The organism is Pseudomonas sp. Irchel s3h9 (genome assembly GCF_900187475.1).
Classification (GTDB): domain Bacteria; phylum Pseudomonadota; class Gammaproteobacteria; order Pseudomonadales; family Pseudomonadaceae; genus Aquipseudomonas; species Aquipseudomonas neuropathica.
The window spans coordinates 1-57,671 of the sequence record NZ_FYDH01000021.1 but is presented as its reverse complement, the minus strand read 5'-3'; the positions used below and the strand labels follow the sequence as shown (position 1 = coordinate 57,671).

Sequence of the window (57,671 nt, the reverse complement as noted above, 5' to 3'; positions counted from 1 at the left end):
TTCATAGAGTGTATCGGTGCCTTCGTAACCGGCATTATCGATCAAGGTAACAAAACGCTTAAGCAGATCTGTGCGATTTAATAGGATGCAAAATCCTATGACTTGAACGCATTCTTCATATTGATAGGGATAATCACTAATTGCTAATGGTGATATGTCAGGGCTCTTTTCATATTGTGCTAGTTTGACTTGCCATTCTTCATACTTGGACACTAGATCTTCAAGTATCGGAATAAGCGCGGGAACTGCTTCTCCTGCTGTGTAAGTCGCTAAAAGCTTGTCCAGGGAAAGCCTTTGAAAAAATCTAGAGCGAAGCATTTCTTCTTCTTCGGAAGAATCTGATTTGAATGTTCTAGTGCGGTAAAAATCTATAGCATCGTCATATGTTTTCAGGAAGATGCTGTAATGATTTTTGCTATAAAAATTCTGTCTTTTCATTATGGTTAGTTCGAAGGGGGATCGGTTTGATCGAACCGTGCATACCAACGAATTGTGCTTTCTTCTCCAAAACAGTTTTCATGCCGAGAATATGTATGCAGTTGACTAGGTGTTGGTATGCGCAACGGTTTAAAAACGCGATTTACCGCTACATACACTGCCGGTAATGGTTCATCGATGGGGCCTAGATCCGGTAGTTCGCCGGCACGAATCACCAAGCCGTATTGGTATTTCAGCATTTATACATCGTTGCGACCGCTAAACGATTGACTTATAGCATCTATGCCGCCCAGTCGTTCCGTGAATCGATTGCCGATAACGGTATACCAATTGATTCCTTTGATATGGTCGAGAAGCTCTCGTTTGAAATTGGTCACTAACGAGTCAACTTCGAGTCCCGTGTAACGCTGAGCTAGTTGGAATTCCATGGGCATATAGCTATCAAAATCGAAGGGCAAAATACTCGAAAGCCCGCCATATCCATGTTCCGCTTTAACTTGGTCGGCCAAGTAACCTATCCAGTCCCGATAACGGGTAGCCCCATCGGGTTCTTTCAAGATGCTCCATGGCAGCGTCATCTTCAGAAATGAGCGTTTTTTATCACCATGTACTTCAAAAGAGTTTAACGCAGATAGACTATATTCGCCGGCCTCATTGGCTGTAGCGGCACTGCTGATATGCCACTCGTATTGTTCGTTTGGGGCCGTCTTGAGAATTTTGGAAGTTTTTTTATCGAAGCTCGCATCAGTTAGTTTTTTGTAGCGGTGATCAAACTGTCCTTTAAGGTGCTGACCAAATTCTTCCTCGAAACGTGCGAAACACTGCATGACAGCCTGCTTGCACTGCAACGTGTAACCGTCCTTGAAGTACAAGGTAACGATCAAACCGAGTCTTACCACCGAGGTTCCATCCGGTAACTCGAACGATAAGTCTGGCGCATTTTCTGAAAGCTTCTCGAGTCTATTCATTTTCTGAGCGCAGTTGATAATTTCTGGCGTATTCGACCAAGTCCTTTGGATAAACCATGTGATCGATTTTGCTGTCATCTATCCCATATAAAAATGCGATAGCTGCTGCCTCGAACGCCCAGTACCCGACATAGTTACCACCCTCTCCTTGTAAATGAGTATCGTGCCAAGGAGCCTGTTTAAAGGCTGGGTACCATTGTTGACAATATTTTTTTAGAAGTTTTGACGACTCTTCTTTGTTGTTAATGTATAGGGCTTGTACAAGTGGTGTGTATACGTCGTGATACCAACGATCGACGTTGTGGCGGTTTGGCAGAACTTTTTTCAATAAGCCTTCGTAAAGAGTGTCATCACCAGCATATCCTGCTTGGTCAATGAGTTTTACGAAGCGAAGTAATAAGTTTGTTCGGTTTAACAAGATACAGAGACTGATTACTTGAACGGCTTCCTCGTATTGATCCGGCCAGTCATCTAATGCCAATGGTGATATTTTTGGTGTTTTTTCATATACGGCTAGAGTTTTTTGACGGATCTCGTATTTTTCTATTAGATCCTCCAACAGAGGGAAGAAGTCCTCTATGTTTTCTCCTGCGGTATAGCTGGCAAGTAATCTGTCAAGAGCTAGAGTTTGAAAAAAAGCTGAGCGAAGTGATGCTTCTTCCTCGGGAGTGTCGGATTTGAATTTGTTACTCTTGAAGAACTCGATTACTTCGTCGTGTTCTCTTAAGAAGTTTTTATAATGGTTTTCGCTAAAATAAGCTTGTCTTATTTTCATATTGGCCAGTCTCATCTTGAGCGAGTCTGATGCAAAGTGTTTATAGTGTATGGTGACTTATGTGGAGGCGTATTTACTATTTGGATTGCAGGGGTTGTAATAGTGTGTCATGAGAATTTCGCTCAGAACTGTCGGCCGAGTTCTGAGCGGGTAGAAAGCAAATTTATTCTTCGCCTGACCAATACCAAATAGTTTCGCCCCATTTGGAATCACCGAAACTCGGCATCGTTTCACCTTGAATGAAGTGACGCCTTGAGTTGGCCTGTGCCGGAGTGAACCAATAACCAGTAATGCTGCAGGGCTGGCCAGCATCTATACGAGAAATCTGGGAATTATTAGTCGGTTGATAATTTCTGGCATATTTCACTAGGTCTTTTGGATAAACCATGTGACTGATTTTGCTGTCATCTATTCCATACAGGAATGCAATAGCTCCGGCTTCTATAGCCCAATACCCCACGTAGTTCCCATTTTCTCCTTGCAAATGCAAGTCATGCCATGGGGCTTGTTTGAAAGCGGGGTACCATTCGCTGCAGTATTTTTTTAGAAGCTTGGAAGCTTCCTCTTTGCTATCTGCGTAGATGGCTTGAACTAACGGAGTGTAGATGTCATGAAACCACTGATCTACATCTTGTCTGTTCGGTAATAATTTGATGAGTAAATCTTCATACAAAGTGTCGCTACCAGCATAACCTGCGTCATCCAGTAATTTGACAAAGCGTTTAAGAAGGTCGGTGCGATGCAGTAATACACAAAATCCTATAACTTGCACACACTCTTCGTACTGGTAAGGCCAATCATCAATTGCCAGTGGTGATATTTCAGGAATGTTTTCGTATATTTCAAGTGTTGCCTGACGGATTTCATATTTTTCAATCAGATCATCTAGAAGTGGTATTAATGAAAAAATTTCTTCGCCCGCAGTATAAGCAGCCAGAAGTCTGTCGAGCGCAAGCTTTTGCAGGTGTCTAGAGCGAAGAGCTGCCTCTTCTTCAGGGGAGTCTGATTCAAAAGTATTTGTTTTTAAGAACTCGATTACTTCATCATGTTCTCTTTGGAAGTTTTTATAATGATTTTCGCTAAAAAAGGTTTGTCTTTTGTTCATTTTGATCACGCCTCAATTTTCAGAGAACTCAGTGCGCCGTATTTTCGGGCCAAGGATTTCTTGCGTTTGTTTACAAAAGCTTTCACTTCGTGATCAGAATAATGAAAGGCTTTGTGATTTTGGTGCGTTCCTTCGTCCGAATTTCCTAACTGTGCAGCGGCGTGTTCCTTTGGACTCAAGCTGGTGTGGAAAAGCGGTGCGTAGAAAAGATGTCTGCTATGCGAACTCATTACCTGAATTGCAAGACTCCTTCCTTGAACAGCTCTTTCAATGTTCTCGTCGATCCATTCGCGACTCATTTGAACTAGTAGAGGTTTTTTCCTCTTAGTAGAGTCTTCATTTTTCGAAGCTGTTTTATTCTTTTTACCGCTCACTACCGGTTTGCTGTTTTTACTTTGGGCAGCCGTTTCGATTTGCTCTACAGGTTCGATCAGATCACTGGGGTCAGCGATACCCGAGACACCCAATTTCGAACTGATGCCGGGTTTTCGGATGTTATTAGGTTTACGCATGAATTTAGGCGCATCTTCATCACGGCTTGCCTTAGCTTCCACGATGGCAAATTTCTTACCTTCGTTATTTGCCGGATTAGCGCGCCACACAGCATCGATGCCTGTTCCGTTCGCACCATCCGTTAGTTTGTACAGTACGTGGCTAGCCTTAGGACTTCCACCTGCGGAAAGTTTCCCCAACTTACTGGCACTAGGTTCACCCTCAAGCCACTTCCCATCAGCACCCTTGTCATGCCCGTCCCAATCCTTGCCCCAGCCAAACTCCACTGCACAGATGTAGTCCGCAATGTGTTCGCCACTCACTCCCAAACCTTCGTTCAAAATGCTGGAAGGGGCCTGAAGGCCCATTTTCGAGGCTTCGACCTGATTGGAGTGGGTACCACTGGCGCCTTCGGTACCTTTCGCTGCGACCGAGGAGTCTTTGTTGGCGGGTTTTTCCGCTCTTTTCGGGTGGCTGGAGCCGGAGCCGGCTGCCGAGCTATTGCGCTGCATGCCTTTCCATTTCACCAGTCGCTTTTCAACGATCCCGACCATGGCCGGCATGTTGTCGCGGGAGGAGGCGAGGACGGTGACGACGGAGGTTTTTGCCCAGTTGGGCAGGCTCTGGAACGTCGAGGAGCCTTTGACGCCGGTGATGATTTCATCGAGTTCGCCGCGTAGCTTGCCAGCGTTGAATATCTGCTTGAGCAGTTCTTCGGGGCTGGTTTTGATTCCGCACTCTTGCAGGACGAAGCGGAGCAGGTCGAACAGTACCGGGGCATAGCGCTGCGGGTCTTTATTGACGATGCGCAGGCTTTTTTTCAGGCCGTCGCCGGGGCCTGGAATCCAGCCGATGACGGCCATCAGCAGGTCAAACTGTGCGTCTTCCTTGCCATCGGTCGACTCTGCGTTGTAGAGGACGATCGCGGATTCAATGGTGTCGTAGGCATCGATGGCTTGCCCCAGGAACGGCACTGCGCCTAGCGCGATGCCTTTTGCCAGCTCAACGGCGGCTTCTTGATAGGCGGCGCTACGGTCTTCGCCGCCGTCGTTTGCGCTCTCAGCTACTGCCTCGCTCATGTCAGCCTCCCTGCGGCTTTCTCCACTAATGCTTGTAAATCAACCTGGTTCGGGTCCAGGCCGAGCTTGCGTAAATCTTCGTTAACTTTTTCGTCCGAGTTCTGCACCACCGCGACACTTTCGCGGCTGAACGGCCGTGGATCCTCGCCGTAATAGACTTTGGCCGGTCCTTTCGGCACGTCTTCCAACCGGGCGAAGCCGTCATCGTCCAGCACGCCTTCACGGGTCGAACCATCGGCAAAATCAACGCGATAAGACGCGCCCGGCACCGGTTCCAGATTGTCGTAGTGCAAATTCAACTCAAGCCAAGTCGGGTTGGCCTTGGCTTTTTCCATCAGCCTTCCGGCGATGTCTGCCGCTGCCAACCCCGGAATCAACGGCACCAAAATCCCGATCCCGGTGCCCACGCCAGGCGCGCCGCCGGTATTGACCTTCACTTCTGCGCCGCTGATGGTCACGCCGCCGGCGTCGACCTTGACGAAACTGCCGCCAGCCTTGGCGGTGAGTTCCATGCCGGCGTCTATCACGACCTTGTCGCCGGCGTGGTAGTGGATTTCGCTGCCGGCTTCGACGAATTGAGCGGTGCCGATTTTTACGTGCTGGGTCACGCCGACGGTCAGGTGCTCGTCGGCGCGCATTTCGCTGATGCGGTCCAGATGGGTGATGCGGTGTTCTTCAACCTTGAATTCGCTCAGCGTGTTGGCTTCGACGGTGTCGTGCCGTTCGTTGCCGACGCGGATTTTCTGGTCGTGCTCGATGTTTTCGTCCCAATCGCGTTGGGCGTGGATGTAGATCTGCTCGACGCCTTTTTTGTCTTCGATACGGAATTCGTTGTAGCCCTTGCCGCCCGGTGAACTCAGGGTTTTGAAGGTGCTGCGGGTCTTGTTGGCCGGCAGGTCGTAGGGGACGACGTTTTCCTTGTGGTACAGGCAACCCGTGACCAGCGGCTGGTCGGGATCGCCTTCAAGGAAGGTAACGAGGACTTCCATGCCGATGCGTGGGATGGCGATGCCGCCGTAGGCTGCGCCGGCCCAGCCGCTGGCGACGCGCATCCAGCAGGTGGTTTTATCGTTGGACTGGCCGTCGCGGTCCCAGTGGAATTGCACTTTGATGCGGCCGTATTGGTCGCAGTGGATTTCTTCGCCTGCCGGGCCGGTGACGACGGCGGTCTGGCTGCCGAGGACTTTTGGTTTCGGGTGTTCAAGGGCAGGGCGGTAGTGCGCATCCCACGGGGTGGCGAGAAAGCTGTTGCGGTAGCCCTGGTGGAAATCGCTTTTGTTGGCGGTGACGTCGCTGGTGACGTTTTCGCCGAGGACTTGCGGTTGTTTGCCTTCGTGGAAGACTTCCAGCAGCAGCCACAGGTCGTTCCATTCGGCGCGCGGGTGTTCGGCGAGCGTGAGGAAATGGCCGCTGGTGAGGGTTGGTTCGTCACCTTTGCCTTCGGCGAGTTTGTAGTCGCTGCGATGGCGTTCCAGCGCGCGGGTGGAAAGGAACTTGCCGCGCTCGCGGGTGGTGAAACGGCCGGGGTAGTCGTAGTCTTCGAGGTCCGGGGCAAAGGTGCTTTTCGCGGTGCCTTCGGGGAGGATCTGCGGTTTTTCGAAGTCGTAGTCGCGGCGGCTGACGCGGGTGGTGCGGGTTTCCAGACGCAGGTTGAAGCGCTTGATCACCGGTTTGTCGGCGGCCATGCCGGAGTCTTGCTGGTAGCTCACCGGTTTCAGCTTACGGAACACGGTCTGGTCGTCGCCGAACACCAGTTTGTGGCCGCTGCTGCTGTGCTGGAAGTGGAAGTGAATGCCTTCTTCCTCGCACAGGCGCTGGATGAAATGCAGGTCGGATTCGTCGTACTGCACGCAGTACTCGCGTTCCGGGTATTCGGCGTTGAGCTGGAAGCTGTAGGCGTCGGCAAGAATGCCGCGATCTTCCAGGACCTGAGCGATGATCTTCGGCACGGTCAATTGCTGGAAAATCTGCTGATCGTGGTTGTGCCGCAGGTAGGCCAGTTGTGGCACCAGGCTGAGGCTGTAACGGGTCAGGGTCTTGCCGGAGTCGCCTTGCTCGATGCGATAGACCAGACCGTGGATCTTGCCTTCGCCGGTCGGGCCGAAGGTCAGGACGCCGGGCTTGTGCAACAGCTCTTCGAGTTTGAGGTCGGGGCGGGCGCTGACGAGTTCGAGGTCGAAACGGAACGGTTCGTTGAGGGCTTCGCGACCGGTGAAGCTGAGGACTTGCAGGTCGGCGTTGGCGCCTTCAAGCGTGAGGGTAATGTGGGTTGCGTTGGCGTCCAGCATGCCTTGAATTCCGTCCATTGAATAAGCAGGTGACGGATGATGGAGGATTCAGCCGCCTCGTTCAAGGCACAAAAGCCGTAGGTCTGGCAGGTTTGCGGTATAGGGAAAACCCTTAGATGAGGTGTTTGGCCCAATGAAACCGGGTGTTTGCTGCGAATTGGCGTTCATTGCCGGCAACTTTTCCCACGACCCGGCGTTGAAGAATCCTCAGTCAGATTCAGACTAAAGTCGCCTGTAGCCCGTCAAAGCCATCTGCCATCATTGCCGCTCACCCCTGCGTGTTCACTTTCTCCTGGTTCAATTCGACCCGGGACGGGAGCTATTTTTCTGGCTTGTTGCGCGCTTGCGCAAACGCTGCATTGTTGGAGTTTTTCATGCGTCCCCCATTTCCCCTCATCACCCCGCGCCAGTCGTTTGGCTTCGGAGCCTTTGTGCTGTGCGCAGGTTTTACCGCACAGGTTCAGGCCAGCGGATTTTTTGAAGACACCACGGCGAAGATCGAATCGCGCACGGTGTACTTCAACCGCGATTTCCGTGATGGGCACACCACGAACGATCAGGGCGCCTCCAAGCGTGAAGAGTCGGCACAGGGCTTTATTCTCAACCTGCAATCGGGCTACACCGAGGGCACGGTGGGTTTTGGTATCGATGCGCTGGGCATGCTCGGCTTTCAACTCGATTCCAGCCCGGACCGCAGCAACAGCGGCTTGCTGCCCTCCAGCGGCAACGACCCGCGCGGCTCGAAAGGCCAATACGCAAAAATGGGTCTAACCGCCAAGGTCAAGGTCTCGGACACGGTGCTGAAGTACGGCGCGCTGCTGCCGGATCTGCCGTTGCTGAAATACAACGACGGACGTTTGCTGCCGACCATGTTCAATGGCGCCATGCTCACCTCTAAAGAGCTGAAAGACCTGACCTTCATGGCCGCGCGCCTGGACAAGTACACCGCGCGCGATTCCACCGATTCGCAAGACATCCGCGTGCACTGCAAGAACAAGCGCTACGCCTGCAACACCACCGCCGACCATTTCGACATGTACGGCTTCGACTACAAGATCAACGATCGCCTGACTGCGCAGTATCACTACGCCGAACTGGAAGACATCTATCGTCAGCACTTTGTTGGGCTGCTGGGTAATCAACCGTTAGGCGGCGGCGTGCTTAAAGCGGATCTGCGGGTGCTGAAAAGTGCCGACAGCGGTGATGCCAAGGCCGGTACCATCGATAACCGTGCGTTGAGCGGCATGTTGTCGTATGCGCACAGCGGCCACACGTTCAGCGCCGGTTGGCAGCGCATGAACGGCGACAACTCGATGCCGTACCTCGATGGCAGCAATCCGTATCTGGTCAACTACGTGCAGGTCAACGACTTCGCCGCCGCGCAGGAACGCTCGTGGCAGTTGCGTTATGACTATGACTTTAAAGCCATCGGCATTAATGGTTTGAGCTTCCTGACCCGCTATGTGAACGGTGATCACATCAAGGTGTTGGGCAGTGATCAGGAAGGCAAGGAGTGGGAACGCGACAGCGAGTTGAAGTATGTGATTCAGACGGGCACGTTCAAGGATGTGAGTTTGCGTTTGAGGAATGCTACGTATCGCACTAATTATGAGAAGTTTGCCCGGGATGTGGATGAGACCCGGTTGATTGTGAGTTATAGCTTTTCCGTGTTGTAAGGCGTGGAGTTGTAGCGTCTGATCGACTGCTTTCGCGAGCAGGCTCGCTCCCACATGGGTTCAATGCCGGACACAGCATCTGTGTTCACTGAAGATCTATTGTGGGAGCGAGCCTGCTCGCGAAGGCGTCCTTACAACCAATGCCAGAACCGGCTCCAGAACCCCCGATTCAAATCCTCTTTGCACCCGGCATATTGCCGCGCATACACGTCCGAACGGTTCTGCACTTTGCGCGCCGTCGGCATCAGCCAGGCTTTGCTCGCGTAAGTCTTGTTGCGGAACCCGCCCCAGCCTTCGTGGTAGTTGAGGTATTGGTTGTAGGCGTCGTACTTGTAGACGCCATTGATCGAATAGGTCTTGTCCATGTACCAGCCGACAAAGTCGATGGCGTCGTCGAAGTCTTCGCGGTCGGCGCCGCTGCGGCCGGTGCTTTTCTGGTAATCGGCCCACACTTCATCTTTGGCTTGCGCATAACCCGAGGCGGTTGAGACGCGGCCCCACGGGATTACCCAGAGCAAGTATTTGCGCGGAGTCTTGGCGTCGTAGCGGTAGCCGGATTCCTGATACATGATCGCGAAGGGCACCTGAATCGGTACGCCCCAGCGTTTTTGCGTGACTTGCGCAGCGTCGTACCAGTCGCTTTTTTCGCGGAAGATTTCGCAGATGTCTTCCGGCGAACGGGGCGGCGAGGTGCCGCACCCGCTCAGTAGCGTTGCCAGTGTCAGTAGTCCAAGCGTCTGCCTGTAATTCAAAAGCCGTTATCCCGTCGTGCGCAAAAAGGCCGATAGTCTACGCGCTCAGTTCAATTGATGACGATAGGGCAGATCCGGGCCAGTCTTACTGCAGGTCAGCGCGGCGGCTTGAACGGCGAACCTGAGCATGGCGTCGACCTGCTCGCGAGCGAGTTGCTGCACGCCTTCGACCGAGTCCAGACCGTGCTCGGTCAGCCAAGTGATCAAAGCAGCCTGGAAGGTGTCACCGGCGCCAACGGTGTCGGCGATCTTCACTGAGGCCGCCGGCACCGACCAGTTGCCATGGCGGCGGCTGAACACACTGGCACCGTCGCCGCCACGAGTGAGGAAGACGATCTGGCAGCGATGTTCGAGCCAGCCTTCGATCACCCGTTGCGGGTCTTGTTCGGGGTAGAGCAGGCTCAAGTCTTCGTCGCTGACCTTGATCAGATCCGCCAGTGGCACCAGCGTCGCGATGCGTTCGCGCCACAGGTCGATATTCGGCTGGGGATTGAGGCGCACGTTCGGGTCGAGGGTGATCAGGCGTTTGCCACTTTCACGCTGTACCAGTGTCAGCAAGGTATCGCCGATCGGTTGCACCACCAGCGAGAACGAGCCGATATGCAAGCCGCGAACATCCGGCCCCAGCGCCGGCAGATGCGCCAGACTCAACTGCCGGTCCGCGCAGCCTTCACCGCGAAAGCTGTAGTGCGGCGAGCCATTGGCACCGACGGCGACCATGGCCAGCGTGGTCGGTGCGGCGAAATCCACCAGATAGTCCGGGCGCACACCTTCATCCTGCAGCACTCGCTGCAAGCGGCGGCCGAGGTAGTCGGTGGACAGCCCGCCAAACAAGGCTGAGTCCACGCCCAAGCGGCGCAAACCGACGGCGACGTTGAACGGCGAGCCGCCAGCAATCGCCTTGAAATTTACCTTCGAGGCCAGACCGCTGGCGTCGTCTTCACTGAAAAAATCAAACAGGGCTTCGCCACACACCAAATACATAATTGTTTGCTCTTTATAGGGTTGCGACATGCTGTTGATAGCGTTCATAGGCCTGCTGGAACGCCGCGACGTTGGCGGCAATCGGCAGGGTTTCACTGCTTGAGTCGAGTTTCACGCAGCGCTGGCACAGATCGGCGAGGGTATCTTCGTGGCCGTTCGACCAGGATTTGCACCACGCCGCTTGAATCGCTGCGCCCAAGGCTGCGGCTTCACTTTGTTCGGTACAGATCACCGGGGTGTTCATGATGTCGGCGACGATCTGCCGCCACACCGCACTTTTCGAACCGCCGCCGATCAGGCAAATGCTGCGGCTTTGTAAACCATTCTGGCGGAGCAAATCCAGCCCGTAGCGCAATCCGAAGGTGGTGCCTTCGACGGCGGCGCGGCACAGATTGGCCTGGGTCAGGTTGTCCAGCGTCAAGCCGTGCAGGCTGCCGGTGGCGTGGGGCAAGGCGGGCACCCGTTCACCGTTGAGGAATGGCAGCATGCTCACGCCGTCAGCGCCGATGGGAGCCTGGGCGACGAGGTCGTTGAACTGTTGCAGGTCGAGGTCGAACAGCTCGCGGATCGCGCCGGTGGCGTTGGTCAGGTTCATCGTGCAGATCAGCGGCAACCATCCGCCGCTGGACGAGCAGAACGTCGCGACCGAGGCGTCCGGGCTGACTTTTGGTACCTCGGAATAGGCGTAGACCGTGCCGGAAGAGCCGAGGCTCATGGTGATCGCGCCGGGCTGAATGTTGCCGGTGCCGATGGCGCCCATCATGTTGTCGCCGCCACCGCTCGATACCAACGCCTTGGGGTTGATGCCGAGGTGTTCGGCGATGGCCGGGAGGAGGGTGCCGACCGATTGATGTGCATCGATCAGCTCAGGCAATGCGGCTTGCAGGCGTCCGCTGGCGTCGATGTCGCGCAGCAATTGCAAGTCCCATTGGCGGGTGCGCACGTTGAAATAGCCGGTGCCGGAGGCATCTCCGTATTCGCTGCAGGCGCGGCCGGTCAGCCAGAAGTTCAGGTAGTCGTGCGGCAGCAAAATGCGTGCGATGCGTGAGAACACCACGGGGTGCTGTTCTTTGGTCCAGAGCAGTTTCGACACCGTGTAGCCCGGCGCGATGACCACGCCGAGGCGTTCCAGCGAGCCTTTTTCACCGCCCAGATGAGTGAGCAGACGCTCGTTTTCGGCGCTGGTTTCGGTGTCGCACCAGAGCTTGGCCGGGCGCAGCACTTCACCTTGATCATCGAGCAGGACCAGACCGTGCTGCTGGCCGGAGACGCCGATGCCGAGGATCGCCTGACCGTCGACATTCGCCGCCAGCAATGCCTGGCGGGTAGCGATGGCGAAGGCGTCCAGCCATTGCTGGGTGTCTTGTTCGCGGCGACCGTTGGCGCCGCTGATCATCGTGTGGGCGGCGGCGCCCTGGCCGAGGACTTGAGCGCTGACGGCGTCGAGGATGATGGCTTTGGTGCCTTGGGTGCCGCAGTCGATGCCTAGGAAGAGTTGTTGTTTTGTCATTAGCACTCCAGGACCGCTCGTTCCCACGCTCTGCGTGGGAATGCCTCATTGGACGCTCTGCGTCTGCTGTTGGATGGGACGCGGAGCGTCCCGGGCTGCATTCCCACGCAGAGCGTGGGAACGATCAGGCTGCGAGAATCTTTTCCAGCGTCCGCGTCACACCCTCTTCACGCAAGCTGTCGCAGCACCACTCAAACGCCGCGACAAACTCCGCCGAACGCGGTATCGCCGTGCCGAAAATCTCTTCGACCGCCAACAACCGCTGAGTGATTAAAGCATCGTCCGCCACCAACGCCTGACAAAACGCCGCGCGCGGATCAGGAATCGAATAGGTGTCGCCATTCTCATCCACCCCCTTCAAATACAACGCCCACGCCGCCACCACCAACGCCGCTCGCTTGGTTTCCTGCCCATCGGCAATCAAGCGGTTGATGGTAGGAATAGTGAACTTGGGAAACTTCGACGAGCCGTCCGAACACACTCGCTCCAACTGATCGGCAATCGCCTGATTGGAAAACCGCGCCACCAGCGTGTTTTTGTAATCCGTCAGATCAATGCCGGGCACCGGCGCCAGTTGCGGGGTCACGTCCAGATCCATATAAGCGCGCATGTAGCGCACGAACAGCGGGTCGTTCATGGTCTCGTGAACAAACCGGTAACCCTTCAAAAAGCCCAGATAGGTCAGCGCCAGGTGGCTGCCGTTGAGCAGTTTGATTTTCATCTCTTCGTAGGGCGAAACATCGTCGGTGAACTGCACACCGACCTTTTCCCACGCCGGGCGGCCATTGACGAATTTATCCTCCAGCACCCATTGCACAAACGGCTCGCAGACCACCGGCCAAGCATCGTCGACGCCGTGTTTATCGGCCAGTTGCAGGCGATGCGCGGTGCTGGTCATCGGCGTGATGCGGTCGACCATGGCGTTGGGGAAACTGACGTTGGCGTCGATCCAGCTGCACAGATTGCTGTTACGCAGAGTGGCAAAGGCCAGCAGCGCCTTGCGGGTCACGGCGCCGTTGTGCGGCAGGTTATCGCAGGACATCACGGTAAATGCCGGAATGCCCGCCGCGCGGCGTTTTTCCAGGGCTGCACACAAGAAGCCGAACACGGTTTTCGGGTCCTCTGGGTGGGCCAGGTCGTGTTGAATCTGTGGCAAGTGCGCCATGAACTCGCCGTTGCTGTCGTCGATGCAATAACCGCCCTCGGTGATGGTCAGCGAGACGATGCGGATTTGCGGATCGGCGAGTTTGTCGATCAATGCCTGAGCACCGTCCTCGGCCAGCAGCATGTCGCGAATCGCGCCGATCACGCGGACTTCGGTGTCGTCGCTGTCGCCGAGTTCGAACAGCGTGAACAGGTAATCCTGCTCCTTGAGATCGTCGCGGGCGCGGCGGTCTTCGGCGCGCAGGCCGACGCCGCAAATCGCCCAGTCGAGCGCTTCGCCGGTATTCATCAAGGCATCGGTGTAATACGCCTGATGTGCGCGATGGAAGCCGCCGACGCCGATGTGGGCGATGCCCTGGCGAGTGTCGCTGAGGCTGTAGGCCGGTAGTTGTACTTCGGCGGCCAGACGATGGAGATTCTGTTGGTTGAGTTTCATCGGGAATTCTCGAAGTCAGGCCGCAGCGCGCAGCGGACGGGTCAATGCGACACCTTCGGCATCGAATAAATGGCACTGGGCCGCGTCGAGGTGCAGGCTCAGTTGTTCGCCGTAACGGCTGGCCAGATCCCCGCGCACGCGCATGGTCAGGGCTTCGCCAGCGTTGGTGGTGACGTGGCAGAAGGTGTCGCTGCCCAAGCGTTCGCTAACGTCGGCGGTGACTTGCAGGCTGCAATCGCCGGGTTGCGCCAGCTCCAGATGCTCCGGGCGAATACCGAGGGTCACGGCGCTGCCGACACTCAGATTGCCGGCGTTGAACGGCAGGGTGATGCGCGTGCCGGCATCCAGCGAGACTTCGCAGCTCTGGCCATCGATGCGGGCGATTTTGCCTTTGAGGAAACCCATTTTCGGCGTGCCGAGGAACCCCGCGACGAACAGGTTCGCCGGGTTGTGATACAGGTCCAGTGGCGAGCCGACCTGTTCGATCTTGCCGCCATTGAGTACCACGACTTTGTCGGCCATGGTCATCGCTTCGACCTGATCGTGGGTCACGTAGATCATCGTCGCTTGCAGGTCTTTGTGCAGGCGCAGCAGTTCCAGGCGCATCTGCACGCGCAGCGCGGCGTCGAGGTTGGACAGCGGTTCGTCGAAGAGGAAGATTTTTGGATTACGCACGATGGCGCGACCGATCGCAACGCGCTGACGCTGGCCACCGGAGAGCTGCTTCGGCTTGCGTTCAAGCATCGGCCCGAGTTCGAGAATCCGCGCCGCTTCGCCGACTTTCTTCTCGACTTCGGCTTTCGGCACGCCGGCCAGATCGAGGGCGAACGACATGTTCTTTTTCACGGTCATGTGCGGGTACAGCGCGTAGGTCTGGAACACCATCGCCAGATCGCGCTTGGCCGGGCTGACTTCGGTGATGTCACGGCCATCCAGTTCGATGGTGCCGTCGCTGACTTCTTCCAGACCGGCGATCAGGCGCAGCAGGGTGGATTTGCCGCAACCCGACGGGCCGACGAAGACCACGAATTCCTTGTCGTTCACTTCAAGGTCGATGCCTTTGATGATGGAGAAACCTTCGAAGCCTTTTTGCAGATTCTTGATTTTCAGGTTGGCCATGATGATGGGCCTCCGCATTGTTGTTTTTTTAAGATCAAAAGATCGCAGCCTGCGGCAGCTCCTACAGGAGGACGGCATGCTTTATGTAGGAGCTGCCGAAGGCTGCGATCTTTTGCTTTTCAATGTTCATTTCACGGCGCCGAACGAGAGGCCGCGCACCAGTTGCTTCTGGCTGATCCAGCCGAAGATCAGGATCGGCGCACACGCCAGGGTCGAGACCGCCGACAACTTGGCCCAGAACAAACCTTCCGGGCTTGAATACGAGGCGATCAGCGCGGTCAGTGGCGCGGCTTTCGACGAGGTCAGGTTCAGCGACCAGAACGCCTCGTTCCAGCACAGGATCAGCGACAGCAGCACGGTCGAGGCGAGGCCACCCTTGGCGATCGGCAGCAGCACGCGAACCATTTCCTGCCACAGCGTGGCGCCGTCGAGGCGGGCGGCTTCGAGGATGTCTTTGGGGATGTCCTTGAAGTAGGTGTAAACCATCCACACCACGATCGGCAGGTTGATCAGCGTGTAGATCACGATCAGTGCGATGCGCGTGTCGAGCAGGCCGAAGCTTTTCGCCAGCAAGTAGATTGGCATCAGCACGCCCACCGGCGGCAGCATCTTGGTCGAGAGCATCCACAGCAGCGTGCCTTTGGTGCGCTGGGTTTCGTAGAACGCCATCGAGTACGCCGCCGGCACCGCGATCAGCAGACAAAGGGCCGTAGCACTGAAAGAAATCACCACCGAGTTCCAGGCGAAACTGAAGTAATCGCTGCGCTCATTGATGTGCAGGTAGTTCTCCAGCGTCGGTGTGAAGATGAATTGCGGCGGCGTGGCGAACGCGTCGATTTCGGTTTTGAAACTGGTCATCACCATCCAGAAGATCGGGAAGAAAATCACGATCGCGATGGCCCAGGCCAGGGTGCCGAGCAGCAGGCTTTGCAGCCGGCGGGATTGTTGAAGAGTCATGGCAGGCCTCAGGCTTTGTCAGTCAGGTTTTTGCCGATCATCCGCACCAGAATGATCGCGGCGATGTTGGCGATGACCACGGCAATCAAGCCGCCCGCCGAGGCCATGCCGACGTCGAACTGCACCAGCGCCTGGTTGTAGATCAGGTAGGCGAGGTTGGTCGAGGCGTAGCCGGGGCCGCCGTTGGTGGTGGTGAAAATCTCGGCGAACACCGACAGCAGGAAGATCGTTTCGATCATCACCACCACGGCAATTGGTCGCGCCAGATGCGGCAGGGTCAGGTGCCAGAAGATCGCGACCGGCCCGGCGCCGTCAAGGCGTGCGGCTTCCTTCTGTTCCTGGTCGAGGGACTGCATGGCCGTCATCAGAATCAGGATCGCGAAGGGCAGCCATTGCCACGAAACAATGATGATGATCGACAGCAGCGGGTAGTGTGCCAGCCAGTCCACCGGTTGCGCGCCGAAGAGTTTCCAGATGTAGGCGAGGATCCCCGAGACCGGATGGAAAATCAGGTTCTTCCAGATCAACGCACCGACCGTGGGCATGATGAAGAACGGCGAAATCAGCATGACCCGGACGATGCCGCGACCGAGGAATTCACTGGCCTCCAGCAATGCACTGATCAATACGCCCAACACCACACTGATCAGCAACACGCTGCCGACCAGCAGCAAGGTGTTGGTCGCACCGGGCATGAAACCCGAATCTGTCAGGAAGTATGTGAAGTTCTCCAACCCCACGAACTGGTTTTCACCGGGGTAGAGCAGGTTGTAGCGGATCATCGAGAAGTAAATGGTCATGCCCAGCGGCACGATCATCCACAGCAGCAACAGGGCCACCGAAGGGCTGACCAGAAACCAGCCGGGATTGCGTACGCGGACCTTGCGCGCAGGTTGCGACAGGTCGAGGTGGGCTTTGGCAGTTGAAGTATTCATGGCGATCACAACCGAGTCATACAGACCTATGGAGATCTAATGTAGGAGTGAGCCTGCTCGCGATGGCGGTGTGTCAGTCACCGTCTGTTTCAGATTGAAAACCGCCATCGCGAGCAGGCTCACTCCTACAAAAGGCAGGAGCGAGCTTTGCGGGTTACTTGGGATAACCGGCGCGCTTCATCTCGCGTTCAGTGGTTTGCTGCGCGGCAGCCAAAGCTTGATCCACCGTGGTCTGGCCGATCAGCGCCGCCGAGAACAGCTTGCCGACCTGCGTCCCCACTGCCTGGAACTCAGGAATGGTCACCAGTTGAATGCCGATGTACGGCACCGGTTTTAGCGTTGGCTTGCTCGGGTCAGCCGCTTTCAGCGATTCGAGCGTGACCTTGGCAAACGGCGCGGCGCTCATGTAGGCATCGCTGTAGGTCGAGGCGCGGGTGCCTGGCGGTACGTTGGCGATGCCGTCAGTTTTGGCCACCAGCTCGCCATATTCTTTGGAGGTTGCCCAGGCGCTGAATTGCTTCGCGGCGTCTTTGGCTTTGGAACTGGTCGGAATCGCCAGCGCCCACGAGTACAGCCAGGCCGAGCCTTTGTCAGTCACTTGATGCGGGGCGAAGGTGAAGCCGACGTGATCGGCAACCTTGCTCTGGGTCTTGTCGGTGACGAACGAACCGGCGACGCTGGCATCGACCCACATCGCGCATTTGCCGCTGTTGAACAGTGCGAGGTTTTCGTTGAAACCGTTGCTGGAGGCGCCCGGCGGGCCGGATTTCTTCATGGTGTCGACGTAGAAATTCAGCGCGTTTTTCCATTCCGGCCCGGTAAATTCAGGCTGCCATTTCTCATCGAACCAGCGCGCGCCATAGGCGTTGGCGACGGTGGTGATCAGCGCCATGTTCTCGCCCCAGCCGGCCTTGCCGCGCAGGCAGATGCCGTACTGTTCCTTGTCCTTTTTCGTGAGCTTTTCGGCGAAACCGGCAATCTCTTCCCAGGTCGGACGCTCGGGCATGGTCAGGCCGGCATCCTTGAACAGGTCGGTGCGGTAATAGGTGATCGAACTTTCCGCGTAGAACGGCAGGGCGTACAGCGAACCCTTGACCGACAGGCCTTCACGCACCGACGGGAACACATCGTCGAGGGCGTAACTGGCCGGCAGATCCTTCATCGGTTCGAGCCAGCCTTTGGCGCCCCACAGTGCCGCTTCGTACATGCCGATGGTCAACACGTCGAACTGACCGCCCTGAGTGGCGATGTCGGTGGTCAGGCGTTGGCGCAGGACGTTTTCTTCGAGCACCACCCAGTTGAGCTTGATGTCCGGATGCTCGGTCTCGAAGGTTTTCGAGAGCTTTTGCATGCGGATCATGTCGCTGTTGTTGACGGTGGCGATGGTCAGGGTCTGGGCGCCAAGGCTGACGCTGCTGAGGGTCATGCAGGTGAGGGCAAGCAGAGCTTTTGCAGTCGGTTGCATCGTGCACTCCTTTTCTGCACCCGGAGGGTTACAGAAGGACAGTTATTGTTTTTGTGTCTTCCTGTGCAGGAAGAATGTGCGCTGATTACAGCCTTCAATCGCAGGACTGACAAATCATCCCTAGCACTTTTATCGATACTTTTTTGCACTCGGCATTTGTGGGGCGAACGCAGGGCAGGGCTTTTCAGCGAGGGGGCGCTATCGAATGCGTACAGGTTTCACAGCATTGCGAGGTCCATTGTGGGAGCGAGCCTGCTCGCGAAAGCGGTGTGTCAGCGACAGATTTGCCAACTGATCCTCCGCCTTCGCGAGCAGGCTCGCTCCCACAGGGGGGGAATTGCGTTGTCAATGGTGGTTTTGTTCAGTCAGGCGCTGCACGGCGAGCCGTCGGTAATGCGAGGGCGTCATACCCTTGAGCTGCTGAAAGCGCCGATTGAAGTTGGAAATATTGTTGAATCCGGACTCGAAACACACGTCGGTCACCGGTTTGTCGCCATCAGCCAGCAATTCGCAAGACTTGCTGATACGCAGCCGATTGACGAACTCGATGAAATTGCGCCCGGTGGCCTGCTTGAATACGCGACTGAAATAGGTCGGCGTCATGCCCAGATGCTCGGCGACTTCTTCCAGCGAAATGTCGCGGGCGTAATGACTGAAGATGTAATCGACGGCCCGGTTGGTGCGATCGATATTGTGTTCGTCGGCCAGTTGCGGGGTGGTGGCGCCGGACAACAGCTGGAAATCATCACTGGCGGCCAGCAGCTCCATCAGGATAAAAAAGTGCCCGAGGCGGGTGATGCCCTTACTGTCGGCAATGCGCTGCATCAGCGTCATGGCCTGGCGGATCGTGCGCTTGCAGCGAAATTCGATGCCGTACTGCGCGCGCTCCAGCAAGGGCGCCAGGGTTTTCAGTTCGGCGAACACCTGGTGGCCACTCTCGAACAACTCGTCAGTGAAGTTCACCAGCATGTCACGCTTCTCCACGACCTCGTCTTCGGCCACCTGACTGATCCAGTTATGCGGCAGATTGGGGCCGGTGAGAAACAGGGTTTCGGGGTAAAAGTTGCCGATGTAGTCGCCGATGAACACCTTGCCTGAGCTGGCCACGATCAAGTGCAGTTCGTATTCCTTGTGGAAATGCCAGCGCACCAGTGGGCACGGAAAACCGTGCTGGCGGTAGATGATGGACAACCCGTTATGGTCATCCATCAACTCGTACGAGGGGTCGGTCACGCGGGCGGTTCGGGTCATGGCCTGAGTACTTTTTCATGATCGCCAGGTGATCATGCCTCGTTTGCCGTGTGGTGCGCCAGCCTCGTTCAAGCCGGCTGTTGGTGGAGGGGCATTCTGGACTTCTCGATGGCTTTCTCCACATTGGCCTGTTGGCAAAAAAACACCACTTTCGAGTTTTTAATGAAGTCGAAGTTAATGATATTGCACTTTTTTGCCCAGTCTGATTTTACGGGATCAAACCAGTTGTCCAGATTATTGAGAATGCGCAAAGGGCCGCTGGCGATATAACAAGTTGCGCTCAGAGACCAAGGACGCAAGTGGCTGATGGAAGTGCCCATGACTTCTTTTATATAGCCGTGCAACTGGTGGGTGGTCACCAAGGTCTGGTTGATCCATTTATGATTGATTTGTGCCTGGAACCGGCTGTCTCGGGTTTCCCATGTCATCGGCGCGGCAACCAGGACTCGCTGTAGTCGGCTGACTTTTTTAAGTTGGCCTAGTGTCAGGTGGCGGTTTTCGGCAGGAATCATGTGTTGGCCAAAATGCTCGAGCATCAACTGTTTGAATTCAGCGTGGTTGAATTGCGCGTTGCCATTTGTCAATTCGTGGAAGTCAAGAATGATGAACTCATCGAAGCTGCGCTCAAGAAATGCCTTGACGTCGCGGATCAGATCGCCGAGATGGCGCGAAGATGTAAAGCCGTTGTGCTGGAAGCGAAATCTCTCAAGCCCTTGTGCCTGAGCGTCGTACAGCAGGCGTACATCAAGTGCCCGGGAGCCGCGATTGAGTTGCGCATAAAAGGGGATGTCCTGGCATGCCAGCCAGAGGCTCCCGGGAAGCTGAGCGTAGGAGGCTTCCAGGTCGCAGCCTGCATTGTGTGTGCCCGGTAAGGTCAACTCATTGAGAGACAAGTTATCAATCTGTGGTGTGTTGACCATCCATTGATGGGGTTGGAAATCATGAAAGTTCATGGTGTATATCCTGCGTGGATAGTGATTTAAAGTTATATGAGTGCGCGCGCAGGATGTTTATAGAGTCAAGTTCGTATTTGGCCAATCGCTGTTTGAATGCAAGTTATGTAGAGGCCCGGTTTAAGTCTTGGTTTGCTGTGGTGTTGCGGTTTTTTGCTTCAATCCATTGCGCCATATATTGAGTGCTTTTGTGCGCGTGATGGCGCAGCATGCTGCCGGTGAAGTTGTTGTTTCTGAGTGTTTGCAAGTGCTGTTGGCAGTGACGAAGTTTCTCAATAAGTGCCGGTCCGTGTATCGCTTGTTGGTAGCGCTCGGTGAGTAGCTGGGTTCCCGCCAGACAAGCTTCTTGCCAACGCGCCTCGTCCTTGTAAAGCGCCACGGCAGTGTTGGCGAGCTCGATTGCGCTGTTTGAAATGGAACCGGGCCAAGTGTGATCACCCTGCATTGCCTCAGCACCAACCGGCGTCGTGACGCTGGGTGTACCGCACAGCATGGCGTCGACCAGTTTGCCCTTGATCCCGGCACCAAAGCGCAAAGGCGCCAGGCACACCCGCGCAGCAGACATCACCTGCAACGCATCTTCGGCCCAGTTCATGATGTGGAAGCCTTCGCTGGCGTTATGCAGCGCCGTGGCTTTGGGCGGCGTGTAGGCGCCGTAGATGTGCAATTGGGCCTGGGGCAACTGTTGGCGAATCAGCGGCCAGATGGTGCTCTTCATCCACAGCACGGCATCCCAGTTGGGCGCATGGCGGAAGTTGCCGATGCTCAAGAAGTTCGCCCGTTCTGCAAATGCTACCGGCTCAGCCGTCGGCGGGTCGATCATCAGCGGGCACCAGTGCAGCAATTGCCGAGGCAAGCCGAACTGCTCGATCAGCAGTTCGATTTCCACTTCGGAGATCATCAGGTTCAGATCGCAACGATACAACGCGGCAATTTCGCGTCTAGCCAGATCGCTCTCGGCCATCAGTTCGAACTCGTCGCGCAGGGCCGGGGCAAATACATCACTGAAATCATTCTGGTCCGGATTGACCTTGAGGCGAGACTTGAGCCGTTGGTGGCGCGCATGCCGCAGACTTTGCAGGTCGGAAGTTTCCAGCACGCGCAGTGCCTGAGGGCATTGTTTTTCAACCCGCCAGCCGAACTGTTCTTCCATCATGAACTGGTCAAACAACACAATGTCCGGCGCCAGTTCACTGATGAAGTGGTCAAAGCTGCTGTTGTTGAGTTCGATGGCCACTTCGCATATGCCGAGTGCAGCAAGATCTGCTTTGTGCTCGCCGGGGCCGGCCGGGCTGCTGAAGGTAATGTCCCAGCCTTGTTGCAGGAAGGTTTCGAGGATCTGCATGACGTGCCCGCTCGCCGCTGAGGAGCGCGGTTCTGGCCAGACGTATCCGATGACCAGGACTTTGGTGGCGGGAGGCTGAATCATGCGAGTTTTTCCTGTGCAGCAAACGAGGGATGCGATGAAGGCGCAATTAAACCATGGCAGGGGCGGTATTTAACACTGTTATCAATATGCTTGGGCTTTACGGTAAAAATGCAGGTGAGAGGGTTGTTCTGCTATTGATTAATGTAAGTGTTGTGCAAGATTTGCTAATGGTTATTAGCTTTATAAGTGTGCGGCAGTATTGATAGTTTCGCTTGCGCCACAGTCGTTGAAAGATGCGGTCCGCGTTTTAGTACTGTGCGCAGGAGACTATATGAACAATCAACTATCCGGGCTTTATGCCGGCTCCGAAGAATCGTTACTGTGGTTGCTGGACCCTTTGGCAGATGCCGATGAGACGCCAGTATTGTCGAGGGCGAGAAACGCCAGTTCGGTCTTGTCGTCAGGGGATGTCGTGGAAGGCGTCAATGTAAAAGAGCTGGCTCAGGAGATACTGCAAGGGTGTGCCGCAGTTATGGATGAGGTGAGTTTTGATCCTGCTCATTTCATTCGCGAGCGTATTGATGAAACTGTATTGGAAATTGTCATTGAAGACGATGTTCGCAAGCGTATTCAGCATGATTCCGCTGTCAGCGTTAAGTATTACGAGTTGGAAGCGCCTAAGCGCAGCGACTCGCTCCAAGGAGAGAAAAAAGCGGTTGTCTGGAAAGAAAAAGCATTCACTCTCGCAGAAATCTGCACTGACTATCACGTGCGTGTTCTCAAAGGACTCTATGGAGTGACCATACAGTGGCCTTCCTATTATCCGCAGAAACTCAGGGAGGTGTTCAATGATGCGGACTATCAAGAGGACTTTAAACAGTATGTAAAAGATAACTTGCGATCGCCTGCGGTTAGCGCATTTGGCCGCTTATTGAAAAAAACAGAGCTGAACAAGTTGGTCGTGGAATTCATCAAGAGTGGTGATCGCTCCCTGGATGATCAAGTCATCGCTTTCGAGTATCTCAAAGGCATGATTCCACCACGCTTGCTTAACTTGCACAGCGATCCTGATTTGAATGTAGATAACGCTGTTTTTATCGGACGAAGCAATCTGGACCGTGGCCTGGTGTTTTTCCTGGGGGAAGACAGTGCGGCCTTCGAGTTTCCCGCCGGACATGATGCCCGTGGGCGTTTTGTTGAAAATAACCAAGACTTCCAGAAGCGCCTGCTCAAGCGCGTGCCGTTACGCGATCAACAGAAACCGTATGTTCGTGATTTCAAATATCGCGGCGCAGAATTTCCCGTGTTCGTCACCCGTGCCAACTACCGGGAATTGGTATTTCGATCCAGTTCGGATATCGGTCAGGATTTGTTCGATCGTCAAATCGCGCGGGCACTTGCCGACATCGATACGCTCGTTTCAACGGAAGCCGAACGCTGGACCGATTTTGCATTGGAGGCGGCCGGTTATCTCCTGCAATGTGTTGCGTTTGCCGCCTCGTTGCCTTACGGCGGAACGGCGGCATTCGCGTCTGCTCCGATTCGCATGCTGATTCCTTTTCTCCTGGGACTCGGGGCTTCCGCGACCGATTTGATTCGTGCAGAGATATCGGATGATCCTTCCGAGACCGAGCGGTTGCGGATCAACGCCGCGATCGGTTTGCTGGCCGAACTCGCAGGCCCGATAGCCGAAAGGCTGATCGGCAAGACATTGTCGCTTGCGCTCAAGAGAGACGTGGGGCGCCGGGTGCTCCAGGCGCTCAAAAACAGCAATCGGCCTTCGGTCTTTCGCCGCTCGGCGACACGGCTGCGTCAACAGTTGGCGAGCACGACAGGAAAAGAGATTCCAGACGCGGCCAAAGGCTTGCTAGTTGCCGGTTATCTCGCCGAGTTGTCAGGCGGCCCGAACGTAGCGCAAAAGCTGGCAACGGAGACGCGGGTCATCCGCTTGTCCGGTCCCGAAAAGGGCTTTGTTTATCAGGGGTTCGTCTTTCGGGGAGACATGCGAGACCCTTCACTCATCTTTCAGAAGGGGTTTACCCAGCGCGCACCGATCAAGCACCTCGATCAGATCAACGGTTTGAAGGGGGGATATGGCGGCGCTCATGACGCACTCAGTCCTGATGGCGCGGGTATTTCCACCTCGGCATTCTATAAAAAGGACGGAGCGGGAGCCTTTGTCTATGGGGGACAGAAGGGTGGATTTACCTATTTCATCGACGCACGCCAAGTGGAAGGCTTTCATTTATACGCCAACACCGAACTGGCTTTTCGCCCCAACTCAGGCTTAAAAACCCTGCCACCGCTGGAGATCAATTATGGCGTTGACCTACCACCGGGTCTGATTCTGGGCGCCTATGACCCGGCCGGCAACTTCATCGCCAATCCCAAAGCGATCAATCGGGCCATTGCGGCGAGTGAAATCAACCCGCTGGCGGGAGCGGGCCGGGATGTGGGCAACAAATTACGTCAGCCATTTGCTGACGGAGAGTTGTTGTCCCCCGTCGATTTCGGCAACGAAGCGCTGAACGCGCAGGAAGCGATTGTGATGGCGGCTCAGTCTGCGTCGGAGGGCATGCGACCTGCGACAGGGAAGGTTGATAGCAGTGATATCAGTGCCTTCCGGGAGCGACAGAACGCTAAACGAGATCGCTTGAACGCGAGAAACTGACACCTCAGGAAACCTCTGCCAGTTCGCGGTAAAGCATTTTGCCGATGAAGAAATGGCAATCGTGCGCCGGACTGGCATCCATGGGCTCGACAAAAACGAGTGTTGCGGGGGCACTGGCAACGGCTGAGGTAAGCGAATATCAATATGCAGGAGTCGCACAAAGCTATTCCGTGAACGATACGCTTGATGTACCTATTGAAGAATGCTTTTGACTTTGTCGCGTAACTGATCAATCGAAAATGGTTTGCCGATTACGTGCATGTCCGCTGGTACGACGATGCTTTCGGCATAACCACTGGCAAACAGAATCGGCAGGGCGGGGCGCAGTTTTCGTGCTTCGCCTGCCAGTTCGCGGCCATCCATGCCAGGCAAGCCGACATCGGTCATCATCAGGTCAACCTCTTTGGTGGCGTCCTTGAGAACCTCCAGAGCCTGTTCGCTCCCATCTGCTTCGAGCACCTTGAACTCCAGCTCCTCCAGCACATCGACGATCAGCATGCGCACGATGTCGTCGTCTTCTACGACAAGGATGGTGGGGGCGGGGGTAGACATATTAAGGCTCTCGAAAGTCAGTTCAGGGTCGCCGGTCGATCAAAAGTGCCGGGCTCTTTCATCAGTAAGTGGCGCAGTGCCACAAGTTCCCTGCCTGAGACAAAAAAAGCATAGCCGCAGACGGGACCGCAAGGATAACTGTTCAAGGCTGTAAAGGTGCTGGTGCATGTAGGAATTTGCGGCGAAAGATGTGAGAAAAATGGATCCACGCCGTCGTTTTGGGGCAAACTGCCGGTTTTTCAACAGTTCGACAAGGCTGCCCCATGTCCTCTCCGTCTACGGTTGATGAGCAACGGTTTCGCAAACTCCTGAGTCGCAACATCAGTCTGCCTTTGGGCGTCGGTGTGCTCAGTGCCGTGTTCTTCGTGTCGCTGATCACTTATCTGCTGTCGGTAATCCAGTGGGTGGAGCACACCGACCGGGTGATCAATAACGCCAACGAAGCGGTGAAGCTGACCGTGGACCTTGAAACCGGCATGCGTGGTTTCCTGCTCAGCGGCGACGAGCATTTCCTCGACCCGTACGAAACGGCCAAGCCGCGCATCGCGGTGGCCCTCAGTACCTTGCTCGAACTGACCGCCGACAACCCTGTACAAACCGATCGTCTGCGCCGTCTGCAAGCCTTGCAGGTTGAGTGGTCCAATTATGCCCAGTCGATGATCGATCTGCAGCGCTCCAGTGGCGACTACCGGGGCGCGGTCAAGGCCGGACGCGGCAAACGCCTGACGGACGAGATCCGCAAGCAATTCGAAGACGTCATCGAGACCGAACAGGTCCTGCGCACCACGCGCAATGAAGACGTGCGCCGCACCACGATCTGGAGCATCAGCCTCTATCTGGTGTTCATTGCCGGTATCAGTGGCTTGCTGGCCTATATCGGCCGGCGTGATCTGGTCAACCTGTCGACCAACTACAGCGCCAACCTTGCCGCCCAACAAGCCAGTGCCGAACGTCTGGAGCAGCAGGCCTGGTTGCGCAATGGTCAGACCGAACTGGCCGAGCAGGTGCTGGGGCAACTGACGCTGAATCTGCTGGGGCGCAATATTCTGCAGTTCTGCGCGCAATATCTGGGCACCGCCGTGGCCGCACTGTATGTGCGTGAAGAGCACGGCGGCCTCAAGCGGGTGGCTACTTACGGTTTCTCCCGCGAGCAGGAAGAACAAGATCAGTCGATCTACAGCGGCGAAGGCATTGTTGGCCAAGTGGCGCAGCAGGCGCGGTTGATCCGTCTGGATTCGGTGCCGTCGGACTACTTCAAAGTCAGCTCGGGGCTGGGCGAAGGCTTGCCGCACAGTGTGCTGGTGGTGCCGACCAGCGATGACGACCGCGTCAATGGTGTGATCGAGCTGGGTTTCCTGCGCCCGCTCAATGATCGCGATATCGAACTGCTGGAGCTGATTGCCGCCAACATCGGTACGTCCATCGAAGCTGCGCGCTACCGTCAGCGTTTGCAGGAAGTGCTGGCGGAAACCCAGCAACTCAACGAAGAGTTGCAGGTGCAGCAGGAAGAGTTGAAAACCGCCAACGAAGAACTGGAAGAGCAGTCGCGGATTCTCAAGGAATCCCAGGCGCATCTGGAAACCCAGCAAGTCGAACTGGAACAGACCAACGAGCAACTTGCCGAACAGGCGCAGACGCTGGCCGAACAACGCGACGCCATGGATCTGAAAAACACCGAACTCAATCAGGCTCAGGTACAACTCGAAGAGCGCGCCGAAGAGCTTCAACGCTCGAGCAAGTACAAGTCCGAATTCCTCGCCAACATGTCCCACGAACTGCGCACGCCGCTGAACAGTTCGCTGATTCTGGCCAAGTTGCTCGCGGAGAACCCACAGGACAACCTCAGCGCCGAACAGGTCAAGTTTGCCGAGTCGATTTACTCCGCCGGCAACGATCTGCTCAACCTGATCAACGACATTCTGGACATCTCCAAGGTCGAGGCGGGCAAGCTCGAAGTGATTCCGGAGAACACCAGCGTGGCGCGTCTGGCCGATGGTCTGCGCAGCGTGTTCGAACCTTTGGCGGCAGACAAACAGCTGACCTTCAGCGTCGATGTGCAACCTGGTGCACCGGGCATGCTCTACACCGACCGTCAGCGGCTGGAACAGGTGATCAAGAACCTGCTGTCCAACGCCGTGAAGTTCACCGAGAAGGGCGCGGTCAGCCTGACCATCGCCGGCCAGCCGGATGATCGGGTCGCGTTCATCGTGCGCGATTCGGGTATCGGCATCGCCGCCGACCAGAAGGAAAGCATTTTCGAAGCTTTCCGCCAGGCCGACGGCACCACCAACCGCAAGTACGGCGGCACCGGTCTGGGCCTGTCGATTTCGCGGGATCTGGCGACCTTGCTTGGCGGTTCGATCAGCGTCAGCAGCACACCGGGGCAGGGCAGTGTGTTCACATTGCTGCTGCCGCAGCAGTTCAACGAGTCCAATGAAGTTGCGTTCGCACCGTTGACCTTTACCCCGCCAGCGGCGGTGGCCAGCGCGCCACTGGCGCCGGTTGTTTCGCCGTTGGCGCCGGTGCATATTCCGCGCTTCGCCGATGACCGCAACAAGACGCCATTCGCCACGCGCTGCATTCTGGTGGTGGAAGACGAGCCGAACTTTGCGCACATCCTCTACGATCTGGCGCATGAACTGGGCTATCAGTGTCTGGTGGCCCATGGCGCGGACGAAGGTTACGACCTCGCCAAAGAGTTTGTGCCGGACGCGATCCTGCTCGACATGCGCCTGCCGGATCACTCCGGCCTCACCGTGCTGCAACGCCTGAAGGAACACGCCGGAACCCGGCACATCCCGGTGCATGTGATTTCCGTCGAGGACCGTGTCGAAGCGGCAATGCACATGGGCGCGATCGGCTATGCGGTCAAACCGACCACCCGCGAAGAGCTCAAGGACGTGTTCGCCCGTCTCGAAGCCAAGCTGACCCAAAAGGTCAAACGCGTGCTGTTGGTCGAGGACGACGATTTGCAGCGCGAAAGCATTGCCCGTCTGATCGGTGACGAAGACATCGAAATCACCGCCGTCGGCCTCGCGCAGGATGCTCTGGAGCTGCTGCGCACGACGATCTACGACTGCATGGTGATCGACCTGAAGTTGCCGGACATGCTCGGCAATGACCTGCTCAAGCGCATGTCCACCGAAGACATCTGCTCGTTCCCGCCGGTTATCGTCTACACCGGGCGCAACCTGACCCGTGATGAAGAGGCCGAACTGCGCAAGTACTCGCGCTCGATCATCATCAAGGGCGCACGTTCGCCAGAGCGCTTGCTGGACGAGGTCACACTCTTTCTGCACAAAGTCGAATCGCAGTTGTCCCATGAACGGCAGAAGATGCTCAAGACCGCGCGCAGCCGCGACAAGGTCTTCGAGGGTCGCAAAGTGCTGTTGGTGGACGACGATGTGCGTAACATTTTCGCCCTCACCAGCGCCCTGGAGACCAAAGGCGCAGTCGTGGTCATCGGCCGTAACGGGCGTGAGGCGATTGAAAGACTCAATGAGGTCGAGGACATCGATCTGGTGTTGATGGACGTGATGATGCCGGAAATGGATGGTTTTGAAGCCACCATTGAAATCCGCAAGGATCCGCGCTGGCGCAAGTTGCCGATCATCGCGGTGACGGCCAAGGCCATGAAAGACGATCAGGAGCGCTGCCTGCAGGCGGGTGCCAATGATTACCTGGCCAAGCCTATCGACCTGGATCGCCTGTTCTCGCTGATTCGCGTGTGGTTACCAAAAATGGAACGCATTTAGTGGAACGCAGTACGCCAGCTGAACGAAACAGTGAAATCGAACTGCGCTTGTTGATTGAGGCGATCTACCTCAAGTACAGCTACGATTTTCGCGATTACTCCGGCGCTTCGATCAAGCGCCGGGTGCAGCACGCGCTGAGCCAGTTCGAGTGCGCGACCATTTCGGCATTGCAGGAAAAGGTTCTGCATGACCCGACAGCGTTCATGCAGTTGCTGCAATTGCTGACGATTCCGGTCAGCGAGATGTTTCGTGACCCGTCGCACTTCCTCGCGATCCGCCGGGAAGTGGTGCCGCTGCTGCGCACTTATCCGTCGATCAAGATCTGGATCGCCGGGTGCAGCACGGGCGAGGAGGTCTATTCGATGGCGATTCTGTTGCGCGAGGAAGGCCTGCTTGATCGCACGATCATCTATGCCACCGATATCAACCCACGCTCGCTGGACAAGGCCAAGCAGGGGATCTTCTCGATGGAGAATGTTCGTGCGTACACGGCCAACTATCAGCAGGCTGGTGGCCAGCGCTCGTTTGCCGACTACTACACTGCAGCTTACGGTTACGCGATTTTCGACAAGAGCCTGTGTGAGAACGTGACCTTCGCCGACCACAGTCTGGCGACGGACAGCGTGTTCTCCGAAACTCAATTGATTTCCTGTCGCAACGTACTGATTTACTTCAACAAGAAACTTCAGGACCGCGCCTTTGGTCTGTTTCATGAATCGCTGTGCCACCGCGGCTTTCTAGTACTGGGCAGCAAGGAAACGCTGGATTTCTCCGGTTACGCGAATCAGTTCGAAGCGCTGGTCAAACAAGAACGGATCTACCGCAAAACATGAACGAGGCCGTGGATTTACCTCGCGTCGACGCAATAGTGGTCGGAGCTTCCGCCGGTGGCGTCGAGGCGCTGCTGAGCCTGCTCGGACCGCTACGCCGAGGCTACAGGTTGCCGATCATTGTGGTCCTGCACCTGCCCGAAGAGCGCCGCAGCCAATTGGCCGAGGTCTTCTCCCGGCGTGTGGAGATGCCGGTGCACGAGGCTGCCGACAAACAGGATATCGTTGCCGGCAACGTGTATTTCGCCACGCCGGGTTATCACCTGTCGGTGGAGCAGGATCGCAGCCTCTCGTTGAGCCTCGAGGAGCGCGTGCATTATTCACGGCCATCGATCGACTATCTGTTTGAATCGGCCGCCGACGCCTACGGTTCTTCCTTGGCCGCTGTACTGCTGACCGGCGCCAATCACGATGGCGCGCGCGGGTTGGCCGAGGTCAAGCGCTGCGGCGGTTTGACCATCGTCCAGGACCCCGAAGACGCGCAAGTCGCCACCATGCCCTTGGCTGCACTGAAGATTCAGCAGCCGGATCATGTCCTACCCATTCACGGCATCGGCCGTCTGCTTGTCGAGCTGGAACGAATCGCATGCTGAGTAATATCCAAGCCAAACTGCTGATCGTCGATGATCTGCCGGAGAACCTGCTGGCGCTCGAAGCGCTGATCAAGCGCGAAGACCGTACCGTCTATAAAGCTCTATCGGCGGATGAAGCGCTGTCGTTGTTGCTGCAACATGAGTTCGCCATGGCCATCCTCGACGTGCAGATGCCGGGCATGAATGGCTTCGAACTCGCCGAGTTGATGCGTGGTACCGAGAAAACCAAGAATATCCCGATCATTTTCGTCAGCGCCGCCGGCCGTGAACTGAATTATGCGTTCAAGGGTTACGAGAGCGGGGCGGTGGACTTTCTGCACAAGCCGCTGGATATCCATGCGGTCAAAAGCAAGGTCAATGTCTTCGTCGATCTGTACCGCCAGAGCAAAGCGCTCAAGCAACAGCTCGAAGCCCTGGAGCAGGCCCGTCGCGAGCAGGAAGCGCTGCTGCAACAACTGCAGAACACTCAGCTGGAACTGGAGCAGGCCGTGCGCATGCGTGATGACTTCATGTCGATCGTTGCCCACGAAGTGCGGACGCCGCTCAACGGCCTGATCCTCGAAACCCAGTTGCGCAAGATGCACTTGGCTCGGGACAACGCTGCGGCGTTTACCCTCGACAAGATGCACGCCATGGTCGACCGCGATGAACGGCAGATCAAAAGCCTGATCCGCCTGATCGAAGACATGCTCGACGTGTCGCGCATTCGCACGGGCAAATTGTCGATCCGACCGAGTCGTTTCGATCTGGTGCAACTGGTTAGCAACCTGCTGCAAAATTTTGCGCAACAGATCGAAGCCGCTGAAACCGAAGTGTCGTTTACCGCGCCAGTACCGGTGGAAGGCCATTGGGACGAGTTCCGCATCGAGCAGGTAGTCACCAATCTGCTGACTAACGCTCTGCGTTACGGCGGTCGCAGTCCGATCCAGGTGCGGGTTTACTGTGAAGGTGATGAAGCGCGGATCGAGGTGCAGGACCGTGGCATCGGCATCAGCCAGGACAACCAGAAGCGTATTTTTCAACAGTTCGAACGGGTTTCCGCCAAGACGGTAGTGGCCGGGCTCGGGCTGGGTCTGTTCATTTCCGAGCAGATCGTCGCCGCCCATGGCGGCTCCATCGTCGTCGAGAGTGAAATCAACGAAGGCGCCCTGTTTCGCGTTTGTCTGCCAATCCAGGAAAACGGCAAATCCGACGCAACCTCTGAGTGACCACACGGTCGTATCAGCAGCTATTGACCGAACAAAGGCTTCCCATGAGCGTAGATGCACAAGATGTAGTACTCGTCGTCGAGGACGAACCGGTTATCTTGATGGTCCTGACGGATTACCTGTCAGGGCAGGGGTATCGCGTGTTGCAGGCCGAAAACGGCGAGCAGGCGTTCGAAATTCTTGCGAGCAAGCCACATCTGGACATGTTGATCACCGATTTCCGCTTGCCCGGCGGGATCTCCGGTGTGCAGATCGCCGAGCCGGCCGTCAAGCTGCGCCCGGACCTTAAAGTGATTTTCATCAGCGGTTATCCGCAGGAAATCCGCGAAACCGGCAGCCCGATCACGCGCAAGGCGCCGATCCTGGAAAAGCCGTTCGACCTGGATGTGTTGCAGGAAAAGATTCAGGAATTGCTCGCCTGATATCTGTGTAGGAGCTGCCACAGGCTGCGATCTTTTGATGTTGATCGTTAAAAGCAAGATCAAAAGATCGCAGCCTGCGGCAGCTCCTACAGTTTCAGTAATATCAGCTTTTGATCATCTCCCGCACCTTGGCGGTCAACAGATCGAAAGTGAACGGCTTGGTGATCATCTGCATCCCCGAATCGAGGAACCCGCCACGCACTCCCGCGTGCTCGGCGTATCCGGTGATAAACAGGACCTTCAGACCTGGCCGATATTGTCGACCAACCTCCGCCAGTTGCCGGCCGTTCATGCCCGGCAGACCGACATCACTGATCAGCAGATCGATGCGCTGCGTCGAATTCAGAATCGGCACCGCGCTGTCCGCATCCCAGGCCTCGACGAAGGCATAACCCAACTCACCGAGTACCGCGCAAACCAGCACGCGCACGGCCGGGTCGTCTTCGACGATCAGCACGGTTTCGCCGTCAAGCGCATCCGGCAATTGCGGAATATCGGCGACGGGGCTGGCCAGTTCTTCGCCGCGAAAGCGCGGCAAGTACAGTCTCACTGTGGTGCCTTCATCGATCTCGCTGTCGATCGAGACATGGCCGCGTGACTGCTTGCTGAAACCGTAGATCATCGACAGGCCCAGTCCCGTGCCCTGGCCGATCGGTTTGGTGGTGAAAAACGGATCGAACGCACGGTTGATGACACTTTGTGGCATGCCACTGCCGTTGTCGGTGACGCTGAGCATCACGTAATCACCGGGTTCGAGGTTGTTGTAAGCCTCGGTGAATTCGCGCTTGAGCACCTGGTTGCTGGTCTCGACCACCAGTTTGCCGCCGTCGGGCATCGCGTCGCGGGCATTGATCACCAGGTTGAGCAGGGCGCTTTCCAGTTGATTGGGATCCGCCTCCGCAACCCACAGATTGTCGTTGAGGCGCATGTCCAGCTGAATGCTTTCGTTGAGGCTGCGTTGCAGCAACTCGCCCATGGACTGCACCAGGGTGTTCATCTGCACGGCTTTTGAATCGAGCGACTGCCGACGCGAAAACGCCAGCAAGCGGTGGGTCAGGCCGGCGGCACGATTGGCCGAAGTCACGCCCAGATCAATCAGGCTGTCGAGGTCATCGGTGCGACCACGGGCCAGACGTCGACGCAACAACTCAAGACTGCCGATGATGCCAGTGAGCATGTTGTTGAAGTCGTGGGCGATACCACCGGTGAGTTGGCCGACCGCTTCCATTTTCTGTGATTGGCGCAGCGCTTCTTCGTTGTGGCGCAGTTGTGCGGTGCGCTCTTCGACCTGTTGCTCAAGGGTTTCCAGCGTCGATTGCAGGCGCCGTTCGCTCTCACTCAGATCGATCAGCCGGTCGCGGGCTTCGTATTGTCGTCGGCGGCCGCGCAATGCGGCGGAAACCATACTGACCAGCGTCGCCGGATGAAACGGTCGCTCAAGGAACGTCACGTTGCCCAGCAGATCGCTGAGGCGTGAGGAGGGGCCCTGTTCCTGACCGCCGTGATGGGTCAACAGCACAATCGGCAGATCCGACCAGGCAGGTTGCTCTTCCAGATACAGGAACAGCGCTTCCAGTTCCGGCCCGCGCAAGGCTTCGGCGGCGACCAGCACCAGGCCGGCACCGATTTCGATTTCCTTGCACAGCGCACCCAGACTTGGCGTGACGACTCCGCCGTAACCCGCCTCGTTGAGGATCATCAGCGCAATCTGGCTGTCGCGACCCACGGGCGCCAGAATCAGCGCCCGTTCGGCCAGCGGCACTTGAACCGTCACAAGCGCTCTTCCTGCAGTAACGGATTACTCGCGCCGAGGTATGTCGGGACACCGCGCAGTACGCCCTGAAAGGCTTCCAGCGGTTCGCCGATGGTCATGCCTTGCGTGGAAATGCGGTATTCACGAATGGTCGATTCGTGGCTGCCGGTGCGTTTCTTGATGATCGAGATCGCGCGGCGGACTTTGCCTAGTGCTTCGAAGTAGCGCAACAGAATCACCGTGTCAGCCAGATAAGTAATGTCGACCGGCGCTTGCATGTCGCCGACCAGACCATGCTGGGCAACCGTCATGAACGTCGCCGCGCCTTTGCGGTTCAGGTACAGCAACAGTTCGTGCATGTGCAGCACCAGCGCGTTCTCTTCCGGCATTGCTGCCTGATAGCCGTTGATGCTGTCGATAACCACGGTTTTGATTTGACCTTCATCGACGCAGCGCCGCACGCGGTGGGAGAACTCGCCCGGTGACAGTTCGGCGGCGTCGACCTGTTCGATCAACAGATTGCCGGTCGCCTGCAGGGCCTTGAGGTCGATGCCGATGTTTTTCATGCGCTCGAACAGCAGGCCGAGTTCTTCATCGAAGATAAACAGTGCGGCTTTCTCGCCACGGAGCACCGCAGCGGCGGCGAAGATCATCGAGATCAGCGATTTACCGGTACCGGCAGGGCCGAGAATCAGCGTGCTGGAGCCGGTCTCGATGCCGCCGCCGAGCAGGGCGTCCATTTCCGGGATGCCACTGGACAGTTGCAAACGCGCATAGTCGCCACGGTGTTCAGCCGCCACCAGACGCGGGAATACGTGCACGCCGTCGCCCATGATGGTGAAGTCGTGGAAACCGCCGCGATATTTCTGGCCCCGGTACTTGACCACTCGCACGCGCCGCCGCTCGGCGCCGTAGTTAGGCGTCAGCTCTTCGAGGCGGATCACCCCGTGGGCCACACTGTGCACGGTTTTGTCGAGGGATTCGGTGGTCAAGTCGTCAAGCAGCAGTACCGTGGCGTTGTAGCGCACGAAGTAATGCTTGATGGCCAGAATCTGCCGGCGATAACGCAAAGAGCTTTGTGCCAGCAAGCGGATCTCCGACAGGCTGTCGAGCACCACACGCGTGGGCTTGAAACGTTCGACCGCTTCGAAAATCTGCTTGGTGGCTTCGCCCAGTTCCAGGTCGGAGGAATACAGCAGGCTCTGCTGGTGCTCAGCATTGAGCAGGCTTTCCGGGGGCGTCAGCTCGAAGATCTTGATGTTGTCATCCAGCGTCCAGCCGTGGGACGACGCCCCTTGCCTCAGTTCGCGCTCGGTTTCCGAGAGCGTGATGTACAACGAGCGTTCGCCGGCTTTCGCGCCGGCCAGGAGAAAATGCAAAGCGACCGTGGTTTTGCCGGTTCCGGGCTCACCCTCCAGCAAAAAAACATGACCGCGAGACAAACCACCGGCCAGGATGTCATCCAGACCCACAATGCCGGTAGCGGCTTTCGCACTGATCAACTCGTTAGAAGTAGACAAAAAATGCCCTCTCATGACTAAGGGAAGCGAGGCCGCCAATTAATTGAGCGGCCTGATTAACTTGACCCTATGGCGTGATGGCAGTTCCGAAATTCCTTGCCGGATGTGTCCAACGAGCGGTCAAAAGTACTTCAGAGGCCTTGCTGTAACGCAGGATCATCGGGGTTCAGCTGTTCCAGTTGCGCCAGCAGGATCTGCACATTCTGCAGTTGTCCGCTTTCCTTCCAGTAATTGATCAGCAAGACCCGCGCCTTGCGGTCGGCGGGGTGGCGCTGGACGATTTCCTGCAACTGCTTCTGCGCCGCTTCCAGTTCTTCGGCGCTGTGCAGGGTGGTGGCGAGGTCGTAGCGATAATCCTTGTTGTCCGGCTCAAGCTCCACCGCTTTGGACAAACCGAGCAGGGCGTATTCGCGCTGATCGTGGTGCAACAGCCAAAGGCCCAAGGCATGTTGCAGATAAGCCGAGTCAGGTTGTGCCTTGAGTTGCTGGCCCAGCAATTGGCGGGCGGCATCGGTTTGGCCCTGGCGATCGAGGACATCGATCTGCATCACCAGCGCCTGCAGATTGCCGGGATCCATGCGCAGGGTATTCTCAAGCGCGACCTGTGCCTCCTTGAGTTCGGCGTTGTGTAGATGCAGTCGAGCCAGTTGCGCGTAGTTGGCAGCGCTTTCCGGCAGGGCCTTGAGCGTTTGCTCCCAACCGTCGATCGCTTGTTGCAGCGGCGCGAAATACAGCCCCAGCTCATCCGGGGTCAAGCCAAGCAGGGCGTTGATCGCGGCGAAGCGAACAGTTTGATCCTCATCCTCGAGCATTGGCCCGAGCAACAGGCTTCGTTGCCCGCCTGGCACCAGTCCGACCACGCTTTTGATCGCCGCCAGGCGCACGGCGGGGGATTCGTTTTGCAGGTCTGTGTCGGCCAGCTTCAACGCCTGTGGACTCGGATAGTTAGGCAGCTCGCCATGCAGCCACACGCGGCGCTTGACCGAAATGTCCGGACGGCCCAGTTGTTGATACAACTGACGCGCCGCGCCCGGTTGCCCCTTGCGCGCGGCATCCAACGCCTCGCTATAGCCGTGTTTGATCGCATCAGGTATGACCGGCACGGTGCTGCGCACGGACAACCACGCGACAATGACGATAAGCACAAGGCCCAGGCTGATAAGCAAGTAGCGGCGAGACTGAGGCATGCAGGTTTCCGAAACAGGCGTTCTTGAGCAGAGCGGCAAGCTTCGGTCAGCTTCGGCCATGAGTCAAACTCTTGCATGCGAATCGCCCTACAAACTGCGTCGACTCAGTTACCCGTCAGGCTTTCGTTGCAGTGTCTACGCTTGCAGAAGTCGCTTCGATGAGTCTACCCATGCAAGCCCTGTTCAATTACTTCAAGGCCGTGATCCACCCCGGTCAGGCCGTCCTGCTGTTTGCCCTGCGGACCATTGCGGCGGGGTTGCTGACGCTGTATCTGGCGTTTCTGTTCGATCTCGATCAGCCCAAGTGGTCGATCATGGCGGTGGTCATTGTCAGCCAGCCGTTGGCCGGAATGGCGCTGGCACGCAGTTTCGGCCAGGTGATCGGCACGACGCTTGGGGCAGCGGTGGCAGTAGTGATCATGGCGATCTTTCCCCAGGCCCCGCTGCCATTCATTACCACTCTGGCCCTGTGGCTGGCGCTGTGCACGGCCGGCGGCACGTTGCTGCGCTACACCAGCTCGCAAGCGTTTGTGCTCAGTGGTTACACCGCTGTGGTCGTGGCGCTATTGGCAATTCCCGACCAGGACGGCACGTTTCTGTTGGCGGTAACCCGCGTCACGGAAACCTTGCTGGCCGTGGCGTGTGTATGTGTGGTCAGTCTGCTGACGGCGAGGCCGCAAGCGGTGGCCAAGGGGTATTTCGCCAAAGTCGATCAGGTGATCAAACTGGCCGCCAGCCATGCCGCCGCCGTGCTTCGTACGGAAGAAAGCGAAGCGGAGTTCCAGCGCCGGCAAATGCAACTGCTCGGCGAGATCAGCGCCCTTGAAGGCCTGCGGCGGCACTTGTATTTCGATGCGCCGCGCTTACGCAGTGCCAGCCATCTGGTGCTGCTGTTGGGCAACCAACTGATGCTGCTGACCTCTCGGTTGACCGCATTACGTCATCAGCGCGAACTGCTTACCGAACGCTGGGAAGGCGATCTGCCGCTGGATATCCAGCGCTTGCGCGCCGAAGAGCTGGCGCTGCTCGATCAGTTGGCAGAGCAAGGGCGAGCGCTACCCGAACCCGCACGCCAGCACTTCGTCAAGCTGCAACAACAGTTCGAGGCGTTGGCGTATCAGGCCGAGCAGTTGACTGAAAACATGAGCGCCACCTTGCGCTCGCTGGCCTGGGCGCTGCGCTGGGAACAGGCGCGGCTATTGCAGCAACTGGAGCAAATCCTTGAGCTGAGCGATGCGATTCAGGAAGGGCGTGAGGCCAGTTGTCTTTATCGCGGTCAGGTCAGCCCTCTGCATCTGGATTTCACCCTGGCGTCGATGAATGCGATCCGTGCGTTCACCGCGCTGCTGGTCGCCGGATTGATCTGGATCGAAACCGCGTGGGACGGCGCGCGGGGCGGGATGATTCTGGTGGGAATCCTCTGCTCGCTGATGGCGACGTTCCCGCGTCCGCTGATGGCCGCGCAGAGTTACGCCCGTGGCCTGGGGCTGGCGCTGGTGGTCTCGGCGTTCTACCAATTCATGCTGGTGCCGGCGATCAGTGATTTCGAGCTGCTGGCAATGCTGCTGGCGCCGCTGCTGTATGTGATCGCAATCGGTCTGGCCAGCCCGGCGACGGCGGGGATCGGCATGGGGCTGGGGTTGTCGAGTTTCCTGATGCTCGGCCCGCAGAATGTCGGTACCGGGCAGAACACGGCGATTCAATGGTTCGAATTTGCCGGCGCCTATGTCAGTGCGGCCATGCTTGCCCTGATCGTTTATGCGTGGATTTTCCCGTTTCGCCCGGCGTGGCGCCTTCGCCGTTTGTATAACGAAGCGCGTGAGCAGGTGTATGCGCTGACCAAAACGCCCGCGACCGATGAGCAACAGTTTGCCTTTGAAAGCCGCATGGTCGATCGCCTGACCAGCATGCTCGGCCTGCTGCCGGCGGTGAACAGCCGGCCCATGCAGCAACTGTATGAAATCAGCCTGGCTTGCGTAGCTCTGGGTGTAGCGATGCATCAATTGAGGCAGCAGGCACACAACAATGCATTGCTGACGGACGCTTTCAATCAGCGTCTGGCTTCGGCCGTGCGCAAGACCGGGCGCTTTGTCGCCGGGCGGCAGGACGTTCAACTGGCGCCATTGCTGGCCACCCTGCACACATTGGGCGACGAGCTGGATGAACTGCACGTCGCCAGCCATGAGCATGTGTGGTCGCTGTTTCGTATGCGCGTGGCCCTGCTGATCGTGGTGTCATTCCTGCAGCGCCACGGTGACGCCATCCAGCATTCTGTTCCGGAAGGAGAAGCAGCCCTTGCCCATTGATTTCGAGATTGGCGGTGTCTATCTGCCGCCCATTGCTCAGGCGCTATTGTTGGCCATCCCGATATTCATGCTGCTGGACTGGGGATTGCGGCGTTTGGGCGTGTTGCGTCTGGTCTGGCATGAGGCGCTGTTTGAGGGCGCCTTGTATGCCTGTGTGTGTGCCACGCTGATTTTGCTGATGGGAGCCTGATGCCTTGAAAGTGCTATTCACGCGATTGATCACGTTGGCGGTGGTGCTGCTGGCGATCGTCCTCGGCTGGTTTGCCTGGGAACATTACACGCGCGCGCCATGGACTCGCGATGCCCGGGTCAGGGCAGACGTGGTGACGCTGTCGGCGGATGTGTCGGGGCGTATTGTCAGTCTGGCGGTGCAGGACAACCAGCATGTGCAGAAGGGGCAACTGTTGATGGAGATCGACCCGGCGCGCTATCGCCTCGCGGTGGAGCACTCGCGGCGTTCGGTGGAAGTGGCGAAGGCAACGCTGGGGCAGTCGCAAGCGGCCATTGTTGCCAGCGAAGCCTTACTCAAGCAGCGGCAAAGCGAAGAACGTCGACGGCGTACGCTCAAGCAGGGTTTTGCGATTTCCGGGGAGGAGTGGGAGAAGTCCAGTACCGATGTGGCGGTGGCCCAGGCGGATCTGCTGCGCAATCAAGCCAATCTCGGCCTCGCTGAGGCCAACGTGCAGTTGGCGATTGCCGCACTGACCCAGGCCGAACTGGATTTACAGCGCACCCGCGTCGAGTCGCCAGTCAGCGGTTACGTGACCAACCTCCTGACCCGTGAAGGTGACTACGCGGTGAGCGGCGGTGCTTTGTTGGCGCTGGTCGACAGTGACTCGTTCTACATCAGTGGTTATTTCGAAGAAACCAAACTGCCACGAATCGGCGAGGGCGATCGGGTCCGCGTGCAATTGATGAGCGGGGAGATTTTCGGCGGCACGGTGCAGAGCATTGCCTTCGCCATTGCCGACCGCGAAAACGCGCCGGGCAGTCGGCTGCTGGCCAACATCAACCCGAGTTACACCTGGGTGAAACTGGCGCAACGGGTGCCGGTGCGGATCGACATTGATGGCGACTATGCCGGCAAGAACCGCCTGCGTGCGGGCACCACAGCGACCGTCACTGTGCTGGAGAACTGATCCCTGTAGGAGCTGCCAAAGGCTGCGATCTTTTGATCTGCTCTTTTAAAGGCAAGTCAAAAGATCGCAGCCTTCGGCAGCTCCTACAGGGGAACAGTGGCGTTCGGGTGATGTGGCGAGGCATAAAAAAGCCCCGCGACCGAATGATACGCGGGGCAAAAAATTTGGTTGGTTGCGGCCAACCAAAGGAGCTCTTTAACAATCGATTACTTGCTGGCGACAGTCTCCGGTTGCCAGCCGCCGCCAAGGGCCTTGTAGATCGCGACAATGCCGCGATACAGGTCAACTTCGGCCTGGGCCTGACTGTCTTCGGCGTTCAGACGTTCACGCTGAGCGTCGAGCAGCACTAGGAAGTCCGTGGTGCCTTCGCGATAGCGGATTTCAGCCAGGTCAGCCGCCTTGCGGCTTGATTCACTCTGACGGATCAACGAGATCAGGCGTTGCTGACGCTTGCCGTAATCGCTGAAGGCGTTTTCCGATTCTTCCAGTGCCAGCAGCACTTGTTGCTCGTAAGTCGCCAATGCGCCTTCGGCTTCAGCATCGGCGCCACGCAAACGCGCGCGTACGCTGCCAAGGTCGAACGCGGCCCATGTGATGCTCGGGCCAAGTGCCCAGGCGTTGGCCGCCGAGGAACCGATTTGCGAACCACGCCCGGCTGTCCAGCCTAGGAAGCCGCTAAGGCTGACCCGTGGGAACAGATCGGCTTTCGCGACGCCGATGCGCGCTGTGGCCGAAGCCAGGTTGCGTTCCGCGCTGAGGATGTCCGGACGACGTTGCAGCAGTTCGCCCGGGTCACCGATCGGCAAGGCTTTGGCAATCGCTGGCAAGTCTTTTGGACTCAGATCAACGGTCAGCTTGTCCGGACGCTCACCGAGCAGGGTGGCGATGCGGTTTTTCTGCCGAACCTGTTCCGCCTGCAACTGCGGCACGGTGGCTTCAACGTTGGCCAGACGCGCATCGGCGCGCTCGACATCGAGCTGATCACCGACACCGGCGTCTCTCAGGCTGATGGTGATCTTGCGCGACTCTTCTTGGTTTTTCAGGTTGGCCACGGCGATCTTTTCGCGCAGTTGCGCACCACGCAGTTGACCATAAGCGTCCACCAGTTCGGCAATCATGGTGACTTGCAGTTGGTACAGATCGGCCTCGGCCGCTTGCTGGTCGGCGTCGCTGGCTTCCAGATTGCGCTGGATGCGGCCAAACAGGTCCAGCTCCCAGGCCATGTCCAGTCCGAGGTCATAGCGTTCGCTATTGACCCGGTCGGTGGTCTGGCCAGGGATTTGCCCCTTGGCCAGATCACTGCTGGCGCGGCTGGTGATGGTCGGCATCGCATCGTTGCTGGCGTCGTCGCGGATCGCCCGGGCGGCTTTCCAGCGCGCGAACGCCACGCGCAGTTCACGGTTGCCTTGCAGTGATTGGGTCACCAACTGGTTGAGGGTCGGATCGTCGAATTGCTGCCACCAGATGCCTTCGAATTTAGAACGGTCGAAGTTCTTTTGCCCGGCGGCGCCGTCGGAGGCGGCCGTGATATTGGCCGCCTCCGTGGCTGGGGTCTTGTAGTCGGGGCCGACGGCGCAGGCACTGAGGGCCAGCACCAGCAGACTCGGCAGGAAGACTTTCAGACTCATTGTTGCGCCTCCAGTTTCATGGCCTTGGCCGCTTTGCGGGCCTCACGGCGTTCAACGAAGTTACGGATCAGTACGTAGAACACTGGCGTCAGCAACAGACCGAAGAAGGTCACCCCGAGCATGCCGGAGAACACCGCCACACCCATGGCGTGACGCATCTCGGCACCGGCACCGCTGGAGAACACCAGTGGCACCACACCCATGATGAACGCGAAGGAAGTCATCAGGATCGGCCGCAGACGCAGACGGCAGGCTTCGAGTACCGCCGCGAGCGGATCGAGACCTTCTTCCTGTTTGTCCTTGGCGAACTCGACGATCAGAATCGCGTTCTTACAGGCAAGTCCCACCAGTACGATCAAGCCGATCTGGGTGAAGATGTTGTTGTCACCGCCCGAGATGATCACACCGGTGATGGCCGACAGTAGGGTCATCGGTACGATCAGGATCACCGCCAGTGGCAGGCTCCAGCTTTCGTATTGAGCGGCGAGCACCAGGAACGCCAGCAGTACGCAGAGCGGGAACACGAACAGCGCGGTGTTGCCGGACAGGATCTGCTGGTAGGTCAGGTCGGTCCACTCGTAGGTCATGCCGTTTGGCAGTTCATCCTTCAGCAGTTTCTCGATGGCTTTCTCGGCCTGGCCGGAGCTGTAGCCCGGGGCAGCCGCGCCGTTGATTTCTGCAGTGATGAAGCCGTTGTAGTGCATCACGCGATCCGGACCCGAGGTGTCGCTGACCTTGATGAAGGTCGCCAGCGGGATCATTTCGCCTTTGTTGTTGCGTACTTTCAGCTGACCGATCTGATCGGATTCGAGGCGGAACTGTTGCTCGGCCTGAACGTTGACCTGATAGGTGCGCCCGAAGCGGTTGAAGTCGTTGGCATACAGCGAACCCAGGTAGATCTGCAGGGTGTCGAAGATGTCGCTGACAGCCACGCCGTGAGTCTTGGCTTTTTCACGGTCGATGGCGGTATCGACCTGAGGCACGTTCACGGTGTAGCTAGTGAACAGCCCGGCCAGTTCCGGCACGCTGTGGCTCTTGTTGATGATGTTCATGGTTTCTTTGTACAGCTCGTCGTAGCCCAGGTTGCCCCGGTCTTCGATTTGCAGGCGGAAACCACCAATGGTGCCCAGACCTTGTACCGGCGGTGGCGGGAAGATCGCCATGTACGCCTCTTGAATGTTCGCGTACTGGCCGTTCAAGGCCCCGGCAATCGCACCGGCGGACATGCTCGGGTCTTTACGCTCGTCGAACGGTTTCAGCGTCACGAAGACGATGCCGGCGTTCGGGCTGTTGGTGAAGCCGTTGATCGAAAGGCCCGGGAACGCTACGGCGCTTTCCACGCCTGGCTGTTTCAGCGCCATGTCAGACATGCGCTTGATCACGTCTTCGGTGCGATCCAGGCTAGAAGCGTCTGGCAATTGCGCGAAAGCCACCAGGTATTGCTTGTCCTGGCCGGGTACGAAACCGGTCGGGGTGCTGGAGAAACCGAAGAAGGTCAGCACCATCAGGCCTGCGTACAGCAGCAGGGCGATGCCGCTGCCACGGATAACCCGGCGCACGGTGCCGACATAGCCATGGCTGGCACGGTCGAAGAAACGGTTGAACGGACGGAACAACCAGCCACCGAAGATCTTGTCGAGCACTTTGGAGAAGCGGTCTTTCGGTGCGTCATGGCTTTTCAGCAACACGGCGGCCAGTGCTGGCGACAGGGTCAGCGAGTTGAACGCCGAAATCACGGTCGAGATTGCAATGGTCAGTGCGAACTGCTTGTAGAACTGCCCGGTGAGGCCGGAGATAAACGCTGCCGGAACAAACACCGCACACAGCACGAGCGCCGTCGCGATGATCGGGCCGGTCACTTCACGCATCGCCCGTTTGGTTGCTTCGACCGGTGTCAGTCCGAGTTCGATGTTCCGTTCGACGTTCTCCACCACCACGATGGCGTCGTCCACTACGATACCGATCGCCAGTACCAGGCCGAACAGCGACAAAGCGTTGAGTGAGAAGCCGAACAGGTGCATCACCGCAAACGTACCGATCAACGATACCGGTACCGCCACCAACGGAATGATCGAGGCGCGCCAGGTTTGCAGGAACAGGATCACCACCAGTACCACGAGAATCAGTGCTTCGAAGAGGGTGTGAACCACCGCCTCGATCGAACCGCGCACGAAGATCGTCGGGTCATAGACGATGCTGTAGTCCATGCCTTGCGGGAAGTTTTTCTTCAGCTCGTCCATCTTGCCGCGAACTTCGTTCGAGATGTCGATGGCATTGGAGCCTGGGCGCTGGAAGATCGGAATGGCCACTGCCGGCTGGTTGTCCAGCAACGAACGCAGCGCGTATTGGCTGGAGCCCAGCTCAACGCGAGCGATGTCTTTGAGGCGAGTGATTTCACCGTTGTCGCCTGCGCGAATAATGATGTTCTCGAACTCTTCCTCGCTGACCAGTCGGCCCTGAGTGTTGACCGACAGCTGGAAGCTCTGGGCATTCGGGGCAGGGGGCGCACCGAGTTGACCGGCCGCGACTTGACGGTTCTGTTCACGAATTGCCGTGACCACATCAGTCGCCGTCAGATTGCGCGAAGCGGTCTTGTTCGGGTCAAGCCAGACACGCAGCGAGTAGTCGCCCATACCGAACAGCTGTACGTCGCCGACACCGTTCAGACGAGCGAGCTCATCCTTGATGTTGAGGATTGCGTAGTTGGACAGGTAGAGCATGTCGTAGCGCTTGTCCGGGGAGGTCAAGTGCACAACCATGGTCAGGTCGGGCGACGCTTTGTCGACGGTGATACCGATGCGCGTCACTTCCTCGGGAAGCTTCGGCTCGGTGCGGGTCACCCGGTTTTGCACCTGCACCTGCGCATTGTCCAGGTCAGTGCCCAGAGCGAAGGTAATGGTCAGGGTGATCTTGCCGTCGGCGGTCGACTGCGAGGACATGTACAGCATGTTCTCGACGCCGGTGATGGCTTGCTCCAGCGGAGCGGCCACGGTTTCACCGATGACTTTAGGGTTGGCGCCCGGGAAGTTGGCACGCACCACCACGGTCGGTGGCACGACTTCCGGGTATTCGCTGATCGGTAGCTGGAACAGCGAGATCGCACCGGCGATCAGGATCAACAGCGACAGCACCGCTGCGAAGATCGGCCGTGAAATGAAGAATTGGGAAAAATTCATCGGAGTTGTCGTCCCTTAACCGCGTGGGGTCGTAGCAGCCAGCTTCACAACCGAACCGGACGCGCCTTTGGCAGGGGCGACTTTGGGCAGGTTGCTGGCTTCCAGCGCTTGACGTTGTTGAGCGAGTGCCGCGATGGTCTGTTCGCTGGCCATCGGCACCACTTCAGGGGTAACCGGGGAGCCAGGACGAACCCGTTGCAGACCCTTGACGATGATCGTGTCGTCCTTGTTCAGGCCGTTACGGACGATGCGCAGGCCTTCGATCTTCGGACCCAGTTCAACGGCGCGGTATGCGGTTTTGTTGTCCGCATCCATCACCAGTACGAACTTCTTGCCCAGGTCAGTGCCGACCGCTTCATCGTTGATCAGCATGGCGTTGTAGGTGCCGCTGCCGACCAGTTTCAGGCGTGCGTACAGGCCCGGGGTGTAGGTGCCATCGCTGTTGTCGAACACCGCGCGACCACGGATGGTGCCGGTTTTCGGGTTGACCTGGTTATCGACGAAATTCATCTGACCGAGGTGCGGGTTGCCGTCTTCGTTGGACAGGCCCATGTACACCGGGGTGGTCGCGCCGCGCTGACCGTTACGGGCGAGTTGGGTGTATTTGAGGAACACACGCTCGTCGGCGTCGAAGTAGGCATAAACACGGTCGGTGGAAACCACACTGGTCAGCGGCGTGGTGTCGGCGGTCACCAGGTTACCGGCGGTGATCTCGGCACGGCTGACGCGGCCACTGATCGGCGCGGTGACACGGGTGAAGCTGAGGTTCAGTTTGGCCAGATCCAGTTGCGCTTGCAGGGCTCCGACGGCGGCGCGGGCTTCTTGAGCGGCGCTGGTGCGCGAGTCGGCCAGTTCGGCGGAAATGGCGTTGCTGGCACGCAGGCGTTCACCACGACCGGCTTCGTTTTCACTGCGGGTGGCGTTGGCGCGGGATTGAGCAACCAGGGCTTCGAGGCGGCGTACCTCAGCCTGGAATGGACGCGGATCGATCTGGAACAGCAGGTCGCCTTTCTTGACCAGTGCGCCTTCAGTGAAAGCGACGTCATCAATCTGGCCGGAGACCCGTGGACGGATTTCAACGGTTTCCGGCGCTTCTAGGCGCCCGGTGAATTCGTCCCACTCGTTGACCGGTTGTTCCAGCACCTTGGCCACGCTGACTTTCGCAGCGGGCATAGTGGCGGCAGTCTCCGGAGTCTTGCCGCAGGCGCTCATCACCAGTACGGCCAACATGGCCAACGGGAAGCGCAAATGTTTGAGTGACTGTTCCATGGATGCATCCGCCAATGTATTGAAGATGGGCGGATGATGCTCGGCGGGGTGTGATGGCACGAATCGAATGAAGCAAAGGTAACTATCATTCGGAATGATATAAGGCTCGAACGAGCCCTCTAGCATGCACCTTTCGTTAGGTGGCTATCAATCTCTCTGAGGGCAATTCTGTGTTGCCCGGTGTGCAAAAGTCAGGAGAGAAGCTGCGCGGCGGGGATTATGCGCGGATTAAATATGCCGAACCCGCCATGGCGGCGGGTTCGACAATACGGTCAGAGTTTCGGCAACTGGCCGATGCGTCCGATCATTTCAGTCACGATCTGCAGATCCAGCTCGAATTGCTCCACAGTCTTGAACTCGCCATCGGTGTGACCGGTGTATTTCACGTTCGGCATGGCCAGACCAAACTGCACACCGTTCGGCAATTCATGCACCGAGGTGGCGCCAGCGGAGGTGCCGAACTCGTGTTTCATGCCCAGATTTTCAGTCGATACCGCCAGCAGCGCCTTGACCCACTCACCTTCAGGGTTGCGGTACATCGGCTCGGCGATCGAATAGTCGAAGGCAACGGCTACATGGCTCTTTTTGCTCCACGCCGCCAGTTTCTCAGCGATTTCAGCTTTGAGCTTCTCCGGCGACTTACCTTTCGGAACGCGCAGGTTGACTGCGAGTTTGAAAGCTTTTTCGTCCATGCCGACGTAGGTCAGCGAGGTCGTCAGCGGCCCCATGAAGGCATCGGAGAAACCGACATTCAACTTGTTGCCCAGGTAATCCAGACCCCAATTGTCGGCAGCGTAACGCGCGGCATCGGTGATGTGGTTGTGCTTGAACGCGACTTTGCCATCAAGGCTATTGATAAAGACCAGCATCCGCGCGACCGGGTTGACCCCGGATTCGGGCTCGGAGGAGTGCGCAGATACGCCAGTCACGGTGAGTTTGACGTCTTTGCCGTCGACCTTGGCGCTCACCTGGAAATCGCCGCCATTGCGCTTGGCAAACTCGTCACCGGCCTTTTGCAGACTGGCGGCCAGTTCCGCAGGCTTGTCGGTGACCAGCGTGGCGACCGACGCCGATGGAATCTGGTTGGTTGCCAAGCCACCGGTCATCGAGATGATTTCCGCGCCTTTGCCTTCACCTTTGCGCTTGGCAAAGTTGGCCATGACGGTGCCGTAGCCTTTCTCGGCAATCACCACCGGGTAGCCGCCGTCCAGCGCCAGGTTGTAGTTTGGCGTCGGGTTGCGTTCGAAGTAGTAAGGGATCGCGTCGCCCGTGGTTTCTTCGGTGGTGTCGACCAGCAACTTGAAGTTGCGCACCAGCGGCAGTTTTTCTTCCTTGATGACTTTCATGGCATACAGCGTGACGACGATACCGTTCTTGTCATCCTCGGTGCCGCGACCGTACATGCGATCGCCGATCAGGGTGATCTTGAACGGGTCGAGGCGGGTGCCATCCTTGAGCACCCAGTTTTCCGGCGTCACCGGCACCACGTCGGCATGCGCGTGAATACCAACCACTTCATCGCCACTGCCATCGAGGGAAATCTCGTAGACGCGGTTGTCGATGTTGCGGAATTTCAGATTGAACGACTCGGCGAGACTTTTGATCTTCGCCGCTATCTTGATGAATTCCGGATTGTCGTGCTGCTCAACGCCGTCCTTGCGAAAGGTCGGGATTTCCACCAGTTCGCGCAGGGTTTCAGTGGCGGCAGCGCTGTATTTCGCTCGCGTGTAGATACCCAGCAGACGATAGATTTCGTTCTGCTGCTCGGCGTTTAAAGTCTTGTTATCGAGATAGGCGCCAATCGCCGGACCAATGTCAGCGGTTTTCGCCAGATCGCTCTTGCCCAAGTTGCCGAGGAACTGGCGGAAGTCTGTGGCTTTGTCTGCACTGTAAGTCTTGAGAATTTCAGCGCTCTGCTGCGGGGTGATATTCGCTTGCGCGGGCGCCGTGAACACGGCAAGACCGGCCAGCATCAACGTGGTGGCAGCCAGTTTTTTGAAAGGGACATTCATTACGAAGGGCATTCCTTTGCAGGGCAGTGAGTTAGGCGTGCCTCAAGGTTGAGACACATACGCTTACAAGCTAACACCGTGCCAGAGCCTTGCGGGAGTCCTGAAAGGGGATGTGTCGCACAAAAATGCAAAAGAGGCGCACAAATGAAAAAGCCCGGGGAAGGTTTCCGGGCTTTTTTATGGGGGCTCACCTGACGACCAGCGCTTCTCCAAATCCTTGCGCCAGGTTCAGCAAAGCGCGGCTATCTGAAGATCTGTTCAATCATGATCCTGGAGGGGATGAATAACGTATTCGTGTAATAGGCCTCATACCCATAGGCGGTTATGCGAACTTTGCACGGGATCGAAGTTTGCGACGTCAGCAACGGTTTGATGGCGTCGTAGTCATTCAAGTCGCGTTGCGTACCATCCGGATTGGTGTAGTAGAAGATCAGGTCGGAGGAAAACTTGTAATTGGGCCTGGCTTGACCGCTTGCGTTCACTCGCCCTTCAGCTTTTACCGCGATTGAATGCTCGGATGAGAACTCCATGTCGCGATTGAGAGAGCAGATCAGGGTAGGGTTGAGCTGGTTGGAGTTTTCGTAATCATTGAATGCGTTCTGCAAATCCACAGTGGAGTTGAAGTGTGCCGTGAACAGATTGGCGGGGCCGAGCTCAAACGACGATAGCGTGAGGTCGGCGGGCGGAATGCTGGCCGTTTTTACGCAGCCGGTGCAGAGTAGAACGCCCAGGTATATGACCGCGCGGAAGCTGTTCATTGGCCGAAAATACCGTTGATTGAGTCAAAAATCAGATCGCAGGCGGACTTCGTCCCTTGCACAGGTTCTATAAACATCCAGTCAGCAGATGCATGGTGCCTATCAATGGTCTTGTTGATGGTCGGACCAGACTCGATCATCCAACGCTCCCCGAATTCTGCGACACCGTCAGATTGGTCAGGTGTACTGGCGTTGGCCCGGATGTTGATCCATGTTTCAGCGACAGGCGTTGGCTCCGAAAAATAGATGTCGGAACCCAGCCATACCAGGAATCCTTCACCCACTGGATCGAGTGTCACCAGATATTTGATGGTGTAACCGGCTTCGGAAAGTATCTGTGACAGATGTGCGCCGTTCCATCCGCCGAGGCTGTGGCCGACGATGTAAACCGGGCAGGATTTGCTGGGAATGTTGTCGATGAAGTGAGTCTGGATATCGCCGGAACCCCTTGCATCCTTATAACTTTTAGGGAACCCCGTGTATTTCGCCGGCAGCTTGGCGCTGCCCGCAATTTTGCCGTCGAGCTGTTTTTTTGCGTCGTCGATATTGTGGAACGCGCCTTGAAAATAGTATTTCTCTTGGTCGGCAGCCCCACCAATGAAAAAAACGATCGCCTTCTTTACGGGAACGGGAGCCGTCTTTACCGACTGGTCCTTCACGAGTGTTAACGTCGGCGTGACGGCCAGACTCGCGGTATTTCCATTGGGAAGCTGGATTTGCTCTGCCGGCATGTTTTCAATCTTCCAGAAATAGTTTGAAGGTTTCTGCCACGTGTGAACTCACGACGTGCGTGAACCCCAGCGAATCACTGGTGCCGTACTCGAAACTGCCGTCCGCGCGCTGAATCGCGTAGGCATGATTAGGCATGGGCTCACCGGTGCTTTCGTCGATCAATTTGATCTTGTCGCTGAAGTGCACCGGCATCGGCAGCAGACCGCTGAAAGGTGCCGAGACGAAGGTGTCGCCGATGATGACTGTTCCGGAACCGCCCACAACGATGTTGCCGTGTCCGCCCGTGCTGTCGATCGTCGCAGCATTCAAACCATTGATGAAAACGGTCGAGCTGACGCCTCCCGTGATCGGACTGCCACAAGCGGATTTGTCGGTCATCCGGGCGGCAGCAAGCCCGTCAAAGTTCACATTGGGCGAGCCACTGGCAATGGGATTCGTGCCATGTCCCGGAAGAGGGCAGCTAGTGGGGTCCGTGAGGCGTGCAGCAGGTTTTCCGCTCATGCGAAGTTCCGTTTGAAGAGGTCAGATCGGGCAGCCGTGATGAATAGCCGTATCGTAGAACAGCCAGGGCTGTTCGCTGGATCGACAGCCTTGGTGGTCGTAGTAATCGGGAATGGTGAGGATGTGGTGTCAGCTCTGCGAGACATTGACCCCATGTGCATCCGGACGGATGCGAGTGTTCGCCTTCAATCACACCGGTGGTGTTTGAAGAGGCGAGGGGCACAAGCGCTTGCATACGTGAAGTACGCATCAAATTTTACCGTCCCTGGAAATTTCGTTGCGAAGAATGCCGCAAGCTACGCTTGCGTTCAATAATATTCAGAACTGCCAGCGCGGATTCACAGGCTATCTGGATCGCCAAAAAACATCTGAATCCGCGACCGCAACCACCGCTCACCCGGATCATTATCCTGCGACCCACGCCACGCCATGTGCAGTTCAAATGTGCGCGTCGGCAACGGCGGATCTTCCGCCCGAACCCCACCAGCCGCCGTCAACGCGTCCGCCGTGTAATCCGGCACGGTCGCAACGATGTCAGTGCCCGCCAGCAACGTACTCAATCCGTTGAACTGCGGCACGGCCAGCACTACATGGCGTTTGCGCCCCAGTTTCTCCAGCTCTTCATCAATAAAGCCACTGAGATCGCCAGCAAACGACACCAGCGCATGCGGACGCGCGCAGTAGTCATCAAGGCTCAACGGCCCCGGCACGGTATCGGCGCGCAGCAATTTTGGCGCGCTGCGGCGCAGGACCTTGCGCTTGGCGTTGGCCGGCAGGTCTGTGGTGTAGCTGACGCCAATGGATATCTCGCCGGAAGCCAGCAGGCCCGGCATCAATATGTAATTGACGCGACGGATCACCAGCACGATTCCCGGTGCTTCCGCGCGCAGGCGCTTGAGCAGCATCGGCAGCAGGGCGAATTCGACGTCGTCGGATAGGCCAATGCGAAATACCGAGGTGCTGGTCGCCGGGTCGAATTCGGCCGCACGGCTGACGGCGGTCGAAATCGAATCGAGGGCCGGCGAGAGCAGGGCGAAGATTTCCACCGCGCGGGCGGACGGTTCCATGCTGCGCCCGGTGCGTACAAATAGCGGGTCATCGAACAGGCTGCGCAGGCGCGAAAGGGCCGCACTGATTGCTGGCTGACCGAGAAAGAGCTTTTCTGCCGCCCGGGTCACACTGCGTTCGTGCATCAATGTTTCGAATACGATCAACAGGTTCAGGTCGACACGACGCAGGTCATTACGATTCATCTGGAGTCCTGGCAGAGTCATCAAGCTTGACGAGAGCGGCCATATGAGAACAATGGCCGGCATGAATCTTACGGGGAAAGGCTGGTACTCTGCACCGGAAAATTCAGCTTGAGTGAGACGTTGGCAGCAGTTTTTTCATGGATTTTGCCAATGCCGCCCCTGGTGCGGAATCAATGACAGGCATGTCGACTATTAATAGCCACTGATAGTCTTGGGTCAAAAGCCCAGATAGAGTTCAGGGCATTAGAGGTTACTTTGACGAGGTTTGCGATGTCCCGCACGATCCGTTTTCACAAGTTTGGTCCGGCCGAGGTGCTCAAATGCGAAGAGCATGCGGCCGCTCAGCCAGGTCCTGGCGAAGTGCAGGTGCGTGTCGAGGCGATCGGCATCAGTTGGTACGACACCCTCTGGCGTCAGAACCTGGCTTCGTCCCAGGCACGTCTGCCATCGGGCCTCGGCCATGAAATGGCCGGTGTAGTCACTGCTGTCGGTGCCGATGTCGAGGACCTGTCCGTTGGTGACAAGGTTGCCAGTTTCCCGGCTGAAAGCCCGAACGACTACCCGGTTTACGGCGAGTCGATCGTACTGCCACGTACCGCGCTGACCCGTTATCCGGATGTGCTCAGCCCGATCGAAGCCAGCGTGCACTACACGCCGCTGCTGATCGCCTACTTTGCCTACGCCGATCTGGCGCGGGTCAAGCCGGGGCAGTTCGCACTGGTTACTGACGCCAGCCATTGCGCCGGTCCTTCGTTTGTCCAGTTGGGCAAGGCGATGGGCGTACGGGTGATTGCCGCGACCAAGGAAGCCGAGGAACGCGAGTACCTGCTGTCCCTTGGTGCGGAAAAGGTCATCGTCACCGAAGAGGAAGATCTGTTGATGCGAATCAACAAGATCACCGACAACCGTGGTGTCGACGTGGTGTTCGACGGTCTCGGCGGCCCGCAGATGTCGCTGTTGGGCGATGTGCTGGCGCCACGTGGCAGCCTGGTGTTATACGGCTTGCAAGGCGGCAACCAGACGCCGTTCCCGGCCTGCGCAGCGTTCCAGAAGAACATCCAGTTCTTTGTGCACTGCATCGGCAACTTCACCGGCAAACCGGAATTGGGCATCACTCAGGATCACGTCGCTTTGCAACGTGCCTTGCGTGACATCAACCAGTTGACCGCTGACCGCGTGCTGCTGCCGCTCAAGACGCGTGTATTTCCGTTCAACGAGTTCGTCGAAGCGCATCGTTACATGGACGAATGCCCATGCCGCGAACGGGTCGCTCTGCAGGTCGAACCGGCGTAAGCCCTTTTAATCAGAGTCCGTGGCCCCACGGACTCTTGTGCGTTTACCTTCCCCCTGAAAAACCGAGCTCCCTGGCGCTATGCCCGGGCCCGTTCAGCAACTGAACTGGTTTTTGCTCTCTATCTGTATCTTCTAATCACAATATAAGCCCTGATAATTGAATGATTACTTTCATCTCAAGGAATGAGCCATGTCTGTGCATTCAATTTGTCCTGTTCGATATAACGCGTCGAAAACCGTTGATCGCGGCAACTTCTGTTTAATTGTTGTAGGGCTATTCGGAAACTGCTTCTCTTTTTCTTGTGCTCACTTGGCGTGGGACCCTGTGGGAAATTTCCTAGGACTGCGTTCCGAAAAAAATATTCCAACAATTACAGTGGTTTGAGGCTGTTTTTGGACGACTGAAGGCGCTTTGTCAGTTCAAGTGTTTCAAATAACTTCAAACTTGTAAGTGTTAGCATCTGAACGTCTATTACTTATTGATCAATTGTCGCTTGGCTGATGTGTCAGTCTGCGCGGCATGAAACTTTTTATACCGGGTAAATACCGATGAGCACGATCCATGATCAGGCAATGAACTATGTCTACCAGCAAGTATTGCAACGTTTGCTGAGTTTCTTCTCGCGCGCAGAACGCACGGCGCTGCAGTTGCTGATCCAGCGACTGGCAGTGGCCGCCGGCGGCATGGAGAACATCGGTCATTTCAAGGTGCTGGTGAACCAGTCAGGGTCGCGCGACAGTTGTTACACGCTGGCGTTACTGCGGGCGGCGCAGTTGACCATCGCTGGCCGTTCACCCGCGACCTTTCAGTTGCGGGTGGCCAACCTGCGCTGGAACGGCAGCAGCCAGGTGTCCTTGCAAAACATGCATCGCAGCTACAGCGCACTGTTCCTGTATGACGATCCCCGGGTAGAACTGGTGATGGTCGACCACCGCGAGGTATTGCCGTTTGATCACCAGCTACCCATAAGCGAAGCCGGTCGCGAGGCCAACCGTATCAACCTGCTGCTGATCGGGCATCGCAGAACCTGGAATGAACCGCTTGAGCTATGGGATGACGCTTATCTGGCAACTGCCGAGTTCTATGGTCAGGTGGCCCGCTGGAACAATGGCGTCGATGCCATGGTCGGCAGTGAGTCCCCGCGTCGACAGAGCATCTTCCTCGAAGGGCTGGGGCGTGCCGCGCAGAAGGCTGAGATTGCCGCCCCACCGGTGAGTTCTTGCGGCTTTGAAATGCTGTTTACGCTGCTCGACGGGCTGGGTGGTGATTATTACCGTGAGTTTTATCCCGAAGAGGAGCGGGTGGCGTGGCGTCCGGAGGGGCAATTCGAGGCCTGTCGGCGTACCAGCTTTATCAGTATCAACGACATGATTGTCGGCAAACTCGAAGAGCGCTGGCCTTTGTTGAGTGATTTTCTGGGGTTTCAGGTTGACGATCTGACGCTTTATCAAGGTGATGACGAACACGTAGAGCCTAAGGTGGCTGCGCATTTACGAGGTTTGCAGGCGCAAATCATCGAGGAGCGAAACTATGAGGACGGCGTCGGTGATTACCTCAAAAGCAGCCTGATAACGATGCGGCAAAAACAGGTCCCTGAACCGGTATGCGAACAGTTGCTGGTCAGCTTCGACAATCTGCAGGAGCCCGGGAATCTGCGCGCCCAGGCGGAAAGCTCTCTGCTGGCCAGTTTTGAACTGAATGAAATCCAGCTGACGTGCCTGTTGTTTTCACCGTTCATTAATGCGGGGGCCGGACTTGAGCGATTCTTGCGCAATTGTCACCCCGGCATGTTGGTGGCATTGCCGGATCTGCACCGGGCGATGCAGGGCCTGCATGCGCCGGAACAGGTCATGAAATGGATGACGGATGTCAGTGGGCTGCCGGTCAGGTTGATTGTGCGTTTGTATGCAATGGGGCCGGTTCGTATGTCTGCGCCTGGAGAATCGGCCGCGCAAAGCCTCGATGCGGTTGACGCGGCGGCCGAGCCGACCGTTGATCGATCGGCGGAAGGTTGATCGTGAGCCGCTTGCCTGGAGATGAACCCATGCCCACGGATACGGGGTTGTGAAGGGGTCGAGGGAGAATGACTTCGTTTATCAGGCGGTTTATCGATACCTGACGCTGCTGATAGATGAGGCGGGGAACAGCGGGGCGGTGCGCCTGCCCTCACTCCGGCAATTGTCTGACCGGCTCAATGTGTCGATCTCGACCGTCCAGTACGCCTACTCGCTGCTGGAAAAGGAAGGTCGAGTCTATTCAATTGCCAAGTCCGGGTACTACGCGCAAGCGCTGCACATGATGGATTCGCCGGATAGCGGCAGTGATCTGCTGGAAACCGTTTACGTCAATGCCAGGCGCCCGGGCATGTGCGTGCTGAGCGCCGATGAGCCGGCCTCGCTACAGCCACTGGACAGCCCGTTATTGATGTTGGAGCGGGAATTGCTGCGTCAATATCCGCGTCAGCCACATGCGTTGGTGCAACCTTGTGGAGAGCTGGAGTTGCGCACGGTGCTGGCCGCCCGCTACACCTCATCCACGGCCAATTACTGGCGTGCGGATGACGTCTATATCGGCGCAGACCTGCGCGGTGTATTGGAAATTCTGATTTCCGTGCTTGAGTTGCGTCGGGCCACCGTGGTCGTCGAATCGCCCTGTGACTGGGTGATCCTGCGTCTGCTTGAGGCCGCCGAAGTACGGGTCATCGAGTTGCCGTTGCTCCCCGGGGGCATGATTGATCTTCAGCGGCTGGAGTCGGTGCTCAAGAGCGAGACGGTACGTTTGATGCTTTTGTCGTCAGTGCTGAGCATGCCCCGGGGCAGTCTTCTACCGCTGAGCAACCAGCAGGCAGTCGCGCATTTGCTTGGACGTCATGGTACCTGGGTGCTGGAAAACGATTGTTACAGCGAACTCCATGAAGGCAATGACGCGCAACGGATGCGCGACTGGCTGGACCCCGATCGTTTAGTGGTGTTTTCCACGTTCGAAAAGTTCGTCGGGGCCGAGGCGCCTTTCGGTTATGTGCTGTCGCGTCATTGGCGCAGTGAGTTGCAGCGGCATTTCCTGTTGCGCGCGTTTCGGTTGTCGCCGATTCGCCAGAAAGCCATTGCCAGGTTGTTGGGGGGCGGCCGACTGGATCAGCATTTATTGGTATTGCGGCGAATGCTCAAGGAGCGTCGTACGCAATTGATCGAATTGTTGCGCGAACGTCTTGGCGATGCGATGCAGGTTGTCGAGCCCGAGGGTGGCGCGACCGTGTGGGTACATTCGCTGCGACCAGTGAACATGGCGCAGGTCTTCCAGCGATTGCTCAGGCAGCAGATCGTTATTGCACCTGGCGAGCTATTCAGCCTGCAAAGCCTGCATGCGCATCATCTGCGGTTGAGCCCGCTGAGCCATGGTGACCATGACCTGGCCAGTGTGGTCGGGCTAATCGGTGACGCCTTGCGCCTTGCACCTGCTGACTAACGTTAAAAAACATCGGGAGAGTCCCGGATAGATCGCATCGCACTGCGGTCAAACTGCCAGTAAACTGCGCTCTATTCCTGAACCACTCTATTTCAGAGGTTTTGCATGACACTCAGTCCTTTTGCGGGCAAACCGGCAGCGGCAGAATTGTTGGTCGATATCCCGCGACTGGTAACGGCTTACTACACTGGACAGCCCGACGCCTCGATTTCCACTCAGCGTGTGGCGTTCGGTACGTCCGGGCACCGGGGCAGCTCGTTCGACTTGAGTTTCAACGAGTGGCACGTTCTGGCCATCAGCCAGGCGATCTGTCTGTACCGCGAAGCCCAAGGGATCACCGGGCCGCTGTTTGTCGGCATCGACACCCACGCATTGTCGACTCCGGCCGGCGCCAGCGCGCTGGAAGTCCTGGCCGCCAACGGTGTGACCGTGATGATTGCCGAAGGTGATGAGTACACGCCGACACCCGCCATTTCCCACGCCATTCTGTGCTACAACCGTGGCCGTACTTCGGGCCTGGCTGACGGCATCGTCATCACGCCGTCGCACAACCCGCCACAAAGCGGTGGGTACAAGTACAACCCAACCAACGGCGGGCCGGCCGATACCCACATTACCAAGTGGATCGAAGCCAAGGCCAATGAATTGCTGGCCAACAAGCTGGCCGGTGTGAAGCGCATCAGCTACGAGCAGGCGCTCAAGGCCAGCACCACGCATCGTCATGACTACGTGAACACCTACGTCGCCGACCTGATCAACGTGATCGACTTCGACGCCATCCGTGACGCCAAGCTGCGTCTGGGCGTTGATCCGCTGGGTGGAGCAGGGGTGCGCTACTGGTCGGCGATTGCCGAGCATTACCGCCTCGATCTGCAAGTGGTGAACAAGGAAGTCGACGCGACGTTCCGTTTCATGACCGTCGACTGGGATGGCCAGATTCGCATGGATCCGTCGTCCAGCCACGCGATGCAAGGCCTGATCGGTCTCAAAGAACGTTTCGACGTGGCCTTCGCTTGCGACCCGGATCACGACCGCCACGGTATCGTCACGCCGTCCGGTGGGCTGCTTGCGCCGAACAACTATCTGGCCGTATCGATCGATTACCTGTTCCAGAACCGCCCGCAATGGCGTGCGGATGCCGGCGTGGGTAAAACCGTGGTCAGCAGCGGTCTGATCGATCGCGTGGCCAAGCGCTTGGGGCGTCGTCTGTACGAAGTTCCGGTCGGTTTCAAATGGTTCGCCGACGGACTGTTCGATGGCTCGCTCGGCTTCGGTGGCGAAGAGAGCGCGGGCGCATCGTTCCTGCGCAAGGACGGTGGCGTGTGGAGCACCGACAAGGACGGTCTGATCCCTGCGTTGCTCGCCGCTGAAATGACCGCACGCACCGGTCGCGATCCGAGCCAGGCCTACAAGGCTTTGACCGATGAGCTGGGCGAGCCGTTCTCGGTACGTGTCGACGCCAAGGCCAATCCGGAGCAGAAAGCGTTGCTGAGCAAGTTGTCGCCTGCACAGGTCACTTCGACCGAACTGGCTGGCGAGAAGATCCAGAGCATTCTCAGCCATGCACCGGGCAACGATCAGGCGATTGGCGGTCTGAAAGTGATGACAGAAAACGGCTGGTTCGCCGCGCGTCCGTCGGGCACTGAAGACATCTACAAGATCTACGCCGAAAGCTTTATCGGTGACGACCACCTCAAGCAATTGGTCGTCGAAGCGCAGGCGCTGGTGGATGGCGCAATCGCCGGCTGATGATGTTGGCGAGCGCATGAAAAAAGGGGCAACCGTGATGGTTGCCCCTTTTTTTGGTTCTTCACGGAATCCCGGGAAACACAGAAACAAGAACGCCGATTTGATTGATGATGTTCGTGCGAGCAAACACATCTAACAAACCGGCGTTCTTATGCGCGATATTAATACTTTCCTTCCTTTTT

42 protein-coding genes and 1 pseudogene (1 of these 43 running past the window's edge) are annotated in these 57,671 nt (G+C 57.3%); 14 read left to right on the top strand and 29 right to left on the bottom strand.

Annotation, left to right across the window (positions count from 1 at the left end):
• The 6 genes and pseudogenes from CKW26_RS27285 to tssI all read right to left on the bottom strand — a co-directional run.
• Positions 1-438 carry the 5' portion of a PoNe immunity protein domain-containing protein gene (locus CKW26_RS27285; RefSeq protein ID WP_095050870.1) on the bottom strand. Its footprint begins 369 nt before the window's first position, so 438 of the gene's 807 nt are visible here — the first part of the coding sequence; it begins with the start codon at positions 436-438; the stop codon falls past the left edge of the window.
• 5 nt (positions 439-443) lie between these two features.
• Positions 444-1,265: pseudogene (locus CKW26_RS27280) on the bottom strand (type VI immunity family protein).
• A 133-nt stretch (positions 1,266-1,398) separates the two neighbouring features.
• On the bottom strand, positions 1,399-2,181 hold the full coding sequence (locus tag CKW26_RS27275; RefSeq protein WP_095050869.1) for a PoNe immunity protein domain-containing protein: 783 nt from the start codon (positions 2,179-2,181) through the stop codon (positions 1,399-1,401).
• Positions 2,182-2,344: 163 nt separating this feature from the next.
• On the bottom strand, positions 2,345-3,286 hold the full coding sequence (locus CKW26_RS27270) for a PoNe immunity protein domain-containing protein (protein ID WP_095050868.1): 942 nt from the start codon (positions 3,284-3,286) through the stop codon (positions 2,345-2,347).
• Positions 3,287-3,291: 5 nt separating this feature from the next.
• On the bottom strand, positions 3,292-4,857 hold the full coding sequence (locus CKW26_RS27265; protein WP_095050867.1) for a hypothetical protein: 1,566 nt from the start codon (positions 4,855-4,857) through the stop codon (positions 3,292-3,294).
• Positions 4,854-7,145, bottom strand: a complete 2,292-nt coding sequence (gene tssI / locus CKW26_RS27260; RefSeq protein ID WP_095050866.1) for a type VI secretion system tip protein VgrG — start codon at positions 7,143-7,145, stop codon at positions 4,854-4,856. The genes CKW26_RS27265 and tssI overlap by 4 nt, the downstream gene beginning before the upstream one ends.
• 374 nt (positions 7,146-7,519) lie before the next feature.
• Here tssI and CKW26_RS27255 point away from each other — a divergent pair, with 374 nt between their 5' ends.
• Positions 7,520-8,821, top strand: coding sequence for an OprD family porin (locus CKW26_RS27255; RefSeq protein ID WP_095050865.1), 1,302 nt, complete (start codon positions 7,520-7,522; stop codon positions 8,819-8,821).
• 131 nt (positions 8,822-8,952) lie between these two features.
• Here CKW26_RS27255 and CKW26_RS27250 read toward each other — a convergent pair whose 3' ends face one another.
• The 11 genes from CKW26_RS27250 to CKW26_RS27200 form a co-directional block, all read right to left on the bottom strand.
• Positions 8,953-9,573, bottom strand: coding sequence for a hypothetical protein (locus CKW26_RS27250; protein WP_007912129.1), 621 nt, complete (start codon positions 9,571-9,573; stop codon positions 8,953-8,955).
• A gap of 45 nt (positions 9,574-9,618) precedes the next feature.
• Positions 9,619-10,557, bottom strand: coding sequence for a carbohydrate kinase (locus tag CKW26_RS27245; protein ID WP_095050864.1), 939 nt, complete (start codon positions 10,555-10,557; stop codon positions 9,619-9,621).
• A 13-nt stretch (positions 10,558-10,570) separates the two neighbouring features.
• Positions 10,571-12,067, bottom strand: a complete 1,497-nt coding sequence (xylB, locus tag CKW26_RS27240) for a xylulokinase (RefSeq protein WP_095050863.1) — start codon at positions 12,065-12,067, stop codon at positions 10,571-10,573.
• Between the two features lie 124 nt (positions 12,068-12,191).
• Positions 12,192-13,667: a mannitol dehydrogenase family protein gene (locus CKW26_RS27235; RefSeq protein ID WP_095050862.1), complete on the bottom strand. Its 1,476-nt coding sequence runs from the start codon at positions 13,665-13,667 to the stop codon at positions 12,192-12,194.
• Between the two features lie 15 nt (positions 13,668-13,682).
• On the bottom strand, positions 13,683-14,786 hold the full coding sequence (locus CKW26_RS27230; RefSeq protein ID WP_095050861.1) for an ABC transporter ATP-binding protein: 1,104 nt from the start codon (positions 14,784-14,786) through the stop codon (positions 13,683-13,685).
• A gap of 126 nt (positions 14,787-14,912) precedes the next feature.
• The gene (locus CKW26_RS27225; RefSeq protein ID WP_034154211.1) at positions 14,913-15,743 is read right to left on the bottom strand and encodes a carbohydrate ABC transporter permease; all 831 of its coding nucleotides are present in this window, start codon (positions 15,741-15,743) and stop codon (positions 14,913-14,915) included.
• Between the two features lie 8 nt (positions 15,744-15,751).
• Positions 15,752-16,678: a carbohydrate ABC transporter permease gene (locus CKW26_RS27220; protein ID WP_095050900.1), complete on the bottom strand. Its 927-nt coding sequence runs from the start codon at positions 16,676-16,678 to the stop codon at positions 15,752-15,754.
• 154 nt (positions 16,679-16,832) lie between these two features.
• A complete protein-coding gene (locus CKW26_RS27215; protein ID WP_095050860.1) occupies positions 16,833-18,143 on the bottom strand; it encodes a sugar ABC transporter substrate-binding protein in 1,311 nt (436 codons plus the stop codon).
• Between the two features lie 345 nt (positions 18,144-18,488).
• Complete coding sequence (locus CKW26_RS27210) at positions 18,489-19,394, bottom strand: AraC family transcriptional regulator (protein ID WP_095050859.1); 906 nt, start codon at positions 19,392-19,394, stop codon at positions 18,489-18,491.
• A 68-nt stretch (positions 19,395-19,462) separates the two neighbouring features.
• Entirely contained in the window at positions 19,463-20,347 is an 885-nt protein-coding gene (locus tag CKW26_RS27205) for a phospholipase (protein WP_095050858.1), read from the bottom strand.
• 103 nt (positions 20,348-20,450) lie between these two features.
• Complete coding sequence (locus tag CKW26_RS27200) at positions 20,451-21,776, bottom strand: glycosyltransferase (RefSeq protein ID WP_095050857.1); 1,326 nt, start codon at positions 21,774-21,776, stop codon at positions 20,451-20,453.
• Between the two features lie 271 nt (positions 21,777-22,047).
• Between CKW26_RS27200 and CKW26_RS27195 the strand changes: the two genes are divergently transcribed.
• Entirely contained in the window at positions 22,048-24,387 is a 2,340-nt protein-coding gene (locus tag CKW26_RS27195; RefSeq protein WP_095050856.1) for a hypothetical protein, read from the top strand.
• 192 nt (positions 24,388-24,579) lie between these two features.
• Here CKW26_RS27195 and CKW26_RS27190 read toward each other — a convergent pair whose 3' ends face one another.
• Complete coding sequence (locus CKW26_RS27190; protein WP_095050855.1) at positions 24,580-24,939, bottom strand: response regulator; 360 nt, start codon at positions 24,937-24,939, stop codon at positions 24,580-24,582.
• A 263-nt stretch (positions 24,940-25,202) separates the two neighbouring features.
• On the opposite strand from CKW26_RS27190, the gene CKW26_RS27185 reads away from it, so the two are divergent.
• From CKW26_RS27185 to CKW26_RS27165, 5 genes are read left to right on the top strand one after another with little or no spacing between them, the layout of a single operon-like run.
• Positions 25,203-28,694 carry a response regulator gene (locus tag CKW26_RS27185; RefSeq protein ID WP_095050854.1) on the top strand — a complete coding sequence of 1,164 codons (3,492 nt, stop codon included), beginning with the start codon at positions 25,203-25,205 and terminating at the stop codon, positions 28,692-28,694.
• Positions 28,694-29,527, top strand: coding sequence for a protein-glutamate O-methyltransferase CheR (locus CKW26_RS27180; protein WP_093431257.1), 834 nt, complete (start codon positions 28,694-28,696; stop codon positions 29,525-29,527). The genes CKW26_RS27185 and CKW26_RS27180 overlap by 1 nt, the downstream gene beginning before the upstream one ends.
• Entirely contained in the window at positions 29,524-30,117 is a 594-nt protein-coding gene (locus tag CKW26_RS27175; RefSeq protein ID WP_095050853.1) for a chemotaxis protein CheB, read from the top strand. Before CKW26_RS27180 ends, CKW26_RS27175 begins: the two co-directional genes overlap by 4 nt.
• Positions 30,111-31,325: a hybrid sensor histidine kinase/response regulator gene (locus tag CKW26_RS27170; protein WP_095050852.1), complete on the top strand. Its 1,215-nt coding sequence runs from the start codon at positions 30,111-30,113 to the stop codon at positions 31,323-31,325. Before CKW26_RS27175 ends, CKW26_RS27170 begins: the two co-directional genes overlap by 7 nt.
• Positions 31,326-31,369: 44 nt before the next feature.
• Positions 31,370-31,747 (top strand): response regulator, encoded by a 378-nt coding sequence (locus tag CKW26_RS27165; protein WP_003225116.1) that lies wholly within the window; start codon positions 31,370-31,372, stop codon positions 31,745-31,747.
• 103 nt (positions 31,748-31,850) lie between these two features.
• Here the strand turns inward: CKW26_RS27165 and CKW26_RS27160 are convergent, their stop codons facing one another.
• The 3 genes from CKW26_RS27160 to CKW26_RS27150 form a co-directional block, all read right to left on the bottom strand.
• Positions 31,851-33,521, bottom strand: coding sequence for an ATP-binding protein (locus tag CKW26_RS27160; protein ID WP_095050851.1), 1,671 nt, complete (start codon positions 33,519-33,521; stop codon positions 31,851-31,853).
• Positions 33,518-35,020, bottom strand: a complete 1,503-nt coding sequence (locus CKW26_RS27155; protein ID WP_093431272.1) for an ATPase domain-containing protein — start codon at positions 35,018-35,020, stop codon at positions 33,518-33,520. The genes CKW26_RS27160 and CKW26_RS27155 overlap by 4 nt, the downstream gene beginning before the upstream one ends.
• A gap of 131 nt (positions 35,021-35,151) precedes the next feature.
• Complete coding sequence (locus tag CKW26_RS27150; RefSeq protein ID WP_095050850.1) at positions 35,152-36,207, bottom strand: tetratricopeptide repeat protein; 1,056 nt, start codon at positions 36,205-36,207, stop codon at positions 35,152-35,154.
• A 170-nt stretch (positions 36,208-36,377) separates the two neighbouring features.
• Here CKW26_RS27150 and CKW26_RS27145 point away from each other — a divergent pair, with 170 nt between their 5' ends.
• Genes CKW26_RS27145 through CKW26_RS27135 form a run of 3 tightly spaced genes read left to right on the top strand, consistent with a single transcriptional unit; the run spans position 36,378 to position 39,652 of the window.
• Positions 36,378-38,513 carry an FUSC family protein gene (locus tag CKW26_RS27145; RefSeq protein WP_095050849.1) on the top strand — a complete coding sequence of 712 codons (2,136 nt, stop codon included), beginning with the start codon at positions 36,378-36,380 and terminating at the stop codon, positions 38,511-38,513.
• A complete protein-coding gene (locus tag CKW26_RS27140) occupies positions 38,503-38,703 on the top strand; it encodes a DUF1656 domain-containing protein (protein WP_007914938.1) in 201 nt (66 codons plus the stop codon). The genes CKW26_RS27145 and CKW26_RS27140 overlap by 11 nt, the downstream gene beginning before the upstream one ends.
• Positions 38,704-38,707: 4 nt before the next feature.
• Positions 38,708-39,652 carry an HlyD family secretion protein gene (locus tag CKW26_RS27135; RefSeq protein ID WP_095050848.1) on the top strand — a complete coding sequence of 315 codons (945 nt, stop codon included), beginning with the start codon at positions 38,708-38,710 and terminating at the stop codon, positions 39,650-39,652.
• Between the two features lie 206 nt (positions 39,653-39,858).
• Here the strand turns inward: CKW26_RS27135 and CKW26_RS27130 are convergent, their stop codons facing one another.
• From CKW26_RS27130 to CKW26_RS27095, 8 genes are all read right to left on the bottom strand, one after another.
• Entirely contained in the window at positions 39,859-41,280 is a 1,422-nt protein-coding gene (locus CKW26_RS27130; RefSeq protein ID WP_095050847.1) for an efflux transporter outer membrane subunit, read from the bottom strand.
• On the bottom strand, positions 41,277-44,456 hold the full coding sequence (locus tag CKW26_RS27125) for an efflux RND transporter permease subunit (RefSeq protein ID WP_095050846.1): 3,180 nt from the start codon (positions 44,454-44,456) through the stop codon (positions 41,277-41,279). The genes CKW26_RS27130 and CKW26_RS27125 overlap by 4 nt, the downstream gene beginning before the upstream one ends.
• Positions 44,457-44,471: 15 nt before the next feature.
• Complete coding sequence (gene mexE, locus CKW26_RS27120; RefSeq protein WP_077573018.1) at positions 44,472-45,725, bottom strand: multidrug efflux RND transporter periplasmic adaptor subunit MexE; 1,254 nt, start codon at positions 45,723-45,725, stop codon at positions 44,472-44,474.
• A 272-nt stretch (positions 45,726-45,997) separates the two neighbouring features.
• Positions 45,998-47,737 carry a dipeptidase gene (locus tag CKW26_RS27115; protein ID WP_095050845.1) on the bottom strand — a complete coding sequence of 580 codons (1,740 nt, stop codon included), beginning with the start codon at positions 47,735-47,737 and terminating at the stop codon, positions 45,998-46,000.
• Positions 47,738-47,979: 242 nt separating this feature from the next.
• Positions 47,980-48,495 (bottom strand): hypothetical protein, encoded by a 516-nt coding sequence (locus tag CKW26_RS27110; RefSeq protein WP_093431292.1) that lies wholly within the window; start codon positions 48,493-48,495, stop codon positions 47,980-47,982.
• Positions 48,492-49,226: a hypothetical protein gene (locus tag CKW26_RS27105; RefSeq protein ID WP_007914925.1), complete on the bottom strand. Its 735-nt coding sequence runs from the start codon at positions 49,224-49,226 to the stop codon at positions 48,492-48,494. Before CKW26_RS27105 ends, CKW26_RS27110 begins: the two co-directional genes overlap by 4 nt.
• Before the next feature lie 4 nt (positions 49,227-49,230).
• Positions 49,231-49,728 carry a PAAR domain-containing protein gene (locus CKW26_RS27100; RefSeq protein WP_007914923.1) on the bottom strand — a complete coding sequence of 166 codons (498 nt, stop codon included), beginning with the start codon at positions 49,726-49,728 and terminating at the stop codon, positions 49,231-49,233.
• A gap of 338 nt (positions 49,729-50,066) precedes the next feature.
• Complete coding sequence (locus CKW26_RS27095) at positions 50,067-50,981, bottom strand: LysR family transcriptional regulator (protein WP_093431295.1); 915 nt, start codon at positions 50,979-50,981, stop codon at positions 50,067-50,069.
• Between the two features lie 270 nt (positions 50,982-51,251).
• Between CKW26_RS27095 and CKW26_RS27090 the strand changes: the two genes are divergently transcribed.
• From CKW26_RS27090 to pgm, 4 genes are all read left to right on the top strand, one after another.
• Positions 51,252-52,274 carry a zinc-dependent alcohol dehydrogenase family protein gene (locus tag CKW26_RS27090; protein ID WP_007914918.1) on the top strand — a complete coding sequence of 341 codons (1,023 nt, stop codon included), beginning with the start codon at positions 51,252-51,254 and terminating at the stop codon, positions 52,272-52,274.
• A 549-nt stretch (positions 52,275-52,823) separates the two neighbouring features.
• A complete protein-coding gene (locus CKW26_RS27085; RefSeq protein WP_095050844.1) occupies positions 52,824-54,290 on the top strand; it encodes a hypothetical protein in 1,467 nt (488 codons plus the stop codon).
• Positions 54,291-54,339: 49 nt separating this feature from the next.
• Entirely contained in the window at positions 54,340-55,740 is a 1,401-nt protein-coding gene (locus tag CKW26_RS27080) for a PLP-dependent aminotransferase family protein (RefSeq protein WP_095050843.1), read from the top strand.
• Positions 55,741-55,845: 105 nt separating this feature from the next.
• The gene (gene pgm / locus CKW26_RS27075) at positions 55,846-57,489 is read left to right on the top strand and encodes a phosphoglucomutase (alpha-D-glucose-1,6-bisphosphate-dependent) (RefSeq protein WP_095050842.1); all 1,644 of its coding nucleotides are present in this window, start codon (positions 55,846-55,848) and stop codon (positions 57,487-57,489) included.
• Positions 57,490-57,671 lie beyond the last annotated feature (182 nt).

Coding starts and splice junctions, on each gene's coding strand:
- CKW26_RS27275 (WP_095050869.1), bottom strand. CDS start 2,181: ATGAAAATAAGACAAGCTTATTTTAGCGAAAACCATTATAAAAACTTC.
- CKW26_RS27270 (WP_095050868.1), bottom strand. CDS start 3,286: ATGAACAAAAGACAAACCTTTTTTAGCGAAAATCATTATAAAAACTTC.
- CKW26_RS27265 (WP_095050867.1), bottom strand. CDS start 4,857: ATGAGCGAGGCAGTAGCTGAGAGCGCAAACGACGGCGGCGAAGACCGT.
- tssI (WP_095050866.1), bottom strand. CDS start 7,145: ATGCTGGACGCCAACGCAACCCACATTACCCTCACGCTTGAAGGCGCC.
- CKW26_RS27255 (WP_095050865.1), top strand. CDS start 7,520: ATGCGTCCCCCATTTCCCCTCATCACCCCGCGCCAGTCGTTTGGCTTC.
- CKW26_RS27245 (WP_095050864.1), bottom strand. CDS start 10,557: ATGTATTTGGTGTGTGGCGAAGCCCTGTTTGATTTTTTCAGTGAAGAC.
- xylB (WP_095050863.1), bottom strand. CDS start 12,067: ATGACAAAACAACAACTCTTCCTAGGCATCGACTGCGGCACCCAAGGC.
- CKW26_RS27235 (WP_095050862.1), bottom strand. CDS start 13,667: ATGAAACTCAACCAACAGAATCTCCATCGTCTGGCCGCCGAAGTACAA.
- CKW26_RS27230 (WP_095050861.1), bottom strand. CDS start 14,786: ATGGCCAACCTGAAAATCAAGAATCTGCAAAAAGGCTTCGAAGGTTTC.
- CKW26_RS27225 (WP_034154211.1), bottom strand. CDS start 15,743: ATGACTCTTCAACAATCCCGCCGGCTGCAAAGCCTGCTGCTCGGCACC.
- CKW26_RS27220 (WP_095050900.1), bottom strand. CDS start 16,678: ATGAATACTTCAACTGCCAAAGCCCACCTCGACCTGTCGCAACCTGCG.
- CKW26_RS27215 (WP_095050860.1), bottom strand. CDS start 18,143: ATGCAACCGACTGCAAAAGCTCTGCTTGCCCTCACCTGCATGACCCTC.
- CKW26_RS27210 (WP_095050859.1), bottom strand. CDS start 19,394: ATGACCCGAACCGCCCGCGTGACCGACCCCTCGTACGAGTTGATGGAT.
- CKW26_RS27205 (WP_095050858.1), bottom strand. CDS start 20,347: ATGAACTTTCATGATTTCCAACCCCATCAATGGATGGTCAACACACCA.
- CKW26_RS27200 (WP_095050857.1), bottom strand. CDS start 21,776: ATGATTCAGCCTCCCGCCACCAAAGTCCTGGTCATCGGATACGTCTGG.
- CKW26_RS27195 (WP_095050856.1), top strand. CDS start 22,048: ATGAACAATCAACTATCCGGGCTTTATGCCGGCTCCGAAGAATCGTTA.
- CKW26_RS27190 (WP_095050855.1), bottom strand. CDS start 24,939: ATGTCTACCCCCGCCCCCACCATCCTTGTCGTAGAAGACGACGACATC.
- CKW26_RS27185 (WP_095050854.1), top strand. CDS start 25,203: ATGTCCTCTCCGTCTACGGTTGATGAGCAACGGTTTCGCAAACTCCTG.
- CKW26_RS27175 (WP_095050853.1), top strand. CDS start 29,524: ATGAACGAGGCCGTGGATTTACCTCGCGTCGACGCAATAGTGGTCGGA.
- CKW26_RS27170 (WP_095050852.1), top strand. CDS start 30,111: ATGCTGAGTAATATCCAAGCCAAACTGCTGATCGTCGATGATCTGCCG.
- CKW26_RS27165 (WP_003225116.1), top strand. CDS start 31,370: ATGAGCGTAGATGCACAAGATGTAGTACTCGTCGTCGAGGACGAACCG.
- CKW26_RS27150 (WP_095050850.1), bottom strand. CDS start 36,207: ATGCCTCAGTCTCGCCGCTACTTGCTTATCAGCCTGGGCCTTGTGCTT.
- CKW26_RS27145 (WP_095050849.1), top strand. CDS start 36,378: ATGCAAGCCCTGTTCAATTACTTCAAGGCCGTGATCCACCCCGGTCAG.
- CKW26_RS27130 (WP_095050847.1), bottom strand. CDS start 41,280: ATGAGTCTGAAAGTCTTCCTGCCGAGTCTGCTGGTGCTGGCCCTCAGT.
- CKW26_RS27125 (WP_095050846.1), bottom strand. CDS start 44,456: ATGAATTTTTCCCAATTCTTCATTTCACGGCCGATCTTCGCAGCGGTG.
- mexE (WP_077573018.1), bottom strand. CDS start 45,725: ATGGAACAGTCACTCAAACATTTGCGCTTCCCGTTGGCCATGTTGGCC.
- CKW26_RS27115 (WP_095050845.1), bottom strand. CDS start 47,737: ATGAATGTCCCTTTCAAAAAACTGGCTGCCACCACGTTGATGCTGGCC.
- CKW26_RS27110 (WP_093431292.1), bottom strand. CDS start 48,495: ATGAACAGCTTCCGCGCGGTCATATACCTGGGCGTTCTACTCTGCACC.
- CKW26_RS27105 (WP_007914925.1), bottom strand. CDS start 49,226: ATGCCGGCAGAGCAAATCCAGCTTCCCAATGGAAATACCGCGAGTCTG.
- CKW26_RS27100 (WP_007914923.1), bottom strand. CDS start 49,728: ATGAGCGGAAAACCTGCTGCACGCCTCACGGACCCCACTAGCTGCCCT.
- CKW26_RS27095 (WP_093431295.1), bottom strand. CDS start 50,981: ATGAATCGTAATGACCTGCGTCGTGTCGACCTGAACCTGTTGATCGTA.
- CKW26_RS27090 (WP_007914918.1), top strand. CDS start 51,252: ATGTCCCGCACGATCCGTTTTCACAAGTTTGGTCCGGCCGAGGTGCTC.
- CKW26_RS27085 (WP_095050844.1), top strand. CDS start 52,824: ATGAGCACGATCCATGATCAGGCAATGAACTATGTCTACCAGCAAGTA.
- pgm (WP_095050842.1), top strand. CDS start 55,846: ATGACACTCAGTCCTTTTGCGGGCAAACCGGCAGCGGCAGAATTGTTG.